At 71.0% G+C, this 56327-nt stretch carries 49 protein-coding genes and 3 pseudogenes (1 of these 52 only partly in view); 31 read left to right on the forward strand and 21 right to left on the reverse strand.

Annotated features, from left to right (window positions below; all coding sequences use genetic code 11):
• On the reverse strand, positions 1-279 hold the beginning of the coding sequence (locus ABD329_RS03760) for an SDR family NAD(P)-dependent oxidoreductase (RefSeq protein WP_344315929.1). It extends 639 nt beyond the left edge of the window; the window shows 279 of its 918 coding nt (coding positions 1-279); the start codon lies at positions 277-279; the stop codon falls past the left edge of the window.
• Between the two features lie 246 nt (positions 280-525).
• Here ABD329_RS03760 and ABD329_RS03765 point away from each other — a divergent pair, with 246 nt between their 5' ends.
• From ABD329_RS03765 to ABD329_RS03780, 4 genes are all read left to right on the forward strand, one after another.
• Entirely contained in the window at positions 526-951 is a 426-nt protein-coding gene (locus tag ABD329_RS03765) for a MarR family winged helix-turn-helix transcriptional regulator (RefSeq protein ID WP_344315930.1), read from the forward strand.
• Between the two features lie 68 nt (positions 952-1019).
• Positions 1020-1844, forward strand: coding sequence for a PaaX family transcriptional regulator (locus tag ABD329_RS03770; protein ID WP_344315931.1), 825 nt, complete (start codon positions 1020-1022; stop codon positions 1842-1844).
• A 163-nt stretch (positions 1845-2007) separates the two neighbouring features.
• Positions 2008-3387 (forward strand): alpha/beta hydrolase, encoded by a 1380-nt coding sequence (locus ABD329_RS03775; RefSeq protein ID WP_344315932.1) that lies wholly within the window; start codon positions 2008-2010, stop codon positions 3385-3387.
• Between the two features lie 15 nt (positions 3388-3402).
• Complete coding sequence (locus tag ABD329_RS03780; RefSeq protein WP_344315933.1) at positions 3403-5031, forward strand: MFS transporter; 1629 nt, start codon at positions 3403-3405, stop codon at positions 5029-5031.
• Here ABD329_RS03780 and ABD329_RS03785 read toward each other — a convergent pair.
• The 3 genes from ABD329_RS03785 to ABD329_RS03795 are packed head-to-tail and all read right to left on the reverse strand — an operon-like array spanning position 5016 to position 6851.
• Entirely contained in the window at positions 5016-5426 is a 411-nt protein-coding gene (locus ABD329_RS03785) for a VOC family protein (RefSeq protein ID WP_344315934.1), read from the reverse strand. The two genes, ABD329_RS03780 and ABD329_RS03785, sit on opposite strands and share 16 nt — an antisense overlap.
• A gap of 48 nt (positions 5427-5474) precedes the next feature.
• Complete coding sequence (locus ABD329_RS03790) at positions 5475-5915, reverse strand: helix-turn-helix domain-containing protein (protein WP_344315935.1); 441 nt, start codon at positions 5913-5915, stop codon at positions 5475-5477.
• Positions 5916-5963: 48 nt separating this feature from the next.
• Positions 5964-6851, reverse strand: coding sequence for a helix-turn-helix transcriptional regulator (locus ABD329_RS03795; RefSeq protein ID WP_344315937.1), 888 nt, complete (start codon positions 6849-6851; stop codon positions 5964-5966).
• Between the two features lie 260 nt (positions 6852-7111).
• Here ABD329_RS03795 and ABD329_RS03800 point away from each other — a divergent pair, with 260 nt between their 5' ends.
• The 4 genes and pseudogenes from ABD329_RS03800 to ABD329_RS48150 all read left to right on the forward strand — a co-directional run.
• The gene (locus ABD329_RS03800; protein ID WP_344315938.1) at positions 7112-8128 is read left to right on the forward strand and encodes a zinc-dependent alcohol dehydrogenase family protein; all 1017 of its coding nucleotides are present in this window, start codon (positions 7112-7114) and stop codon (positions 8126-8128) included.
• 57 nt (positions 8129-8185) lie between these two features.
• The gene (locus ABD329_RS03805; protein ID WP_344315939.1) at positions 8186-8596 is read left to right on the forward strand and encodes a (R)-mandelonitrile lyase; all 411 of its coding nucleotides are present in this window, start codon (positions 8186-8188) and stop codon (positions 8594-8596) included.
• A 179-nt stretch (positions 8597-8775) separates the two neighbouring features.
• Complete coding sequence (locus tag ABD329_RS03810) at positions 8776-9153, forward strand: DUF2255 family protein (protein ID WP_344315940.1); 378 nt, start codon at positions 8776-8778, stop codon at positions 9151-9153.
• 54 nt (positions 9154-9207) lie between these two features.
• Positions 9208-9294: pseudogene (locus ABD329_RS48150) on the forward strand (SDR family NAD(P)-dependent oxidoreductase); the annotation flags it as partial.
• Between the two features lie 468 nt (positions 9295-9762).
• Here ABD329_RS48150 and ABD329_RS03815 read toward each other — a convergent pair.
• Both ABD329_RS03815 and ABD329_RS03820 read right to left on the reverse strand, forming a co-directional pair.
• Entirely contained in the window at positions 9763-11139 is a 1377-nt protein-coding gene (locus ABD329_RS03815; protein WP_344315941.1) for an MFS transporter, read from the reverse strand.
• A complete protein-coding gene (locus ABD329_RS03820; RefSeq protein WP_309142847.1) occupies positions 11136-12410 on the reverse strand; it encodes a lyase family protein in 1275 nt (424 codons plus the stop codon). Before ABD329_RS03820 ends, ABD329_RS03815 begins: the two co-directional genes overlap by 4 nt.
• Before the next feature lie 194 nt (positions 12411-12604).
• On the opposite strand from ABD329_RS03820, the gene ABD329_RS03825 reads away from it, so the two are divergent.
• The 4 genes from ABD329_RS03825 to ABD329_RS03840 all read left to right on the forward strand — a co-directional run bounded on the left by ABD329_RS03825 (position 12605) and on the right by ABD329_RS03840 (position 16724).
• Positions 12605-13387, forward strand: coding sequence for an IclR family transcriptional regulator (locus ABD329_RS03825; protein WP_198279740.1), 783 nt, complete (start codon positions 12605-12607; stop codon positions 13385-13387).
• Positions 13388-13589: 202 nt separating this feature from the next.
• Positions 13590-15257 (forward strand): aa3-type cytochrome oxidase subunit I, encoded by a 1668-nt coding sequence (gene ctaD / locus ABD329_RS03830; protein WP_246618825.1) that lies wholly within the window; start codon positions 13590-13592, stop codon positions 15255-15257.
• A 60-nt stretch (positions 15258-15317) separates the two neighbouring features.
• On the forward strand, positions 15318-15887 hold the full coding sequence (locus ABD329_RS03835; protein ID WP_198279741.1) for a hypothetical protein: 570 nt from the start codon (positions 15318-15320) through the stop codon (positions 15885-15887).
• A 147-nt stretch (positions 15888-16034) separates the two neighbouring features.
• Entirely contained in the window at positions 16035-16724 is a 690-nt protein-coding gene (locus ABD329_RS03840; RefSeq protein WP_198279742.1) for a response regulator, read from the forward strand.
• A 51-nt stretch (positions 16725-16775) separates the two neighbouring features.
• Here the strand turns inward: ABD329_RS03840 and ABD329_RS03845 are convergent, their stop codons facing one another.
• From ABD329_RS03845 to ABD329_RS03860, 4 genes are all read right to left on the reverse strand, one after another.
• The gene (locus tag ABD329_RS03845) at positions 16776-17231 is read right to left on the reverse strand and encodes a cyclic nucleotide-binding domain-containing protein (protein WP_198279743.1); all 456 of its coding nucleotides are present in this window, start codon (positions 17229-17231) and stop codon (positions 16776-16778) included.
• Entirely contained in the window at positions 17228-17788 is a 561-nt protein-coding gene (locus tag ABD329_RS03850) for a pyridoxamine 5'-phosphate oxidase family protein (protein WP_198279744.1), read from the reverse strand. The genes ABD329_RS03845 and ABD329_RS03850 overlap by 4 nt, the downstream gene beginning before the upstream one ends.
• A complete protein-coding gene (locus ABD329_RS03855) occupies positions 17785-18282 on the reverse strand; it encodes a hypothetical protein (RefSeq protein WP_198279745.1) in 498 nt (165 codons plus the stop codon). Before ABD329_RS03855 ends, ABD329_RS03850 begins: the two co-directional genes overlap by 4 nt.
• Before the next feature lie 170 nt (positions 18283-18452).
• Positions 18453-18653: a hypothetical protein gene (locus ABD329_RS03860; protein WP_198279746.1), complete on the reverse strand. Its 201-nt coding sequence runs from the start codon at positions 18651-18653 to the stop codon at positions 18453-18455.
• Positions 18654-18913: 260 nt separating this feature from the next.
• Between ABD329_RS03860 and ABD329_RS03865 the strand changes: the two genes are divergently transcribed.
• Entirely contained in the window at positions 18914-20593 is a 1680-nt protein-coding gene (locus tag ABD329_RS03865) for a sensor histidine kinase (RefSeq protein WP_281404685.1), read from the forward strand.
• 35 nt (positions 20594-20628) lie between these two features.
• Here ABD329_RS03865 and ABD329_RS03870 read toward each other — a convergent pair whose 3' ends face one another.
• A complete protein-coding gene (locus tag ABD329_RS03870; RefSeq protein ID WP_344315944.1) occupies positions 20629-22773 on the reverse strand; it encodes an amylo-alpha-1,6-glucosidase in 2145 nt (714 codons plus the stop codon).
• A 133-nt stretch (positions 22774-22906) separates the two neighbouring features.
• On the opposite strand from ABD329_RS03870, the gene ABD329_RS03875 reads away from it, so the two are divergent.
• The 4 genes from ABD329_RS03875 (at position 22907) to ABD329_RS03890 (ending at position 27468) form a co-directional block, all read left to right on the forward strand.
• Complete coding sequence (locus tag ABD329_RS03875) at positions 22907-23971, forward strand: LacI family DNA-binding transcriptional regulator (RefSeq protein WP_198280793.1); 1065 nt, start codon at positions 22907-22909, stop codon at positions 23969-23971.
• A 105-nt stretch (positions 23972-24076) separates the two neighbouring features.
• A complete protein-coding gene (locus ABD329_RS03880; RefSeq protein WP_198280794.1) occupies positions 24077-25321 on the forward strand; it encodes a sugar ABC transporter substrate-binding protein in 1245 nt (414 codons plus the stop codon).
• Between the two features lie 237 nt (positions 25322-25558).
• Entirely contained in the window at positions 25559-26545 is a 987-nt protein-coding gene (locus ABD329_RS03885) for a carbohydrate ABC transporter permease (protein ID WP_198280796.1), read from the forward strand.
• Positions 26542-27468 (forward strand): carbohydrate ABC transporter permease, encoded by a 927-nt coding sequence (locus ABD329_RS03890; RefSeq protein ID WP_198280795.1) that lies wholly within the window; start codon positions 26542-26544, stop codon positions 27466-27468. Before ABD329_RS03885 ends, ABD329_RS03890 begins: the two co-directional genes overlap by 4 nt.
• A gap of 84 nt (positions 27469-27552) precedes the next feature.
• Here the strand turns inward: ABD329_RS03890 and ABD329_RS03895 are convergent, their stop codons facing one another.
• Together ABD329_RS03895 and ABD329_RS03900 are read right to left on the reverse strand one after the other, a co-directional pair.
• Positions 27553-28662 (reverse strand): mandelate racemase/muconate lactonizing enzyme family protein, encoded by a 1110-nt coding sequence (locus ABD329_RS03895; RefSeq protein WP_198282418.1) that lies wholly within the window; start codon positions 28660-28662, stop codon positions 27553-27555.
• A 12-nt stretch (positions 28663-28674) separates the two neighbouring features.
• A complete protein-coding gene (locus tag ABD329_RS03900; RefSeq protein ID WP_425574281.1) occupies positions 28675-29436 on the reverse strand; it encodes a creatininase family protein in 762 nt (253 codons plus the stop codon).
• 19 nt (positions 29437-29455) lie between these two features.
• Between ABD329_RS03900 and ABD329_RS03905 the strand changes: the two genes are divergently transcribed.
• Complete coding sequence (locus ABD329_RS03905; RefSeq protein WP_198280540.1) at positions 29456-30421, forward strand: ROK family protein; 966 nt, start codon at positions 29456-29458, stop codon at positions 30419-30421.
• Here the strand turns inward: ABD329_RS03905 and ABD329_RS03910 are convergent.
• Genes ABD329_RS03910 through ABD329_RS03930 form a run of 5 tightly spaced genes read right to left on the reverse strand, consistent with a single transcriptional unit; the run spans position 30408 to position 35416 of the window.
• Complete coding sequence (locus ABD329_RS03910) at positions 30408-31280, reverse strand: ATP-binding cassette domain-containing protein (protein ID WP_198280539.1); 873 nt, start codon at positions 31278-31280, stop codon at positions 30408-30410. The genes ABD329_RS03905 and ABD329_RS03910 overlap by 14 nt on opposite strands.
• Positions 31277-32086 carry an ATP-binding cassette domain-containing protein gene (locus tag ABD329_RS03915; protein ID WP_198280538.1) on the reverse strand — a complete coding sequence of 270 codons (810 nt, stop codon included), beginning with the start codon at positions 32084-32086 and terminating at the stop codon, positions 31277-31279. The genes ABD329_RS03910 and ABD329_RS03915 overlap by 4 nt, the downstream gene beginning before the upstream one ends.
• On the reverse strand, positions 32083-32919 hold the full coding sequence (locus ABD329_RS03920; protein WP_198280537.1) for an ABC transporter permease: 837 nt from the start codon (positions 32917-32919) through the stop codon (positions 32083-32085). The genes ABD329_RS03915 and ABD329_RS03920 overlap by 4 nt, the downstream gene beginning before the upstream one ends.
• Positions 32916-33890 (reverse strand): ABC transporter permease, encoded by a 975-nt coding sequence (locus ABD329_RS03925; protein WP_198280536.1) that lies wholly within the window; start codon positions 33888-33890, stop codon positions 32916-32918. The genes ABD329_RS03920 and ABD329_RS03925 overlap by 4 nt, the downstream gene beginning before the upstream one ends.
• Positions 33887-35416: an ABC transporter substrate-binding protein gene (locus tag ABD329_RS03930; protein ID WP_198280542.1), complete on the reverse strand. Its 1530-nt coding sequence runs from the start codon at positions 35414-35416 to the stop codon at positions 33887-33889. Before ABD329_RS03930 ends, ABD329_RS03925 begins: the two co-directional genes overlap by 4 nt.
• 95 nt (positions 35417-35511) lie before the next feature.
• On the opposite strand from ABD329_RS03930, the gene ABD329_RS03935 reads away from it, so the two are divergent.
• The 6 genes and pseudogenes from ABD329_RS03935 (at position 35512) to ABD329_RS03960 (ending at position 42596) form a co-directional block, all read left to right on the forward strand.
• Positions 35512-36345, forward strand: a complete 834-nt coding sequence (locus ABD329_RS03935) for an IclR family transcriptional regulator (protein ID WP_344315947.1) — start codon at positions 35512-35514, stop codon at positions 36343-36345.
• 143 nt (positions 36346-36488) lie between these two features.
• Complete coding sequence (locus ABD329_RS03940; protein WP_344315963.1) at positions 36489-37619, forward strand: serine hydrolase domain-containing protein; 1131 nt, start codon at positions 36489-36491, stop codon at positions 37617-37619.
• A gap of 280 nt (positions 37620-37899) precedes the next feature.
• Positions 37900-38916: pseudogene (locus ABD329_RS03945) on the forward strand (extracellular catalytic domain type 1 short-chain-length polyhydroxyalkanoate depolymerase); the annotation flags it as partial.
• 22 nt (positions 38917-38938) lie between these two features.
• Complete coding sequence (locus tag ABD329_RS03950; RefSeq protein WP_198278962.1) at positions 38939-40387, forward strand: 3-hydroxybutyrate oligomer hydrolase family protein; 1449 nt, start codon at positions 38939-38941, stop codon at positions 40385-40387.
• 123 nt (positions 40388-40510) lie between these two features.
• Positions 40511-40890 (forward strand): annotated as a pseudogene (locus tag ABD329_RS03955) (hypothetical protein).
• Between the two features lie 584 nt (positions 40891-41474).
• Positions 41475-42596, forward strand: a complete 1122-nt coding sequence (locus ABD329_RS03960) for an LCP family protein (protein ID WP_198278957.1) — start codon at positions 41475-41477, stop codon at positions 42594-42596.
• A gap of 112 nt (positions 42597-42708) precedes the next feature.
• Here the strand turns inward: ABD329_RS03960 and ABD329_RS03965 are convergent, their stop codons facing one another.
• Positions 42709-43866 (reverse strand): alkaline phosphatase PhoX, encoded by a 1158-nt coding sequence (locus tag ABD329_RS03965; RefSeq protein ID WP_198278958.1) that lies wholly within the window; start codon positions 43864-43866, stop codon positions 42709-42711.
• 213 nt (positions 43867-44079) lie between these two features.
• On the opposite strand from ABD329_RS03965, the gene ABD329_RS03970 reads away from it, so the two are divergent.
• The 4 genes from ABD329_RS03970 to ABD329_RS03985 all read left to right on the forward strand — a co-directional run bounded on the left by ABD329_RS03970 (position 44080) and on the right by ABD329_RS03985 (position 50795).
• Positions 44080-44424: a hypothetical protein gene (locus tag ABD329_RS03970; protein WP_198278959.1), complete on the forward strand. Its 345-nt coding sequence runs from the start codon at positions 44080-44082 to the stop codon at positions 44422-44424.
• Positions 44425-44444: 20 nt separating this feature from the next.
• The gene (locus ABD329_RS03975; protein ID WP_198278960.1) at positions 44445-45266 is read left to right on the forward strand and encodes a hypothetical protein; all 822 of its coding nucleotides are present in this window, start codon (positions 44445-44447) and stop codon (positions 45264-45266) included.
• Between the two features lie 24 nt (positions 45267-45290).
• Positions 45291-48320 (forward strand): CHAT domain-containing protein, encoded by a 3030-nt coding sequence (locus ABD329_RS03980; RefSeq protein ID WP_198278961.1) that lies wholly within the window; start codon positions 45291-45293, stop codon positions 48318-48320.
• A 123-nt stretch (positions 48321-48443) separates the two neighbouring features.
• Positions 48444-50795, forward strand: a complete 2352-nt coding sequence (locus tag ABD329_RS03985; RefSeq protein ID WP_344315949.1) for a glycosyl hydrolase family 95 catalytic domain-containing protein — start codon at positions 48444-48446, stop codon at positions 50793-50795.
• Between the two features lie 53 nt (positions 50796-50848).
• Here the strand turns inward: ABD329_RS03985 and ABD329_RS03990 are convergent, their stop codons facing one another.
• A complete protein-coding gene (locus tag ABD329_RS03990) occupies positions 50849-51130 on the reverse strand; it encodes a hypothetical protein (RefSeq protein ID WP_344315950.1) in 282 nt (93 codons plus the stop codon).
• Positions 51131-51633: 503 nt separating this feature from the next.
• Here ABD329_RS03990 and gdhA point away from each other — a divergent pair.
• Complete coding sequence (gene gdhA / locus ABD329_RS03995) at positions 51634-52980, forward strand: NADP-specific glutamate dehydrogenase (RefSeq protein ID WP_198275275.1); 1347 nt, start codon at positions 51634-51636, stop codon at positions 52978-52980.
• A 70-nt stretch (positions 52981-53050) separates the two neighbouring features.
• Here gdhA and ABD329_RS04000 read toward each other — a convergent pair whose 3' ends face one another.
• Positions 53051-54313 carry a YncE family protein gene (locus ABD329_RS04000; RefSeq protein ID WP_198275274.1) on the reverse strand — a complete coding sequence of 421 codons (1263 nt, stop codon included), beginning with the start codon at positions 54311-54313 and terminating at the stop codon, positions 53051-53053.
• Positions 54314-54586: 273 nt separating this feature from the next.
• On the opposite strand from ABD329_RS04000, the gene ABD329_RS04005 reads away from it, so the two are divergent.
• Both ABD329_RS04005 and ABD329_RS04010 read left to right on the forward strand, forming a co-directional pair.
• Positions 54587-55381, forward strand: coding sequence for an SDR family NAD(P)-dependent oxidoreductase (locus ABD329_RS04005; RefSeq protein WP_198275273.1), 795 nt, complete (start codon positions 54587-54589; stop codon positions 55379-55381).
• Positions 55382-55560: 179 nt separating this feature from the next.
• A complete protein-coding gene (locus tag ABD329_RS04010; RefSeq protein ID WP_198275272.1) occupies positions 55561-56256 on the forward strand; it encodes an alpha/beta fold hydrolase in 696 nt (231 codons plus the stop codon).
• The last annotated feature ends 71 nt before the right edge of the window (positions 56257-56327 follow it).

Below are 56327 nucleotides of genomic sequence, written 5' to 3' on the forward strand. Positions count from 1 at the left end.
CGCGTTGGTGACCAGGACGTCGAGCCGGCCGAACTCCTCGACGGCACGGCTCACCAGCCGGTCGGCGGCCTCCGCGGGGCCGACCGGGACCACCTCGGCCACGGCGGTGCCGCCGGCCTCGGTGATGGACTTGACGGCCCGTTCGGCCACGGCTTCGTCGACGTCGTTGACGACCACGGACGCGCCGTGGGCGGCGAGGGCGTGTGCGTAGGCGAGGCCGAGACCCCGGCCGCTACCGGTGACGACGGCGGACTTGCCGGTCAGATCGATGGTGGGCACGAGCGGGTCCCTTCGCATGGGGTGCGTCTGTGCGGCGCCGGGTGTGGCGGTGAGATCGAAGCTAAGCGCAATAATTGGTGTCGTCAACAGTTGTTGTCGACCTCGGGTGCGTCATGCTGGACTCTGCACACCAGACCCACCCCCTCCGGGAGTCGAGACCGGCGCCCCGGGGCCGAGACCAGGGAGCCCGCCATCGCCCGCCGGCACACCGACACCCCGCCCCCCATCGACGCGGACGAACCGTGGATGCGGGAGCTGCACGCGGACACGGGCTATCTGCTGTACCGCCTCGGCCTGCGCTCCGGTCAGCTGTTCAACACCTTCCTCCAGGAGTCGGGGCTGCGGCTGCGGCACTACGCCGTGCTGCGCTACCTCGCCACCTGCGAGGGCGCGTTGCAGCGGGAGCTCAGCGCCCGGCTCGGCTACGACCCGAGCGCGATCGTCGGTCTGGTGGACGACCTGGAGAAGCTGGGGTTCGCCGAGCGCCGGCCCGCCCCCGACGACCGCCGCAGCCGCGTCGTCGTCCTCACCGAGGACGGCCGCGCGTTCCTCCGCGACACGGATCAGGCGGGCCGGCGGGTAACCGACGAACTGCTCACCCCGCTCGCCCCCGCCGAACGGGAGGCGCTGCACGCGCTCCTGGTGCGGGTCGCCGGGAACGGGCTCGCCTGACGCGCCGGACGACCGCCGATGGCCGGCGCCGGGGGCCGGCTGCCGCGTGTGCGGGGGCCTCGTACTGTATGCGTGTGACCGGTCCAGCCCTCCGCCCCCAGTCCCTCCTGCTCAGCTTCCTCGGTGACGAAGTGCTGGGCCGCGGGGTGTGCGTGTACACGGGGAGCGTCATCGAGGTGTTCCGGCGCGCCGGGGTCGGCGAGCAGGCCACCCGGTCCACCCTCACCCGCATGGTCGGCCGTGGTCTGCTGAGTCGTCGGCGAGAGGGCCGGCGGACCTACGTCGGCCTCACCGACCGCTCGGAGGCGATCCTCCGCGACGGCGAGCGGCGCATCTGGAAGACGGGCGCGGTCAATCGCGAATGGGACGGCACCTGGACCCTGCTCGGCTTCTCGCTTCCGGAGTCGTGGCAGCGCCAGCGGCACGATCTGCGCTCCCAGCTGACCTGGGCGGGCTTCGGCGCGCTGTTCAACGGACTGTGGATCGCGCCGGGCGAGGTCGACGTCTCCGGGATCGTCGCCGAGCTGGGACTGGCCGCGCATGTGAAGGTCTTCCGCGCCCACGCGGCCGCCGGCATGGACATCGCCGAGATGGTCGACGAGACCTGGGACCTGCGCGCGCTGGGCGCCGGATACCGGGACTTCGACGCGTCCTGGCGGCCGTACGCCACGGGTGGCGTGGACTTGGCCGGTGAGGACGCCCTCGCGCTGCGTCTGCGCTTGACCGCCGAGTGGCTCCAGGTCATCCGCAGCGATCCCCGGCTGCCCGTACGGCACCTGCCGGAGGACTGGCCCGCGGCCGGGGCGGAGGAGACGTTCCGCGCGGTCCACGGCCTGTTGGAGGCGCCCGCCCGGGAGGCGGCGCGCCGGTCGATCGAAACCGTTCCGGCGTAGCCGTCCGCACGTCTGCCACACCGGGGCGCGCTCTCAGGCGAAATTGTGCATTGCGTTGACGGCTGCAAGAAATGAGCCCTACATTCCTCCACACCTTCGTTCAGCGCGCTGAGCACGCGCCCCAGGTCCTCCGCTCCGCAGCCGCCCACAAGGAGCCACTCCCATGTCTGCTCGCACCCGACCGCGTATCGCCCTGGCCGCCCTGGCCTCCGCCGCCCTCGCCACCCTTCCCTGGTCAGCCGCCCAGGCGGACCCGAAGGCCACGGCCCACCTCACCGGCACCCTCGCCGACGGCGCCACCTGGGTGGCGGACGTCCCCGACCGCTGGAACGGCACCCTGCTGCTGTTCAGCCATGGCTTCGGCCCCACCGTCGCCCAAGACGCCCCTTCCGACGCCGTACGCGCCGAACTGCTCGCCGAGGGCTATGCGATGGCCGGTTCGTCGTACGACCCCCATGGCTCGATGTGGGCCCTGAACAGCGCCGAAGCCGACCAGTTCGCGACGCTCGACGCGGTCGCCGCGAAGATCGGCACCCCGCGGCGCACCCTGGCCGTCGGCCAGTCCATGGGCGGACTCGTCAACGCGCAGATCGCCCGCGACGGCGCCGGCCGTGTCGACGGCGCGCTCGGCCTGTGCGGCCTGGTCGCGGGCGGCACCGACCTGGACAACTACCAACTCGACGCCGAGTACACCATCGCCCGGCTGCTCCTGCCGGGGCAGGACCTCCGGCTGGTGCGCTTCGGCTCCGCCGACGACGCGGCCGCCACCGCCGGGAAGCTCACCGACGCGGTCACCGCCGCGCAGGCCACACCGCGGGGCCGGGCCCGGATCGCGCTGGCCGCGGCCTTCCTCAACCTGCCCGCCTGGGCGCCCGGGAAGGACCGGCCCGCCCCGGCGGACTGGGCGGGTCAGGAGGAGCAGCAGTACACGTGGTTCGCGCAGGGCATCCTGGCGTTCGTCGAGGGCGGCCGGTTCGCCGTGGAGCGGTCCGTCGGTGGCAACAACTCCTGGAACCGGGGCGTCGACTACGCCCGTCTGCTCGCCGGTTCCGCGCACGCCCCGCAGGTCCGCGCGCTGTACCGGGCGGCCGGACTCGACCTGCGCGCCGATCTGACGTCCCTGACGCGGGGTGGATCGATCGCCGCCGACCCCGACGCGGTCCGTACGGCGCGGCGCACCTCGTCCGCCGGTCAGGGCCTCGGCATGCCGCTGCTGGACGTGCACACGATCGCCGACAACCTCGTACCCGTGGAGCAGGAACGGCGGTTCGGCGACCGGGTGCGCACGGCCGGGGACGGCGCGCTGCTGCGCCAGGCCTACGTCGAACGACAGGGCCACTGTGCGTTCACCACCGCCGAGACCGTGGCCGCCCTGCACGCGCTCGACCACCGCGTCACCACCGGCCACTGGGACGACGCGACCCCGGCCGCGCTTCAGCGGTCCGCCACCGCGCTCGGTCTGGACGGGGCGGCGTACGTCCCGTACCACCCGGCGCGCCTGACGGTCGGCCGCGACCGCCCGGCGCCTCCCGTCCGCCACTGACGTTGGGACCCTCAGATGTCCGACGCATCCGACTCTTCTCCCTCCGCACCCCCGTCCGCGCCTACGGCCCCGCGGCTCCCGCTCGGTACGCTGGTCGCCGGCTGTCTCGCCGTCTGCCTCGCCCAGATCGGCCTCGCGATACCGGCCACCCTCAACGGCCTGTTCCAGGAACACCTCCACCCCGTCGGCGCCCAGCTCACCTGGATCTCCGACGCGTTCCTGCTGCCCGTCACCGTCCTCGAGCTCTCCTTCGGCGTGCTGGGCGACCTCTTCGGCCGCAAACAGCTCCTCGTCGGCGGGGCCGCGCTGGTGTGCGCGGGCGAGGTCGTCGCCGCGAGCGCGTCCGGCATCCATCAGCTGTGGGCCGGGCAGGCGCTGGCCGGTCTCGGCGCCGCCGCGCTCTTCCCCACCTCGCTCGCCATGATCGCGGCCGGTACCCACACCGATGCCCAGCGCGCCCGGGTCATCGCCCTCTGGGCCTCCAGCCTGTCCGCGGGCGGCTTCTTCGCGCCGCTGCTCGGCGGTATCACCGGCACCTACGGCTCCTGGCGCTCGGCGTTCGTGGTGGTCGCCGTACTGGCCGCGGTCAGCGCCCTGGCGAGCCTGTGGCTCGCCGCCAACTCCCGTGCCCCTGAAGGACGTTCGCTGGACGTCGGCGGCCAGATCACCATCGGCGTCGGTCTGTTCGCCCTGCTGTACGCCGTGATCCAGGGGCCGGCCGACGGCTGGGGATCGCCCCCCGTGGTCGTGGCGTTCGTGATCGCCGCGGTGTTCCTGGGCCTGTTCGTGGCCGCCGAGAGCCGGGCCCGCTCGCCCCTCCTGCGCCTGGACCTGTTCCGCGACCGTTCCTTCGCGATCGCGTCGGTCGTCGCGGTGGTGGGCATGTTCAGCTTCCTGGGCACGGCCTACGCGGCGAGCATCCGGCTCGGCCCCATCCAGCACCAGAGCCCCCTGCGCACCGCCTTCGCGTTCCTGCTGCTCAACGGCATCACCCCGGTGCTCACCCCGCTGACCTCCCGGCTGCTGAACCGGCTGCCCGCACGGGCGCTGCTCACCTCCGGTCTGGCGCTGATCGCCGTGGGCGACTTCCTGGCCGCCGCGCTCGACGTCGGCGACCGGAGCCTGACCTCGCTGATTCTGCCGCTCGGCCTGGTCGGCATCGGCTTCGCCCTCACGGTGTCGTCCATCACCGCGACCGCCGTCAACACGGTGCCACTGCCGCTCGCGGGCATGGCCAGCGCGTCCACCAACCTGCTGCGCGACTTCGGCTTCACCCTCGGCCCCGCGGTCATCGGCGCGGTCGCGCTGAGCCAGGCCACATCCCGGGTGACCTCCTCGCTGGCCACCTCGTCGTCCCTGACCGCGGAGTCGAAGGCGGCGGCGCACGACGTGCTGAGGGAGGGCGGCCCTCTCGCGCTGAACTCCGTCCCCGCCGCCTCGCCGCCGGGCGCGGCCCGCGCACACGCCCTCGACGCCCTCGGCCACGGCTACGCGATCGGCTTCGTGGTGTGCGGCTCAGCCGCCGTGTTCTCGGCGCTGCTGGTGGCGACGGCTCTGCGGGGGCGGACGGCGGAGAGGGGTGCGCCGCGAGCGGAGGGCGGTGTGCGACGGTGGCCGGCCGGAGAGTCTCAGGCCGCGGGTTGAGTGAAGCGGATGCGGTTGCCGAACGGGTCACGCAGGCCGCAGTCGATCCCGTACGGGCGCTCGGTGGGCTCCTCGGTGAACTCCACGCCCTGCGCCAGCAGGGTCTCGTAGGTCTTGCGGCAGTCGGGGGTGGTCAGGATGAGCCAGCCGCCCATCACCCCCTTGGTGACCAGCTCACGGACTTGCTCCGCCGTCTCCTCCGACATCGCCGGGGCGCCCGGCTTCTCCAGCAGGATCTGCCGCTCGGGATGACCGTGAACGCTGACGGCGAGCCAGCGCATGAAGCCCAGGTTGACGTCCGCGGCGACTTCCAGGCCGAGCTTGCCGACGTAGAAGTCGAGGGCCTCGTCCTGGTCGAGGACGTAGATCTGCGAATGTGTGATGGCGTTGAACATGGGCCTCACGCTACCGAGCGGAGGGGACGAGAACTTATCCGAAACTGCTCACTCGGCGGACGGCTGACACCGGGACGGTACGGATGCCTCGGACGGTCGGGCGCTCGGCCGCGTCCACGCCATCGTGAAGCACGTCGGCACGCCGGTGGCCACCGCTTCCTTGCGGTAGGCCCGCGGCGATCGGCCGACGATGTCGCGGAACGTGCGGCTGAAGGTGCCCGGGCTGCCGAAGCCGACGTCGAAGCAGATGTCCGTCACGCCGCGGTCGGTCTCCCGCAGCAGGAACATCGCCCGCTCCACGCGGCGGCGCTGTAGGTAGCGGTGCGGCGTCTCACCGAACGTGGCCCGGAAGGTGCGCGTGAAGTGCGCCTCGGAGACATGCGCGATCCGGGCCAGGGCCGGGACGTCGAGCGGCCGCGCGTAGTCGCGGTCCATCGCGTCCCTGGCCCGGAGCATGCGGCGGTTGGTCTCTTCTGCGGCGCGGCTCACGGTGCCATCACATCACGGCCGCCCCGGCGGCACACCCGCCTCGTACTGTCAGCCCGTGGGGTGCTGTGCCGGCGGGCTGACGTCTTCGGTGGCGGCCCAGGAGGCGAGCAGGCGCAGTCCTTCTTCCGAGGGGGAGCCGGGTTCGGCGGTGTAGATGGTCATGCTGAGTCCGGGTTCGGCGGCCAGGTCCAGGACCTCGTAGGCAAGGGTGAGGTCGCCGACCGCGGGGTGGCGGAACCGCTTGGTGCCGGTCCCGTGGCGTCGGACGTCGTGGGCGCCCCAGCGGGTGCGGAAGCTCTCGCTGCGGGTGGACAGCTCCCCGACGAGGTCTTGCAGATCCTTGTCGTGGGCGTCCCGGCCGGCCTCGCGGCGCAGGATGGCCACCGCCATGTCCCCGAACAGCTCCCAGTCGGGGTAGAACCGGCGGGAGGCCGGGTCGAGGAAGTTGAAGCGGGCCAGATTCCGCTGGTTGTCCGCGTTGGCGAAGAGATCGGTGTAGAAGGCGCGGGCGAGGGGGTTGGCGGCCAGGATGTCCATCCGGCCGTTGCTCACGACCGCGGGCCCCGCTGTGATCGCGTCCAGGGTCCATTGCAGGCTGCGGTGCAAGGTCCACTGCCGGGTGGTGCGGCGCCGGGGGCGGGTGAGGGCGTCGGAGCCGTCGGCGGCCTGGGCCAGGTGCAGGAGATGGGCGCGTTCGGCGTCGTCCAGCTGGAGCGCGCGGGCGACGGCTTCGAGGACGGCCGGGGAGGCGCCGGCGAGGCTGCCGCGCTCGAGTTTCGCGTAGTACTCGACGCTCATGTCGGCCAGCGCGGCGACCTCGCTCCTGCGCAGCCCCGGTACGCGCCGCCGGGACCCGGCGGGCAGGCCGGCCTGCTCCGGGGTGATCTTCGCTCGCCGCGAGGTCAGGAACTCGCGGGCCTCCTCACGGTGGTCCATGTCTCCGACCGTACGACGTGTACGCCACCGGAGCGATGTACCAGCAGTACACCTCTCACTGGTGACTCGCTGCCCGCGCGAAACGGGGTTCTCCTGGGGGACGTGGCGCTCGACGTCGACCCGTGGGAGCGGGCCGGCCCAGCGCTCGGTCCCGGGCCGCGGGCGGCGGTCTCGTTTCGCCGCCGCGCCGGGACCGCCATCGCACAGCGGTGTCCGGTACCCCCGGTACCGGACACCTCAGCAGGTAAGGAGCCTCCTTCATGCGCGGAGCAGTGATCCACGCCCCCGGCGACGTGCGCTTCGAGACCGTGGACGACGCGAAGATCCTCAAGCCGACCGACGCGATCATCCGCACCGCCGTCACCTGTGTGTGCGGCTCGGACCTGTGGCCGTATCGCGGCGCGGAGCCGACCGAGCAGGCGCACCCCATGGGGCACGAGTACGTCGGCTTCGTGGAAGAGGTGGGGGCCGAGGTCACCGCGGTCGAGCCGGGTCAGTTCGTCGTCGGTTCGTTCGCCACCTCGGACAACGCCTGCGCGAACTGCCGCAACGGCTTCCAGTCGAGCTGCCTGAACCGCGAGTTCATGAGCACCTGCCAGGCCGAGTACGTGCGCATCCCCAACGCCCAGGGCACCCTGGTCGCCACCGACGGGGTGCCGGGCGAGGAGTACTGGCCCGGCCTGCTGGCCGTCTCCGACGTCATGGGCACCGGATGGTGGGCCGCCGACGCCGCCGAGGTCAGGCCCGGCTCCACCGCAGTCGTCGTCGGCGACGGTGCGGTCGGCCTGTGCGCGGTGATCGCGGCCAAGGAGCTGGGCGCGGAGCGGATCATCGCCATGTCGCGCCACGAGCCCCGGCAGAGGCTCGCCCGCGAGTTCGGCGCCACCGACATCGTGGCGGAGCGCGGCGAGGAGGGCGTGGCCCGGATCAAGGAGCTGACGAACGGGATCGGCGCGGACTCGGTCCTGGAGTGCGTGGGCACCGCCCAGGCCATGCGGCAGGCCCTGTCCTCGGCCCGGCCCGGCGGCGACGTCGGCTTCGTCGGCGTCCCGCACGAGGTGGCCGTCGACGGCCAGGAGCTGTTCTTCTCCCACGTCGGCCTGCGCGGCGGCCCCGCGCCCGTGCGCCGCTACCTGCCCGACCTGATCGAGCGCGTACTGACCGGCCGGATCGACCCGGGCAAGGTCTTCGACCTCACCCTGCCCCTGGAACAGGTCGCCGAGGGCTACAAGGCCATGGACGAACGCCGCGCCATCAAGACCCTCCTCAAGCCCTGACTCAAGCTGACTCAAGCCCTGACTCAAGCCCGATACCTACCGGACAAGGAAACGACCTTGCAGATCACCCGAAGCTCGATCAACACCGTCAAGGGGCCCGCCGACTGGTTCACCGGCGAGGTCTACATCGACGCCGTCGCCGCGGCCCCTGCCCCGTCCCGGGTCAGCGCCGCCCTGGTGCACTTCATGCCCGGGGCCCGCACCCACTGGCACCGCCACCCGCTGAGCCAGACCGTCTTCGTCACCGAGGGGGTCGGCCTGTGCCAGCGCCGCGGTGGACCCATCGAGGTCATCCGCCCCGGCGACCGCGTCCTGTTCGAGGCCGACGAGGAGCACTGGCACGGTGCCGCGCCGAACCGGCTGATGGTCCACCTGGCCATCAACGAATCCGACGCCGACCACGACGTGGTGCACTGGCTGACCCCCGTCACGGACGACGAGTACGCCGCCGCTCCGCCCACCGACTGACCCCGGTCCCGACGAGGCCGCACCGGCCGTTGTTCTCGCGCTGCTGACAGCAGTAATTTCACCGGCTCGCAGATGGCCACCGCGCAGAACGCCGCCGCCTCCCGTAACTTCATGGGACTGATGTCGGAGCAGAGCCCGTTCTCAAGCCCTGCACACCCACACCGGAAGGAGAGCGGCCCATGGCCACCTGGAGTCGTGAAACGCTGGAGCGGATCGCCGACGCCGACGAGCTGCGCATCGCGCCCCGCCGCGGCGACGGAACGCTGCGCGAGCCGACCACCATCTGGGTCGTACGCGACGGTGACGACCTGTACATCCGTTCCTGGCGCGGAACGGCCGGTACCTGGTGGAACACCGCCCGTACCCACCGGGCCGGGCACATCAGCGCCGGCGGTGCCGAGGTCGACGTCACCTTCACCCCCGTGGACGACCCTGCGGTCAACGACCGCGTGGACGCCGCCTACCGGGTCAAGTACGGCCGCCACAGCGGTTACGTCGAGTCCATGGTCGCCGAGCCGGCCCGCGCCACCACGCTCCGCCTGACCGCCCAGTCCTGAACCCGCGCCCGTCGTCCCCCGCCGAGCGCCTCCCGATCTCCAGGAGCCCTCCTCATGACCACCTTCGCCCTCATCGGTGCCGGTCCCGGCCTGGGCGTCGCCGTCGCCCGGCGCTTCGGCCGTGAAGGCTTCGACATCGCGCCACGCTCGGCCCGATCGAGGTGCTGGAGTACAGCCCTGTCCCACATGCCCGCCGGGCCCAGCGCAGGGCGCGGCGCCGCAACGCCGTGGCCGTCGTGACGGGCTCCGTGTGGGATGTCGGCCGCTCAGCAGGCTGTTGGCGAGCGGTGGCGCCGCCGTTGCCGATCGTGGCTTGCGAGGTCGGCCGATCGGACGGCGGTCGGCACTGCCGCGGCCGTTGCACCGGAGCTCGGCGTGGCCGAAGTCGGCTTCGTACCCGCCGTCCTCCACTACCTGGCGAGGTGGAATCCTGCTGTCCGCCTCGACCTCGGGGACGGCCGCATGGTCATCCCCAACCGCGGCGGGCTCGGCCTCTCCCTCAGCGAGCAGGCGCCGCGTGGACCAGGAGGTCGGCGGTCTTCGGCAGCGGCCCCCGGTGACCGCCGCCACCCGCGAGATGCCTGTCTTCGGCACCATGTGTCCGGCGCGTCACCCGGAGGGCTGGTGCCCGGACGTCGCGGCGGTGCCGGCGTCGGTGTCGGTGTCGAGCAGTGACTCCGTGCTGGTCTCCGGTGCCCACACCCAGCAGACCAGTCCGCCGACGAGGAGGATCACCACGCATCCGATGAGGGCGGTGTTGATGCCGTGGCCGGCCTCGACGACGGGGAGCAGGAAGGTGCTGGCGGCTGATCCGAGTCGGCTGGCGGCCGTCGCGATGCCCACGCCCGAGGCCCGCAGATCGGTGGGGAACAGCTCCGGCGGGTAGACGAACTCCAGGTTCACCGCGGCGGACATGAGGAAGGCGAAGGCGGCGAACACCGCGATGACGACGATGGCGGACGCGCCCGCGCCGGCGAACAGGATGAGCGCGGTGAGCAGCAGCGCGCCGATGAAGAAGGTTCCCACCAGGAACCGGCGGCGGCTGATGTGGTCGATCAGCACCAGGCCGACGACGGCCCCGATGAGCAGGAACACGTTGTAGAGAGCACCGGCGCCCATCTTGCTGGTGACGCCGAGGGACTCCATCACCTGGGAGGAGAAGGTGCCGAGCGCGAAGAAGGGGATGACCTGACAGACGTAGAAGAGTGCGCCCACCGCGGTCCGCCTGCGGTAGGCGGGCCCGAAGAGGGCCGTGAGGCCGCGGTTCCGGCTCAGCGGGGGAGCGGTGGGCGGAAGGACACCCGGGCCGAGGTGGCGGCGGACGACATCGGCGGCTTCGGCGTTCCGCTGGTGCTTGGCGAGCCAGAGCGGGGATTCGGGCACTCCCAGGCGGAAGCCGAAGACGAGCAGGGCCGGGAGCGCGCTGATGGCGAGCATGTACCGCCAGGCGTCGTCTCCGTGTCCAGTCAGGAGGAAACCGATGAGATAGGCGAAGACGTAACCGGCGGCCCAGGCGACGGCCAGCAGGCTCATGAGGCGGCCGCGGAACTTGCGCGGTGAGTGCTCGGTGACGAGGGACTTGCTCACGACATAGTCGGCGCCGAGCACCAGCCCGAGGAACAGCCGCAGGATCAGGAGCTGTCCGGGTGTCTGCACGAAGAATTGCAGGAGCGACAGCACGGCGAAGAAGAGCATGTCCCAGCCGAAGATCGATCTGCGGCCGATCCGGTCCGCGATCGGGCCCACGGCGATGGCACCGACGAACAGGCCGGTCAGGGTCGCCGCGCCCAGCGCGCCGGTCCACAGCGGAGTGAGACTGAGGGTGTCGTCCGCCGAGGCGATGACGATGCCGATGATGCCGAGGATGAACCCGTCGCTGAACTGGCCGCCCGTGCCGGCGACGGCGATCCTGATGTGGAAGCGCGTCAGCGGGGCGTCGTCGTAGGCGATGGGCGCGGGCTGGGTGGGGGAGACGGGAGTGGTCATCGTGCCGTTCCTCCGTCGCTTCCGCCCGCTCGCAGTTCGGCGGTGGCCGATTCGTAGCCGCGGGTCGCCGACATCTCGACCCACCGGTCGAGCGCCCCGGCGAGATTGCGCTCGCGGTGGGGGCCGTTCCAGTTCAGGCCGAGGACGCAGCGCTCGGTGAAGGTCGTGGCGGCCGCGGCCAGGTCCTCGAATATGTTGCTCAGGGCGTCGAGGATCACCGGTTCCATGACGTTGAGTTCCAGTTCGCCGGCGGCGACGGCGCATTCAACGGTGTGGGCGCTCCCCCTGACGCGATAGCTGAGCTGCATCACGTACTCCGGTATCACGGGATTGACCTTGGCGGGCATGATGGAGGATCCGGCCTGGACCGCCGGTATCGTCAGCTCGCCGAACCCGCCCCGTGGCCCCGAGGACAGCAGCCGGACATCAGCGGCGATCTTCGCCATGGTGATCGCCGCCCGGGCGCCGGCCGAGGCGATGTGGGCGTAGGGATCGAAATGCGCGAGGCTGTCGTACGGGTTCTCGGACGCGCTGATGGGAAGCCCCGTGAGCCGTGCGAGTTCCTCGGCGCAGCGCTCCGCGAAGTGGGCGGGCGCGCCGATCCCGGTGCCCACCGCGGTCGCTCCGACCGGAACGGTGGTCAGGGCACGGGTTGCCGCCTCGAGAACGCCGGCGGTGCGGTGGACGGCCGCCGCCTGTGCCCGGTGGGTGTCACCGGCGGTCAGAGTGACCGCGTCCTGGAGACATGTACGGCCCAGTCGGTGGGTCGTGTCGAACTCGGCCGCCTTCGACTCCAGGGCGTCCGCGAGCCGGTTCAGAGCGGCCACGGGTGCTTCGACCTGGTTCAGCAGTGCGAGCGCCATGGCGGTCGGATAGGTGTCGTTGGTGGACTGGGACGCGTTCACATGGTCATTGGGATGGACGGTGGTTCCGGCCAGCTCAGCGGCGCGTGCCGCGATCACCTCGTTGACGTTCATATTGGCGGTGGTGCCGCCGCCGCCGTGCACCAGCGCGGTGGGGAAATGCCCGGCGTGCTCGCCGTCGAGGATCTCCTGGCACGCCGTGGTGATGGCGTCGCAGCGCTGTTCGTCCAGCACACCGAGGGCCTGGTTGGCGCGTGCCGCGGCCAGCTTCACCTGGGCGTACCCGCGCACCAGGGGCGGGAAGTCGCCGAAGGTGCGGCCACGGGGCGGGAAGTTGTTCATGGCCAGCTCGGTCTGCGCTCCGTACAGGGGCGCCCACGTCGAATCCGGATGGATACCGGTGCTCACAAGCTGCTCCGTTCTTCGGGGAGAGGGTTCGACCACTACCGCGTCCGCGGTGCGCGTCACCCTAGGCACCGATATACGGCCTGAACAGCAATGATGCTCTCCCAGCAACAAGCTTGTGGCATTTTCGCTGGTGAGATGGAAAAGTGATGGCAGTATGTTGCTGTGACAACAACAAGTGAAAGGGGTGGCGGGTAATGGACTCGGCGGCCGAACGCGTAGCCGTACTGCTACTGGCCTTCGGGCGTCGCGGCGCCACCGGGGATCACTCCGTCAGCGATCTGGCCAGAGCGGTCGGCCGGGAGCGCAGCCAGGTCTCCCGCATGCTCCAGGCCCTCAGTCGCGGCGGTCTCGTCGAGCAGGACAGCCAGACCAAGCGATACCGGCTGAGCTGGGACATGCTGGTCCTGGCCGCCGGTGCCGGAGACAGCTCGCTCCTGCGGGCGGCCAGACCCGTGCTGCGCGCGCTCGTCGCACGCACCGGTGAGGTGGCGCTGCTGTCCGTGCAGCGCGGCAACCGGTCGCTGACCGTACTGCGCGAGGAGTCGAACCAGTCCCTGCGGGCCGGTGGCTGGGTGGGCCGCAGCTCACCTCTGCACTGCACGGCCTCCGGCCGAGCCCTGCTCTTCGACACCGACGACGATCTCGTGGCGGAACTCGTCGCGGAGGACCTGACGACTCCCATATCGGGGCTGTCCGCTCCCCGGACCCTGGAGGAGGTTCTCGAACGCCTGCGGAGCGAACGCGACCGTGGGTACAGCATGGCGAGCGAGGAGGTCGAGATCGGCCTGACCTCGGTCGGAGTTCCGCTGCGTACACCGGCCGGTGGGCTGGTCGGCGTGATCAACGTGTCCGGCCCCACATCACGGATGATCAACCGGCTCGATGACGCGGCCCGGCGGCTCCGCGCCGCCGCCACCGCCATCGAGAACACCCTCGGGCGGATGCCGGACGGGAACGGGCCGGGCCGGTCCTCCTGACCGGCCCGGCCGTCCGGAAAGGGGCAGGGACCTTCGACCCCGGCCCTGGACTCTTCGGCCCTGTGCGGCCGCTGCCCGGCCAATGATCATGTTGTGAGCCGGAAAGCGGGCGGCCTTCACGTGTGCTGCCCTTTGTGCGTTGCCCTTTCCGGCTGTTTTGGAATTGATCAAAGAGGCGGAAGGGCGCGGCTCGGTGGACGGAATGACTACCAAGGGGAACCACATCAGGGGAGTTGCTCCCGGAGCGGACTCCCCGCCGACGCGAAGGCATCTCCTGGTGGAGTGGCTGACGACAACCGATCACAAAAGGATCGGGACGCTGTACCTGGTCTCGGCTTTCGCCTTCTTCCTCGTCGGCGGCCTGATGGCGCTGGTCATGCGGGCCGAATTGGCGCGCCCGGGGACCCAGATCATGTCCAACGAGCAGTACAACCAGGCATTCACGATGCATGGCTCGGTCATGCTGCTGCTCTTCGCGATGCCTCTGTTCACCGGGTTCGCCAACTGGATCATGCCGCTTCATATCGGGGCTCCGGACGTGGCCTTTCCGCGTCTGAACATGCTGTCCTACTGGCTGTTCCTTTTCGGCTCGCTGACCGCCGCGGCCGGATTCCTTACCCCGCAGGGTTCCGCCGACTTCGGCTGGTTTCTGTATGCGCCCCTGTCGGACGCCATCCATTCACCCGGTGTCGGCTCCGATATGTGGATCATGGGCGTTACGCTCTCCGGCTTCGGCTCCATCCTGGGCGCGGTCAACTTCATCACCACGATCGCGTGCATGCGCGCTCCGGGCATGACGATGTTCCGGATGTCCATCTTCACCTGGAACGTGCTGCTGACCTCGGTGTTGATTCTGCTTGTCTTCCCGGTGCTGGCCGCCGCGCTCCTCGCGCTGGAGTGCGACCGCAAGTTCGGATCGCATATCTTCGACCCGGCCAATGGCGGCGCGTTGTTGTGGCAGCATCTGTTCTGGTTCTTCGGACATCCCGAGGTCTACATCCTCGCGTTGCCGTTCTTCGGTATCGTCTCCGAGGTCGTCCCGGTGTTCTCGCGCAAGCCGATGTTCGGCTATGTCTCGCTGATCGCCGCGACGATCTCGATCGCCGGTCTCTCGGTCACGGTGTGGGCCCACCATATGTATGTCACCGGTGGTGTGCTGCTGCCGTTCTTCTCGTTCATGACGTTCCTCATCGCGGTTCCCACCGGCATCAAGTTCTTCAACTGGATCGGGACGATGTGGAAGGGATCGCTCTCCTTCGAGACGCCTATGCTCTGGGCCACCGGCTTCCTGATCACGTTCACCTTCGGCGGTCTGACCGGAGTGATCCTGGCGTCGCCACCGATGGACTTCCACGTATCGGACTCGTACTTCGTCGTCGCGCACTTCCACTACACACTGTTCGGCACCGTCGTCTACGCGATGTTCGCCGGATTCCATTTCTGGTGGCCGAAGTTCACCGGAAAGATGCTCGACGAACGGCTTGGAAAGATCACCTTCTGGTCCCTCACCGTCGGGTTTCACCTCACCTTCCTTGTGCAGCACTGGCTGGGTGCCGAGGGCATGCCCCGGCGCTATGCCGATTACCTGGCGGCCGACGGCTTCACGGCCCTCAACACACTGTCCTCCATCGGCTCGTTTCTGCTCGGTCTTTCGGTCCTGCCGTTCTTCTACAACATCTGGAGGACCGCCAAATACGGGAAGCGGGTTGAGGTTGACGATCCGTGGGGATACGGACGCTCCCTGGAGTGGGCCACGTCGTGCCCTCCACCGCGGCACAACTTCACGCGGCTGCCCCGGATACGCAGTGAATCCCCGGCCTTCGATCTGCACCATCCGGATATCCGCGAACTCCAGACCGCGCGGCGCTGAGCGGACGGCCACGGTCCGATGCCCCTGCCGATGTCCAGGTGTTTGATGGAGGAGAACGTCATGTCCCATGCCGTCCTCGCGCTGGCTGCCGCGGTGTCCTGCGTCGGCGGATGCGTCTGGTCCCTGCCCGCGGTGGCGGACATACGGGCCCGAGACGACCGACCGCTGTCGCGGCGGATCGCGGCGGCCGGATGCCTCACCCTCTGGGGTACGGTCGCGCTTCTCGCCCCGCTGCTTCTCACCTCGGTGTCCTGGAGTGTCCTCGGTGTCGTGGCCGCGACGGGCGCGGCCACGGCCACGGCGCTGGCCGCCCGGTCCCGCGTTCAGCGAGCACGCGAACTCCGGGAGACCGAGCGACACTGGGTGGCCTGGGGATATGAGCCCCCGGTCCGGTCCGCCTCCTCGCGGTGCCGCACTTTCCTGGTATGGCTGCTGCCTGGCCTCATCGTGGCGACCGCGGTGGCTGTCGCGGTCCTGTGGACGGGGCGGGTGAACCCGGGCCGCGTGGCTGCCGCGGGGTTGACCGCGGCAGGCGTCGTCAGTGTGTTCCTCGTTCTCGCCATCGTCGACGCGGCCCGGGGACCCGTCGCGCGCCGCGGCAAGGCGCCGACGGGGTCGATCCGGCCGTAGAGAGCGCGGGTCGCCCGGCGGCGCGGGCGGAATTGGGCCGACCGGCCCTGGTCCTTCGGTCCGAACGCGAGAAGGATCTTGGTTCGGATGCGCGATCCCGAACCCGATCGCGCACCGCAGGAACGCGGAACCTACAGGGAGCAATCCATGGCGGACGGCGAGCGGCCCGGCCCCGGCAACCCCACCCGGGTCTTTCTGCTGGACGACCACGAGGTGGTACGGCGTGGTGTGCGCGACCTGCTCGACGACGAGCCGGACATCAGCGTGGTCGGTGAGGCCGGGACGGTGGAGCAGGCCCTGGTCCGCGCCCCCGCGCTGCGACCGCGGGTGGCCATTCTCGACGTTCGCCTGCCCGACGGTGACGGGGTGTCCGTGTGCCGGGAGCTGCGCTCGCGCATGCCCGAGCTCGCCTGCCTGATGCTGACCTCCTTCGACGAGGAGGAGGCCCTGCTGGACTCGATCATGGCGGGCGCCTCCGGATACGTCCTGAAGCAGATCCAGGGCTCGGACCTGGTGTCCGCGGTACGCACCCTGGCCGACGGCCAGTCCCTGCTCGACCCGAGCGCCGCCACCAGGCTGATGGCCCGGCTGCGCGGCGGCCAGCGGCAGGAGGAGCCCGACGCGCTGCCCGGACTGACGCAACGGGAGCGCGAGGTCCTGGCCCTGATCGGCGAGGGGCTGACCAACCGCCAGATCGGCCGGCGGCTGTACCTGTCCGAGAAGACGGTGAAGAACCACATCTCCCGTCTGCTGGCCAAGCTGGGTGTGGAACGTCGCGTCCAGGCCGCGGTCATGGCCACCCAGGCTCAGGACCGGCGGCGGCGGGAAACGCGCTGAAAACCGAGGTCGATGGGGCCGGATCCGGACCGCCGCAGCGGTTTCGACCGCTCAGACGGCGCTGCCGGCGCCGAACGGGGCGTAGAGGTCCAGCAACCGGGTCCTGGCGGAACGCAGGCGGTGGGCGAGCACCTCGCCGACCCACTGGGTGACGGCCCGGCCGAGAGCCGGGTCGTCCTGGCACATGGAGCGGACAGCCGTGGCGTCGAATTCGTAGGCCCGCACGAGTGTCGTCGCCGTGGCGCCCAAATGCCACACCCGGGGCGCGAACAGCCAGGACCAGCCGACGAGTTCATCGTGGCCCAGCGTCTCTATGGCGGCGGTACGCCGACCCGGCACATAGGTGTCGAGCTCGACCGAGCCGGTGCGGATGATCCAGAACCGGTCCGCGCGGGCACCTTCGTCGAACAGGCGCGTTCCCTCCGGGAAGGACACCTGCCGGGGGAGGCGCATGAGCCGTTGCCGGTGATCGGCGGCCAGCGCGCGCAGCATGGTGGGGGTGTTCATGACCTGCCTTCCGGACGGGGTCCGCGACGATCTGACGCCTCCAGCGTGTGGCGGCGCCCGGGGCCGGGCGAGGGGCCGTCCGGTCCGTACGGCGGGCCACCCGGCCCGCCGCGCTCTCCCCGCGATGCCGTCGACGCCAGCCGGTAGCCGGTCACGAACTCGGCACGGATGCGGACCACGTGCTCCGTCTCCGTGTTGATCCAGGGCGTCAGCTCGGTGCGGTAACGGGAGAGCGCCTGCGGATCCGTGACGCGGCTCGCGGTACCGGTGACCATCACGCTCCAGCCGGTGTGCGTGGTCTCGTCGATCTGGTCGGCCTCGTAGACCACCACCTCGGACGCCGACGCGGTGGCCAGGAGCGCGGCACCGGCGTGGGTGCGGATGACGATGTCGCCGTCGTCGTTCACGAGGTGGTTGACCGGCCGGATCACCGGGAGCGCCTGGTGGGTGAAGCCCACCCGCCCCATGGACACGCCCGTCAGCAGCGTGATCGATGCACTCCGGTCCAGCTCGACCATGCGGGTGCCAGGACCGGGGGGAAGGGGCCGACCGGTCATGACGGTTCCCGGCGAACGGTCCCGTCCCCGGCCCCGCGCGGCCAGATCACCTCGACATCGACCCCGTGACTGCGCGCGTAGGCCACCAGATGCGCCGTGACGTCCCGGCCGTTGGACGGCGAGCCGTCCCATACCGCGAGCACGCGGGCGCAGTGGCGCAGCATGCTCTCGTCCGCGGTCACGCACGAGCCGTGGTCGCCGGGGTCGTACTCCACCAGCCGCACCCGCTCCGACAGCAGCAGCAGTTCGCCGGCGGCACCGCGGTCGAGCTCGGCCAGCTGCGTGGGCATGCCGTTCCGCGACGGCAGGACCGTCACCAGGGCCAGCCCGGCCTTGCGGGCCGCTCTCCCGAACGCCGTCGGCAACCCCTTGCCGACGCGGACCAGACCGGCTCTCCCCGCCCGGCCGAACTCGACCAGCCGCGCGCGCAGTTCCTCCTCCACCAGCACGAGCGTCGATGCGCTGAGATCGGGATGCCCTACGACAGCGATCATCCTCGACTGTCCTTTCTCCTCACCGGCCACTGGTCCGCTTGATCGTCTCCGGGCCCGGGCGCGGCGCGCCAGAGCCGGGCGGAACGAGGAAAGGGCCGGTCGGTCCTTGCGGAGGGGGGAAAGCCGACGTGGCTCCGGTTTCCGCCGGTCCGCGCGCGAGGGGCCGAGTCTCAACTCCACTCGGCCCGACGGGCTCTGGCGGCAAGGAAGTTCGGGCCTACCCGGGGGCACGGTGCCACCGGCACGATCGATGCACCGATGCGATCCGTGGCGTTCAAGGCCAGCCACAGCATCCGGTGCAGGCGGGCCCCGGTGAGCACCGCCAGTCCGAGGACGGTGACCGCGGGGCACGCAGCCTTGTCGTTCTCCATGGGCACGAACGCCAGGCGTCGGCCCGGCTCCGAGTCCGGGGCCGAACGTCCCCGTCCGGGCCACCGCGTCGGCCCTCTCCGGAGTCATGATCAGGGCCGAGTGGGCCCCGCTGCCGAGCCGCTCCTCGGGGCGCCGTCGATCGGTGTCCATGTGTCGGGCATCCTGGTGTCGGTCGGCGCGACGGAAAAGGGGAGCAGCTGTGGCGGACGAGTGCGGCTCCAAGCCCCGTGATACCCCGGTGTCCGGGTCCTTGCCCCAGTTGCGGCTGGATGAGCTGCTGGAGGGCCTGCAACAGCAGGTGGCGCAGGTCCGATCGGCACGCGACCGCGTCCACACGCTGCTTGACGCGGTGCTCGCGATCGGCTCCGACTTGGAGCTGGAGGTGGTGCTGCAACGCATCGTGGAGTCGGCCGTCAGCCTGGTCGACGCGGAGTACGGAGCGCTCGGCGTGCTGGGCGAGGAAGGCACGATCAAGCAGTTCCTCACCGTCGGCATCGACGAGGAGACCATCGCGAGGATCGGTCACTACCCGCGCGGTGAGGGCATCCTGGGGCTGCTGATCCGCCACCCGGAGCCGCTGCGCCTGGCCGATCTGGCGCGGCATCCCTCTTCCGTGGGTTTCCCCACCGGGCACCCGCCGATGACCAGCTTCCTCGGTACCCCGATCAAGGTGCGCGAGCAGGTCTTCGGCAACCTGTACCTGACCGACAAGCAGGGCGCCGCGGAGTTCGACGCCGACGACGAGGCGGTGCTGCGCACACTGGCCGCGGCGGCGGGTGTGGCCATCGACAACGCCCGGCTGTACGACGACGCCCGCCGTCGGCAGCGGTGGCTGGCGGCGAGCAACGAGCTGACCCGCAGCCTGCTCTCCGGAACCGAACCCGCCGCGGTGCTGGAATCCTTCACCGCTACCCTGCGCGAGATGGCCGGCGCGGACCTGGTCACCCTGGCCATCCCGGTCGGCGACAGTGGCGAGCTGGTCATCGAGGCCGCCTCCGGAACGCGCGCGGAGGACGCGCGCGGTCTGGTCCTGGGTGCCGCCACGCTGGCCGCGAAGGTCTTCGCCTCCGGGGAGACCATCACCAGCGACGCGGTCAGCGCCGATCCGCGCGCCACCGGTGGCAGCGCCGCGATCGTGGAGCTGGGCCCCGCGTTCCTCGTCCCCCTCGGTACCCGCGACCATGTGCGGGGCGTGCTCCAGGTGGCCAACGTACCGGGCGGCCCGGTCCTCACCGACGCCGTCATCGACATGGTGATCGGCTACGGCAACCAGGCGGCGCTGGCGCTCGAGGTCGCCGAGCACCGGCAGGACGCCGATCGGATGCTGGTCCTCAACGACCGTGACCGGATCGCCCGCGATCTGCACGACCTCGTCATCCAGAGGTTATTCGCCGGGGCGCTGACCTTGCAGTCCACGCTCGGCCGGCTCGCCGACCGGCCGCAGGTGGGCGCGCGGATCCAGCGGGTGGTCGACGACCTGGACGACACCATCAAGGTCATCCGCTCCACCATCTACTCACTCGGCGAGCAGGACCGGTCCCGGAGCGAGGGGTTGCGAGCCCGGCTGGTGGTGGCCGTGGAGAGGGCCGCCGAAGCCCTGGGCTTCGCGCCCGCGCTGCGCATGACCGGCCTGCTGGACACCAACGTCCCCGCCGGGCACGCCGAACACATGCTGGCCGTGGCCGGCGAGGCGCTGTCCAACGCGGCCCGGCACGCCCGGGCCACCGCCGTCGACGTCAGCGTGGAGGTCACCGACACGGCGCTGCGGCTGAAAGTGGCGGACAACGGCCGCGGTGTCGACCCGGCCGTCACCCGCCGAAGCGGCCTGGCCAACCTCCGGCGACGCGCCGAGGAACTGGGTGGCTCGTTCTCCGTCCGCCCGAACGAGCCGAACGGCACCGTCGTGGAATGGGCCGCGCCGCTGTGCGCCACCCCATGACATCCGGGCAGGACGCGGGCATCGGGCGCGCCGCGTCAGGCCGGGACCACCGTCAGCCCCTCCGGTGCCGTCACGTTCACCGCTCCGTCCGCCGCCAGCGTGATGTCCAGCCGAGCGCCGCCGACCTGGAGCCCGGTCACCGTCAGCGGGGCGTACGCCGCGGCGAAGGCGGGGGCCACCGTGACCGTGCCGCCCGGGACGTCCGCGTCCAGGCCGAGGGCCGAGCGCAGCACCAGGACCGAGGAAGTGGCCGCCCAGGCCTGGGGGCGGCAGGACGCGGGGTAGGGGGCGGGGTGCGGGCCCGCCGCGGCGCCGTGTCCGGCGAAGAGCTCGGGCAGGCGTCCCGCGAACCCCGCCGACGCCGTCAGCAGGCCCGCCGCCAGCGGCGCCGCCGCGTCCGGGAAACCGGCCCTGACCAGCCCGTGCACCGCGATCGCGGTGTCGTGCGGCCAGATGGAACCGATGTGGTAGCCGTACGGGTTGAAGCCCACCATGTCGCTGCTCAGGGTGCGCAGACCGTGGCCCGAGTCGAGGCCGGGGCCGGTCAGCCGGGCCGCCAGCGCCGCGCTCTCCTCATGGTTCAGCAGGCCCGTCCCGAGAAGGTGGCCGAAGCCCGAGGTGACCGAGTCCACCGGCCGGCCGTCGCGGTCCAGCGCGACCGCCGGGTACGGGCCCTGTGCGTCCTCCACCCAGAAGCGCTTCCGGAAGCGGGTGGCGAGCCCGTCCGCCCACTCCTCCCACGCGTCCGCGCCCGGCCGCCCGAATGCGCGCAGCAGCGCCGCCCCGCCCCGCGCCGCCTCGTACGCGTACGCCTGCACCTCGCACAGCGCGATCGGCGGGTCGGCGAGCCGGCCGTCGCGGTGCCGGATGGCGTCGCCGGAGTCCTTCCAGCCCTGGTTGGCCAGGCCCCGTCCGGTCCGGTCGACGTACCTGAGGAAGCCGTCACCGGCCGCGTCCGCCTGGGCGCGTATCCACGCGAGCGCCGACTCGGTGTGCGGCAGCAGCTGTTCCACCTGCTCGGGGGCCAGGCCCCAGCGCCAGGCGTCGTGCAGCAGGGTGATCCACAGGGGGGTCGCGTCGACCGTGCCGTAGTACACCGGCGGGACGGCGAAGGTGTCGGTGAAGTTCTGGGTGCCGCGCCGCACTTCGTGCAGGATCTTCCCCGGCTGCTCCTCCGTGGCGGGGTCGGCCACCGCCCCCTGGCGGCGGGCGAGGGTGCGCAGCGTCCCGGCGGCGAGCTCGGTGCCGAGCGGCAGCAGCATGCGGGCGGCCCACAGCGCGTCACGGCCGAAGAGGGTCAGAAACCACGGAGCCCCGGCGGCCAGGAACTGATCGACGCCGCCCGTGCGCCCCTCCGCGGATTGGGGGTCCATCAGGCGCAGCCGGTCCGCGTCGGCGACCGACTGGCCCAGCCACTGGTCGAAGCGCCGGTCCGCGCTGCGCAGGGCCGGGCCGTGCCACGGTACGGCGTCCGCCGGGGCGGCCGGGAACTGGTCGCCGTCCGCATACGCCGCCGTGCAGCGCAGCGTCACCGTCCATGAGGCGCCGGGGTCCAGTTCGACGTCGTAGGACAGCCGGCCCTCCGGCGCCTCCAGGGTGTCCGGCGCGGGCTCGCTGACCAGGCGTACGGCGAACCCGTCGCGGGACCACACCAGAGCGCCGCACTCGGTGCCGTCCGCGCCATCGGCCCGCGCCGGCACCGGGTCCAGGACGTGGCCCGACTTCACCCGCTCCATCGGGGCGAGGTCCGTACCGGCCGTGACCGTGAGCCGGAAACCGACCCGCCGGGTGCCCGCGTTGGTGACCTCGAGGCTCTCCTCCAACCGTCCGGAGGCGACGGCCCGGCGGCGGTTCAGGGCGACCGCCGGGTCGGGCGTCACCTCGCCGAGCCCCCGCAGGATCGCCCGGAAGTCCGCCCGGTCGGCTCCCCTGAGCCCGCCGCCGACCGGCGCCAGGGCGATGGACCCCACCGTGACGGTCAGGTGGGACAGCGCCCTGCCGTCGCCGTGGTAGAAGCCGTCCGCACCCCCGTCGAGCTGCCCATCCGCGCGCGAGATCACAAAGCTCGGCGCGTACAGCGTGACGACCGCGTCGTGCAGGAACGGCTGTAGGTCCGTCGCCACCGAAGTGGGGGTCGTGACCGGTCCGTTGGTGTCCTGGGCCTTGACAGTGGTGTCCAAAGGAGTAGAACCTCTCAGCATTAGATCGATCCAAAGACATTAACGGCCTCTTCAGAGCGCTGACAATGCCTTTGGAACGCTCAAATCAAGCTCGCAGGACCAAGCTTCAAACCCTCGTACGACGGAGACCCGTATGCCCCGCTCCACCAGCAGTCCCTCGCCCAAGGGCAGCCAGGTGACCCTTGCCATGGTCGCCCGCCGGGCCGGTGTCTCCCCGCAGACCGTGTCCAACGCGATCAACTCGCCGGACCTGCTGCGCCCCGAGACCCTGGAGCGGGTCCGCCGGGCGATCGACGAGATGGGCTACCGCCCGAGCCGTGCCGCGCAGTCGCTGCGCACCCGCTCCAGCAAGCTCATCGGCTACGGCATCCAGCCGGCTCCGGGTGGCGACACGGCCCCGGTCATGGACCGCTTTCTGCACGCCCTGTCGCAGGCCGCCGACGAGGCCGGCTACCGGATGCTGCTCTTCGCCTGCCCGCCCGGCGGCCCGAGCCTGGAAGGGTACGAGGAACTGCTCGGCCGGCACGACGTCGACGGCTTCGTGCTCAGCAACACCGCCCGCCAGGATCCGCGCCAGGCGTGGCTGGCCAAGCGGGGCGTACCGTTCGTCGGCTTCGGCCGGATGTGGTCGGGGCGGCAGATCGGTGATTGGGTCGACGTCGACGGCGCCTCGGGCACGGACGCCGCCGTGGAGCGGCTGGTCGCCCTCGGGCACCGCAGGATCGCCTTCCTGGGCTGGCCGCGCGGCTCCGGCGTCGGTGACGACCGTGCCGAGGGCTGGCAGCGGGCCATGCGCCGGCACGGCCTGCCGACGCGCGGACGGCGCGCGGAGAGCGCGGGGGACGTCGAGGCGGCCCGGATCGCCGTGAAGCCCTTACTGGACGCGGGTGCCACGGCCGTGGTCGCGGCCAGCGACATGCTGGCGCTCGGCTGCTATCACGCGCTGCGCGAGCGGGGCGCCGCCCCGGGCCGGGACGTCGCCGTGATCGGCTTCGACGACTCACCGATCGCCGGGATCCTCTCGCCCTCCCTGTCCACGGTCGCCCAGCCGCTGGAGGCGGTCGGAGGTGAGTGCGTGCGGCTGCTGCTGGCCCGGATGGCCGACCCGGCCGCGCCACCGGAGCGCGTCCTGCTGGAGCCGTCCCTCATCGTCCGCGACAGCACCCCGGCGCCGGATTCCGACGCACCGGCGCCCTGACGACCGGGCCTCCGCCGCGCCGGTGCCGTGAGGCGCCGCGCCCCCGACATCACCTCTCCTCCACCCCCCGAGCCGCACGTACCGTCCCGAATCCACGGAGGAATCATGGCCCCCCGCACGGCCACCGCCGCCCTCGTCACCTGCGCGGCGCTCCTGGCCGCCACCGGCTGCTCGTCGAGCTTCGGCGGCGACAAGGAAACGCAGCAGGACACCGGCGCCGAACAGCACCTGAAGGTCCTGATAGCCACCTCGGGCGACGCCGAGACCAAGGCGGTCAAGGAGGCCGCGGCCGCGTACGAGAAGCGGTCCGGCAACAAGGTGACCGTCGAGGCCGCCAAGGACATGAACCAGCAGCTGGCCCAGTCCTTCGCCGGACACCGGCCGCCGGACGTCTTCTACGTCAACTCCGACCAGTTCGCGAACTACGCCAAGGGCGGCTCCCTGTACCCGTACGGCGACAAGATCAAGGACGCGGACGACTTCGCCGAGCCGCTGCGCACCTCCTTCACCTACGACGGGAAGCTGGTGTGCCTGCCCAAGGACACCTCCACCCTCGCCCTCGCGATCAACACCGACCTGTGGAAGAAGGCGGGGCTGACCGAGAAGGACTACCCCACCTCCTGGGACGGGCTGAGGAAGGTCGCGGCCAAGCTCACCGGCGACGGGGTCACCGGCCTGGTCACCAGCGACGAGTACCAGCGACTCGGCGTCTTCATGAAGCAGGCGGGCGGATGGATCACCGACGCGAAGCAGACGAAGATGACCGCCGACAGCGCGAAGAACGCCGAGGGGCTCGGCTTCGTGCGGTCGCTGCTGCGGTCCGGCTCGATGAAGTACGCCAAGCAGGTCGACACCAGCTGGGGCGGCGAGGCCCTCGGCAAGGGCAAGGCCGCCATGACCATCGAGGGCAACTGGCTGACCGGCGGCATGAAGCTCGACTACCCGAAGGTGAAGTACAAGGTGGTCCCGCTGCCCGCGGGACCGGCCGGGAAGGCCACGCTGGCCTTCAGCAACTGCTGGGGCGTGGCCGCCGAGAGCTCCCACCGCTCGGCGGCCGTGGACCTGGTGAAGTACCTCAGCTCCGGTGAGCAGCAGCTGAAGTTCGCCGATGGATTCGGGGTGATGCCCTCGCGCACCAGCGCCCTCGCCGACTACGCGAAGCAGGCGCCGGACGCGAAGGCCTGGGTCGACGCCAACTCCTACGCGCAGGGCCCGGTGACCGTCGCCGGGTTCGACAAGGTGCTCAGCCAGTTCAACACCCAGCTCCAGTCGCTGCGCACCACCGACCCTAAGAAGATCCTCGCCGACCTCCAGCGCAACGGCGAACAGACCCTCGCGAAGGGCGACTGAGCCGCCATGCCCTTCCGCACCGTCCACCGCACGGCGCGCCACATCCCCCGTGGCGCGCCGTCCGATCCCCGCCCGGCCCCCGGGGCCATCGGCGGGGGTCCCCGTACGGCCGGCTCGCCGGGCGCACCTGACGCGCCCGGCGGGTCCGGCTCCAAGGCGGCGCCCCGCACCCCGAACACCCCGCCCGCGGGGCGCCGCCGCGGCGAAGGCGCCTGGGGCTGGCTGTTCGTCAGCCCCATGGTGCTGATCCTCGGCCTGTTCCTGGTGCTGCCGATCCTGATGGCCCTGTGGGTCAGCCTGCTGGACTGGGACGGGCAGTCCAACCCGTTCACCGGACAGGCGAAGTTCGTGGGCCTGGACAACTACCGGACGCTGCTCACCGAGGACGGCCTCGACCGGACCCTCTTCGCGACCGCGCTGCGCAACAACGTCTACTACGTGGCGCTGACCGTGCCGCTACAGACCGGGCTCGCGCTGGTGCTGGCGCTGATCGTCAACCAGCGGCTGCTGCGCGCCAGGGGCGCCCTGCGCACCACGTTCTTCTTCCCGTCCGTCACCAGCTCGATCGCGGTCTCCACCGTCTTCCTCTTCCTCTTCCAGGGCAGTGGTGCCGTCAACACGCTGCTGTCCTGGATCGGGGTGAAGGGCCCGAACTGGTTCGCCGACTCGCGCGGGGTGCTCTCCACGCTGCTCGGCGGCCTGGGGATCGTCGACCCCGACCGCCCTCCGGGTGTGCTGGCCGACCACTCCTTCATGGGCCTCTCCTGGTACGAGTGGCTGTCCGGCCCGTCCGTCGCGATGTGCACGATCATTCTGCTGGCCGTGTGGACGACCTCCGGCACCTTCATGCTGATCTTCCTCGCGGCCCTCCAGGACATCCCGCGCGAGCTGGAGGAGGCGGCCGCCATCGAGGGCGTGAACCGCCGCCAGATGCTGCGCCACATCACGCTGCCCGCGCTGCGGCCGGTGCTCTTCCTCGTCCTCACCCTGGGCACGATCGCCACCTGGCAGGTCTTCGACCAGGTGTATGTGATGGGCCAGGGCGCTCCGGGCAACACCACGCTGACACCGGCCTTCCTGTCGTACTCGACGGCCTTCGATGACGCCGACTTCGGGCAGGGCGCGGCCATCGCCTTCATCCTGCTCGCGCTGATCCTGCTCATCACCGCCCTTCAGCGCTGGGCGCTGCGGGAGCGCGGTCCCCGCCCCGGGAGGAATCGATGAACGCCACGGCCACGGCCGCCCCCAAGGCCAAGGCCAACGCCACCGCCCCGGCGCGGGGGCGCCCGGTGCTCGGCCGGTTCCCGCTGCCGCTGCGGGTGCTGGGGTACGCGCTGGTGGTGGGGGTCGGGCTGGTGTACCTGCTGCCGTTCGCGCTCCAGCTGGTGACCGGGTTCAAGACGGACCCGGACGCGGCGGCGCACCCCCTCGGACTGGTGCCCACCACTCCGACGACCGCCGCCTACCAGCGGCTGTTCGGGCTGAGCCAGGCCGGGGACGGAGTGCCGTTCCTGCGCTGGCTGGGCAACTCGACCCTGGTCGCGGTCCTGGTCACCGCCGGGCGGGTGCTGTTCGACTCGATGGCGGGGTACGCGCTGGCGCGGCTGCGCTTCCGGGGCCGCTCGCTGCTGTTCGGCTTCGTCGTCGGGGTGATGGCGGTGCCCGGGGTGGCGCTGCTGATCCCGAAGTTCCTGGTGCTGAACAGCTTCGGGCTGTTCGACACCTACACCGGGATGATCCTTCCGCTGATGGTGGACGCGGCCGGGATCTTCATCATGAAGCAATTCTTCGAGTCGATCCCCCGGGAGGTCGAGGAGGCCGCGCGGGTGGACGGCGCCGGGGTGATCCGGACCTTCTGGTCGGTGGTGCTGCCGATGGCCCGGCCCGCGCTGATCACCCTGACGATCCTCTCGTTCCAGGGCTCATGGAACGAGTTCACCCACTTCCTGGTGGCCACGCAGTCCGGCCAGTACGAGACGCTGACGACCGGGCTCGCGCGGTTTGTCTCGGGCGGGCTGGGCGGCGGTACGCAGTACCCGCTGAAGCTGGCGGCGGCCCTGCTGGCGACCCTGCCGGTCGCGGCGCTGTTCTTCTGCTTCCAGCGCTACTTCGTGCAGGGGGCGAACTCGGGGGCGGTCAAGGAATAGCCCCGCCCCGCTCGCGCCCCGCCCCGCTCGCGCCCCGCTCGCGCCCCGCCCGACCAGGTGCCGCGCGCTCGGCCGGTGGAGACGTCATCCCGTCAGATCGCCCTCCCGCTCGTTCACCGCCGAGTAGTGCCGCAGCTTCTCCTCGTCCACGCGCACGCCCAGGCCCGGACCCCGCGGGACGGCGAGGCTGCCGTCGACGAGCGGGATCGGGTCGGCGATGTCATCGGCGTGCAGGTAGTACATGCTGTCGATGGCGCGGCTGAGCAGCGGAGTGCTGGCGACCACGGCGAGGTGGGCGGCGGTGGCGATGCCGAGTTCGCCGCCGCTGTGCAGGTTCATGCCCAGGCCGAAGGTCTCGCAGTGGGCGGCGAGGGCCTTGGTCGGTGCGATGCCACCCCACTTGTAGACGTCGCCGTGGACGACGTCCACCGCGCCGAGCCGCACCGCGGGGGCGAAGTCCTCGAAGCGGACGACACACATGTTCGTGCACAGCGGGATCCGCACCTTGGTCCGCACCTGGCTCATGCCCTCGATGCCCGGGCACGGGTCCTCCAGGTACTCCAGGTCCAGCTCCTCCAGCTTGATGCCCGCCCGTACCGAATCCGGCACCGACCAGGCGGCGTTGGGGTCGACGCGCAGCTCGGTGTCCGGCAGCGCGGCACGCAGCGCGCGGAGGTTGGCGACATCGCCGTCCACGTCGCCGGTGCCCTTGAGCTTGACCGCCCGGAAGCCGCCCTCGGCCACCACCCGGGCGGCGTGCTCGGCGAGGGCTTCCGGCGTGGCTCCGTCCGCGCGGGTGACGAGCGCGGTGAGCGGCACGGTGTCGCGCACCGCCCCGCCGAGCAGATCGGTGACCGAGTGGCCGGTGGCCTTGCCCATGGCGTCCCAGCAGGCGACGTCCAGGGCGGCGATGGCGGCGTAGCCGAGGTAGCCGTGGAAGAACGGCACCATGTGCTGCTTGCGGTGGAAGGACTCCAGGGCGAACGGGCTGGTGCCGATGAGATCGGGCGCGAGCTTGCGGACCAGCGCGGCCACCGGCTGCCCCCACATCGTCTCGCCCCAGCCGTCCACCCCCTCGTCGGTCCGGATCCGGACCACGGTGCGGGTCTCGCCGGTCTTGGTCTCGAAGGAGCTGGTGAACGGGGAGGTGAGGGGGAGATTCACGACCCGGACGTCGACGTGTGTGACCTTCATGTACGAGGCTCCTCAGATGGCACCGGGGGCGGTTGCTTCGGCGAACGCCCGGATCGCCCGGGCCAGTTCGGTGGCGCGGGTGGACAGCTCGCCCGGGTCGGGGCGAGCCGTGGACGGGTCGTCGGTCATCCCGCCCACCCGTGCCCACTCGCCGTGCCGCTCGGCGGTGAGGCCGGGGTGCGGCGGGGCGTGGAAGAGCGGCGGGGCACCGGCGGGACGGTGCGGCTCGACGGGGGTACGGACCAGGTCCGGGTGGGCGGCGAGCATGAGGGAGGTCTCGTAGCGGCCGGCGTGCCCGGGGTTCTCCGGCGCCTCGCCGAGGCTCCAGTAGGAGCAGGCCGCGAACGCGCCCTCGGCACGCAGCGCGTGTTCCTTGACCGCCAGGCGCATGATCTCGTCATTGCCGCCGTGGCCGTTGACGATCATGACGCGGCGGAAGCCGCTCTCGGTGAGGGACCGCAGGATGTCGCCGAGGACCGCCGCCAGGGTGCCCGCCGACAGCGACACCGCGGCCGCGAAGAGGTGGTGCGGGCTGTGCCCGTACGGCAGGGCGGGGAGCCGTACGACCGGCGGTCCGGCGCCCGCCAGCAGCTCGGCCGCCCGGTCCACCACCGCCGTGACCAGCAGCGTATCGGTGCCCATCGGCAGATGGCCGGAGTGCTGTTCCTGCGAGCCGATGGGCAGCAGGGCGATGGCGTCCGCGCCCGCGGCCCGGGCCTCGCGCCAGGTGAGTTCGGTCAGCCGGAGCAATGTGGTACTACCTCCTGGGTACATGGCGTGGCAGAGTCTGCGCATGGCCGCACTCGCCCCCGACGGCGGACGCCCCCGGCTCCGCCTGGTGCCCGACCTCCCGGTCGCCCCCGCACGCCCGCTGCTGGGCGCGGTGGAGGTGCTGCCCGGACAGGTGCGCGCGGCGCTGGTCGACCACTCCGGAAAGCTGCTGCGGCGCACCGCGGCCGGCTTCGACCCGGCGGCGCGGGAGCCGGCCGGAGTGGACGCGGCGGTGCGGCAGGCCGCGCTGGAGTGCTTCGACGGGTGTGAGCTGACCGGCGTCGGGGTGGCCGCCACCGGCCTCGTGGACCCGGAGCTGGGCACCTTCATCGAGGTCAACGACGCACCGGCGCTGCGCGGCTACCCGGTCGCGGAGGTGCTGCGGCGGGCGCTGGGGGTGCCGGTGTACATCGAGCACCGGGCCCGGCTCCAGGTGCTGGGCGACCGGTGGTTCGGCGTGGGCCGGGGCCTTCGGTCCTTCGCCTCGGTGTCCACCGGCGAGGTGCTGGGCGTCGGAGTCTTCTTCGGCGGCGAGTTGCTGGCCCCGCACGGCGGCCGCAGCGGCGCCCATATGACGGTGCTGGCCGGCGGCGAGCCATGCACCTGCGGGGCGCGCGGCTGCTGGAAGACGGTGGCCACGACGCGCTGGCTGCGGCGGCGGGCACAGGCGGGCGGACTGGGCACCGGAATGACGCTCGAGGCGCTGGTACGGCGCGGGGACGGTGGCCGGCCGGTGGTCGAGGAGTACGCCGACAACCTCGCGCTCGGCCTGGTCAACATCCAGCAGCTCTTCGCGCCCGGTCTGTTCGTGCTGCACGGCGAGGCCGTCGAGGGCGGGGAGGGGTTCCGGGCCCGGGTCGAGGAGCGGCTGCGGCGGGACAGCGGCTGGTCGACCGCCGCCCCGCCGAGGGTGGTGCTGGGGGAGGCGGGCCGGCCGGACGACGTGGCGCTGCTCGGCGGCGCGGGGCTGGTCCTCACCCACCGGTAGTCCCGCCGCCGATCCCGGTCCCCGTCCTGTTCCCGGCCCTGGTCCGGTACGCGTCGGGGCGTGGCACGGCGGCCAGCAGCTCGCGGGTGTACGGGTGCCGGGGCGCGCCCAGCACGGCGGCGGTCTCCCCGCACTCGACCACCCTGCCGCGCCGCAGCACCGCCACCCGGTCGGCGATCCGCTGGACCACGGCGAGGTTGTGCGACACGAACACGTAGGTCAGCCCGTGCTGTCGCTGGAGCTCGGCCAGCAGGTCGAGGACCTGGGACTGGACGGAGACGTCGAGGGCGCTGGTCGGCTCGTCGAGCACCACGAGCCGTGGCGAGGACGCCAGCGCACGGGCGATGGAGACGCGCTGGCGCTGCCCGCCGGAGAACTCGTGCGGGTACCGGTCCTGCGACCGCGCCGACAGCCCGACCGACTCCAGCAGCTCGCCGACCCGCTCGCGCAGCCGCGCCCGGGCGCGCCGTCCGCGGTAGGTGGCGTCATGGGTGACCAGCGGCTCGGCCACGATATCGGTGACTCTCATGCGCGGGTTCATGCTCGAATACGGATCCTGGAGCACGACCTGCATTCCGGCCCGTAGCGCGCGCAGCTCGGCGGGCGACAGTCCGGCGAGGTCGTGGCCCTCGAAGCGGACGGTCCCGGCGGTGGGGTCCAGCAGCCCCAGCAGCAGCCGGGTCAGGGTCGTCTTCCCGGAGCCGGACTCGCCGACGAGGGCGAGGGTCTCGCCGTCCTCGACGGTGAGCGTGACGTTGTCGACGGCGAGGGTGCGGGGGGCTCCGGAACCGGTGAACTCCTTTGACAGGCCGTCGAGTTCGAGCAGTGTCGCGCTCCGGGACGTTTTGGTGGTGGTCATGATGTCGGCTCCAGTCGCGGGGTGGCGCCCAGCAGGTCACGGGTGTACTGCTCGCGGGGCGCGTCGAAGACCTCGGCGACGGGGCCGTGCTCCACGACCCGGCCCGCGTTCATCACCACGACCCGGTCGGCGGTCTCCGCGACCACCCCGAGGTCGTGGGTGACCAGCACCACCGCCATCCCGTGCCGGGCGCGCAGCTCGGCGAGGAGGTCCAGGATCTGCCGCTGCACGGTGACGTCCAGGGCGGTGGTCGGCTCGTCGGCGATGAGCACCCGTGGCCGGCCGACCAACGCCGTCGCGATCATCACGCGCTGACGCAGCCCGCCGGACAACTCGTGCGGGTACTGCCGTGCCCGTAGCTCCGGATCCGGGATGCCGACCTCGTCCAGTGCCCGCACCGCCTCCGCCCGCGCCCCGGCGCGCGAGGCCCCGCGGTGTGTGCGCAGCACCTCGGCCACCTGGTTGCCGACCCGCTGGAGCGGGTCGAGGCTGGTCATCGGGTCCTGGAAGACCATCGCGACGTCATTGCCACGCACCTCGCGCAACCGCTTCTCCGGCAGCGCGAGCAGATCGCGGCCGTCGAGGAGGATCTCGCCACCCGGATAGACGCACGGCGGTTCGGGATTGAGCCGCAGCGCGGCGAGCATGGTGGCCGACTTGCCGCTGCCGGATTCGCCGACGACGGCCAGGGTCTCTCCGGCGTGTGCCACCAGGCTCACGCCGCGCACGGCGTGCACGGGGCCGGTGGCGAGCCGGAAGTCGACGTGCAGATCGCGGATCTCGAGCACGGGAGCAGGTGGGGTCATCGGCGGTACGCCTTCGGGTCCGCGACGTCGCGCAGCGCGTCGCCGGTGATGTTGATGGCCAGGGAGGTGAGCATCAGCGCCAGTCCGGGGAAGACCGCGACCCACCACGAGGTGCCGAGATAGAGCTGGCCGTCGGCGAGCATCGAGCCCCAGGTGACGGTCTCCTTGGGCACACCGAGGCCCAGGTAGCTGAGCGAGGCCTCGGCGACGATGGCCGCCGCGATGTGCAGGGTGGCGATGGTGGCCAGGTGCGGCAGGACGTTGGGGAGCAGGTGTCGGCGCATGATCGTGAGGTCCGTGACGCCGGTCGCCCGGGCCTGGGTCACGTAGTCGCGGGTGCGCAGCGACAACACCTCGGAGCGGACCACGCGGGCGTACGCCACCCAGCCGGTGAAGCCGAGCACCAGGACGACGTTCCACAGCCCGGAGCCGAGGAAGCCGACGATGGCGAGGGCCAGCAGCAGTGAGGGGAAGGCGAGTTGGATGTCGGCGAAGCGCATCAGGATCCGGTCCGGCCATCCGCCGCGGAAGCCGGCGAACAGCCCGCACACCGCCCCCACCACACCCGCGAGGAGCGCCGCCCCGACGCCGACGAGGAGCGAGACCCGGGAGCCGTAGATGACGCGGGACAGCACATCGCGGCCGAGCTGGTCGGTGCCCAGCGGGTGGGCGAGGCTGCCGCCGCCCTCCCAGGCCGGGGGTGTGAGCCGGGCGAGGAGTTGCTGTTTGGCCGGGTCGTCCGGGGCGAGCAGCGGCGAGAAGACGGCGGCGATCACCAGCAGCGCGAGGACGGCGAGGGCGGCCAGGGCGAGCCGGTTGCGTACGACGGTCATGAGTGGGCCCGCACTCTCGGGTCGAGGAGGCTGTAGGAGAGGTCGACCAGCAGGTTGACGATCACGAAGGCGGCGGCGAAGAACAGGACGGCCGCCTGCACCAGCGGGAAGTCCCGGTGCGAGATGGCCTCCACGGTCAGCCGCCCGATGCCCGGCCAGGAGAAGACCTGCTCGGTGAGGATCGCCCCGCCGAGCAGCCCGCCGAACTCCAGGCCGATCACGGTGACGGTCGGCAGCGAGGCGTTGCGCAGCCCGTGCGCGAGGACCACCTTCGCCGGGCCGAGCCCCTTGGCCTTCGCGGTGCGGATGTGGTCCGAGCCGAGGACGTCGATGAGCGAGGAGCGCAGCAGCCGGGCGATGACCGCGATGGAGTAGACGGACAGTGTGACGGCGGGCAGCACCAGGTGCGCGAAGGTGCCGTAGCCGGAGGCCGGAAGCACCTTGAGCCGCACCGAGAAGAGCAGGACCAGCAGGATGCCGACCCAGAACGGCGGGGTGGACTGGCCAAGCAGCACCGCCGTCATCACGCCCGTGTCACCGGCCCGGCCACGGCGCGTCGCGGCGTAGATCCCGGCCGGTATGGCGATGACGAGGCTGAGCACCAGGGCGCCGGCGGCGAGTTCGAGGGTGGCCGGGACGCGGTCGGCGATGACCTGGCTCACCGGTTCGTGGTAGACGAGCGAGTCGCCGAGGTCGAACCGGAGCAGCCCCCACAGGAAGTCGCCGTACTGCGCGATCAGGGGTTGGTCCAGGCCGAGTTGGGAGCGGAGCGTGGCCTCCTGGGCGGCGGTGGCGTCCGGGGGCAGCAGCTGCTTGACCGGGTCGCCGGAGAGCCGTACCAGGAGAAAGGCCAGGGTGGCGGCGGCGAAGAGCACGCCGACGGCCGTGGCGAGGCGGACCAGGACATGGCGGAGGAGGCCGGACTTCGGCTTCGGGACGGTGACCGTCGGCTGGACGGAGGCGGCCGTCATGCCCCCACCTCCGCGCTCTCCATGGCCAGCGAGCCGTTGACGACCGGTGTCCAGCGCACCCGGGTGGTCCGGGCGAGGATGATGTCCTGCTGGTAGAGCGGTACGAACGGGGCCTCGCGCTTGATCAGGCGCTGGAGCGCGGTGAACGCGCGCTGCCGGTCCTCGGGGTCCATGGACAGCTCCTCGGCGTCGATGAGCCGGTCGGCCTCCTTCGACACCCACCGGCTCTGCCGGCGGTCATGACGCACGTTCGACTGCACCATGGACGCGCCGTCGAGCGTCCAGGCGGTGGAGGCGGCGAGGTAGATGGGGCCGAGCGCGTGCCGGTTGTCGGAGGTGAGGCGGGCGGAGAAGGTGCCGGGGTCGAGCAGGTCGACGCGGGCCCGGATGCCGGCGCGGTCGAGCAGGCCCGAGATGGCCTCGGCGACCTGGGCGTCGTCATTGGAGGCGGTGAGCGTGGTGGTGAGGCCGTGCGGGTGGCCGGCCTCGGCGAGCAGCCGCCTGGCGGTGCGTACCGAGCGCCGGAAGGGCTCGACCGACCCGTCGAAGCCGACGACGCCGCGCGGCAGCATCGCGGGCACCTCGCGCGCCTTGCCGTCCAGTACGGCCTTGATGAGCAGCGGCACGTCGACGGCGTGGTTGAGCGCCTGCCGCACGCGGCGGTCGCGCAGCGGTCCGGAGGTGGTGTCGAGGTTGAGGTACGCGGTCCTGACGCCCCGGTGGCTCTCCAGCTCCACGCCCGCGTAGCCGGACAGCTGCCGGGCGGCGTCCGGGGTGAGCCCGGTGACCAGGTCGACCTCGTCGCTCTGCAACGCGGCCAGCGCGGAGGCGGGGTTGGGCAGCGCGCGGAAGACGAGGCGATCGGCTCCGGGGGAGCCGTGGAAGTGGCGGCGGTTGGCGCGCAGCCTCAGCTCGCGATCGCGCCGGAAGGATTGGAAGACGAACGGCCCGGTGCCGACCGGCCGCTTGGCGAAGGCGGCGTCGCCGACGTCGGCGAGGTACTTCGGCGGCACGATCACGCCGCCGAAGAGCGACAGCTTCGCGGGCAGGATCGGGTCGTGCAGCGTGGTGCGCACATCGACGGTGTGGCGGTCGACCACGCGGACCGAGGTCACGTACCGCAGCTCGACGATCGGTGACCGCGTCTTCGGGTCGAGGACCCGCTCGATGGAGAACTTGACGGCATCGGCGTCGAACTCCTCCCCGTTGTGGAAGCGCACGCCTCTCCGGAGGCGGAAGCGCCACACGGTTCTGGAGCGGGGCTCCCAGGAGGTGGCGAGCCGGGCGGCGAGCCGGCCGCGGGCATCCCGGGTGGTGAGGGTGTCGAAGATGTTGATCAGGACGTTCATGGAGACCATGTCGCCCTGCTTGTGCGGATCGAGCGTGGTGGGGTCGGTCGGCTGCGCCACCCGGAGGACGCCGTCGCCGCCCGCGCCCGCGGCCGTTCCGCATCCGGTGAGCGCTGCCGGCGCGGCGATGACCGGGAGTGCGAGACCGCCCAGCCGAAGGGCCTTGCGGCGCGACATTGATGGAGGAGTCACGATCTGCCCTCCGCGTGATGTTCCATTGAACGGTTTGTTCATTCCGGGAGCCGGAACGATGATGCGTTAAGCTAGGCGACATGCCGAAGCCGGTCAATACCTCCGCCTCCCGCCGTGAGGAGCCGCCCGCCGCCGCGACGGGCCCCGTGGACAAGGCACTCGCGGTGCTGGACGCGCTGGTCCAGCCCGATGCCCCGCACCGCCTGGCCGACCTCGCCGCCCGCACGGGACTGCCGAAGCCGACCGTCCACCGCCTGCTGCACACCTTCGCCGAGGCCGGGTACGCGGTCCCGGGCCCCGGCGGCAACTATCAGGCCGGGCCGCGCCTGCTCGGGCTGGCCGCCACGGCCCTGGCCGCCAGCAGCGAACTGCGGCTGGCCCGCCCGGTCCTGGACGATCTGCGGCTGCGCACCGGCCACTTGGCCCACTTCTCGGTACGGGACGGCGACGTGGCGGTGCATGTGACGCAGTCGGAGCCGTCGTCCACGTACCGCATGCCGCTGACCGCGGGCGGCGAAGTCCCGCTGTACTGCTCGGCGGTGGGGTGGGCGATGCTGTCGGCCCTGCCGTCGCCGACGGCGGCGGAGCTGCTGGGCGGCCGGCCGCTCCCGGCCCGTACACCACGGACGGTGCGGGACCCGGGGGCCGTGCTCGCCGCCCTGCCCGCCGTGCGCGAGCGGGGCTACGCGGTCGATGACGAGTACGCGGAGCAGGACGTCCGCGCCATCGCGGCCCCGGTGCTGGGGCCGGGCGACCGGGTCGTGGGCGCTGTCGGCATCGTCGGGCTGACGTTCACGCTGGACGAGGAGAGCGTGGCGGTGCTGGGGCCGATGGTGCGGGCCGCCGCCGGTACGGTGTCGGCGGCGTTGCGCGGCGGGGCGGGGGCGCTGGGGATCGTGCGGGGGCGGGAGTGAGCGGCGTCGCGGACGGCCGGACGCCACGGGGGGCGGAGCGGACGGGAACGGTCTGCCCGTCCCCGGCGGACCGACAGACAGGCCCAGCAGCGGACCGGCCGGCACGGCTTACGGCACTCCTTGCGGCCGGCCGCCGGGCCGGGATCTACTCCGCGGCCGCCTGGTCGGTCGGTACCGCGGCCGGGCGGGAGACCCACGGGCACCTGGGCACACGTCGCTGGGGCGGGGCGGAGCTGAACGGCACCGAGCTGTGGGATCTGGCCTCGGTGACGAAACCGATCGTGGGCCTGGCCGCGCTGCGGCTGGCGGAGACGGGAGCGCTCCGGCTGGACGACACGGTCGGCGCGTATCTGCCGGAGTACCGCCGCGTGCCCGGCAAGGCGGACATCACCGTCACCCAGCTGCTCACCCATACCTCCGGCCTGCCCGGCGGCACCCCGCTCTGGCGCGCGCACTCCGACCGGGACGGACTGCTGGCCGCCCTCCGCGGGCTGCCGCTCCGCGGGGCTCCGGGCACGGTGGTGGAGTACTCCTCCGCGGGCTTCGTCCTGCTCGGCCTGATCCTCGAACGGGCCACCGCGACCGGCCTTGACGAGCTGGTGGCCACTCAGGTGTGCGAGCCGCTCGGGATGCGCGAGACGGTCTTCGCGCCCGGCGCGGCGGCCCGTGACCGCGCGGTCTCCACCGAGCTGTGCACCTGGCGCGGTCGCCTGGTGACCGGCCAGGTGCACGACGAGAACGCGGTGGTGCTCGGCGGGGTCTGCGGCCACGCCGGTCTGTTCGCGCCGCTGACCGACATGGACCGGCTGGGCCGGGCGCTCGCGGCGGGGGGCGACGGTCTGCTGAGCGCGCCCGGCTTCGCCCGTATGACCGCCTGTCATACGGAGGGCCTCCCGCTGCGCCGCTGCCTCGGCTGGCAGGGGCGGGACGCGGTGGGGTCGCCGGTCGGTACGGCGATGGGGCCGTCCTCGTACGGCCACACCGGCTTCACGGGGACGAGCCTGTGGGTGGAGCCGGCGGTGGACGGGCCGGGGGCGGACAGCGTGGGAGCGGACAGGGCGGGAGTGAACGGGTCGGGGGCGGACAGGGCGGGAGCGGACGGCGCGGGAGTGAACGGGTCGGAGACGGACAGGGCGGGAGCGGACGGCGCGCGGGCGGAAGGCCGCTACTACGTCCTCCTCACCAACCGCGTCCACCCCAGCCGTGCTCCCCGCCGCTTCCCGGCGATCCGCCGCGCCTTCCACCACCACGCGGCGGCCCTCACCCGCCCGTGACAGCCACACGGCTCGCCGGTCACATGTGGCGACGCGACACGTCCGAACCGGTGCCCTCGGACGCGGGGCGCTCGGGACGGTCGCGCCGATTAGCAGATCGGTTGTCGACCGCGCAATCCGTGGGATGCCGACGGCGGTGAACCCGCTTGTGGTCCCCCGGGCCATGGTGGCGGGTCGCGCCGGATTCTACGGTTTCGGCCATGTCCGGCGCTTTCGGCGCGCAGTGACGTGCCGACGGCCTCGGGAACACCGGGAGCGCATCAACCGAAGGAGCACTTCCATGCCGGTCCCCCCACGCCACATACCGCCACGGAGCCGGTGGAGCCGCGTCGCGGCCCGGCTCCTCGCCGTCGCCGCCCTCTTACTCGGAGCCGTTCTCGCCGGGCCCGCGCCCACCGCGAACGCTGCGGTCACCCTCACGAAGGTGACCAACTTCGGTTCCAACCCCGGCGCGTTGAACATGTACGTGTACCAGCCGGCGTCGCTGCCCGCGAACGCGCCCGTGGTCGTCGCGCTCCACGGGTGTACGCAGAGCGCCCAGGTCTACGCCGACAACTCGGGGCTGCCCGAGCTCGCGGACCGCGACAAGTTCATCCTGGTGCTCGCGGAGACCACCTTCTCGAACAACCTCAGCAAGTGCTTCAACTGGTTCCAGGCAGGCGACAACCGGCGTGACCAGGGGGAGGCCCTTTCGATCCGGCAGATGGCCGGCCACGCCGTCTCGGCCTACGGCGGGGACTCCAAACGGGTCTACGTCACGGGGCTTTCGGCCGGCGGTGCCATGACCTCGGTCATGCTCGCCACCTACCCCGACGTCTTCTCGGCCGGCGCGGTCGTCGCGGGCCTGCCCTACAACTGCACCAAGAACAACAGCCCTTACCAGTGCATGAACCCCGGGCTCGACCTCAGCCCGGACGAGTGGGCCCAGCGGGTGCGCGAGGCGTACCCGTCGTACGGGGGGCCGTGGCCGCGCACCGCCATCTGGTACGGCGATCGGGACACGACGGTCGTGCCGCGCAACGCCACCGAACTGCGCGACCAGTGGACCGCGTTGCACGGGCTGTCCCAGACGCCCACCCGTACCTCCAGCATCGGTCCCAATGCCACCCGGCACGACGAGTACGTGGCGTCCGACGGCACGGTGGCCGTCGAGGTCAACAAGGTCCCCGGCATCGGCCACGGCACCCCGGTCGACCCCGGCACCGGCGCCGAACAGTGCGGCAGCACCGGCGCCCCGTACTTCCCGGACTCGATCTGCTCCAGCTACTGGATCACCAGGTTCTTCGGCCTCGGCGGCTAGGAGGAAACGGATGTTCCGGATGTTCCCGTCCCGCACCGACCCCGTCCCTCCCCGCGGACGGCCCGGACGACGGCGTGCCGCTCTCGGAGCACTGTCCCTCGCGGGCGCCTGTGCGCTCGTCGTCGCATCGGCCGCGGTGGTGCCCGCGGCCGGTGCGGAGGGGACACCGGGCGGCCGTTGCCACGGATACGCCCTGCCGCACGTACCCGGCGCCGCCCACCAACGGGCCGACTGCCTGCACGAGTTGACCACGGCCGGAACGGTGGCCTCGGGCCACACCGACCCGGCCGACTTCGCGGGGCTCACCCCCGAGGACCTGCCCACACCGAGCGGCGTTCCCGGGATCCAGATCGACGGCTACTTCCCCGACACATCGACCACCAACACCAACCACGGCTGGAACCACGACGCGCAGTTCGTCATCCGGCTGCCCGACCGCTGGAACGGCGGCCTGGTGGTATCCGGCACACCGGCCAACCGCGAGCAGTACGCCAACGACCGTGCCATCTCCGACTGGGTGCTCTCCCGCGGCTACGCCTTCGCCGCCACCGACAAGGGCAACACCGGCCCCGCCTTCTACCGGGACGGCCGCAGACCCGGTGACGCCATCGCCGAGTGGAACGAGCGCGTCACCCAGCTCACCCGCGCCGCCGGAGCCGTCGTCACCCAGCGGTACCACCGGCCCCCCGCCCGCACCCTCGCCACCGGCCTGTCCAACGGCGGCTACCTGGTGCGCTGGCAGCTGGAGAACCACCCCGAGCTGTACGACGGGGGAGTGGACTGGGAGGGCACCCTGTGGCGCGCCGACGGCCCCAACCCGCTCACCTTCCTGCCGCCCGCACTGCGCGCGTACCCGGTGTACGCGGCGGGCGGGGCCGGAGCCGAGGACGCCTGGAAGGCCATGCGCGAGGCCGGCTACCCGGCGGGCTCGGAGTTCCTTTGGCCGTACCACCACAAGGTCTACTGGGACCTGACACAGCGCGTCTACCGCGAGGAGGCCGACCCGGAATTCGACGGAGCCACCGAGGCGGGCACCCCCTACTGCGCCCCGGGCACCCCCGGCTGTGACGCCGACTACGACTACGCCACCCGGCCGCCCGCGGTGCACCGCGCCGTCGACCGCGTCGCACTGACCGGACGCATCGGCAAACCGCTGATCACCCTGCATGGCACGCTCGACGCGTTGCTTCCCATCAGCAGGGACTCGGACGTCTACGCCCGCATGGTGCGCCAGGCCGGCCGGGGCGCGCTGCTGCGCTACTACCGCGTCGAGGACGGCACACACGTCGACTCCCTCGTCGACGCCTTCCCCGACAAGCTCCGCCCGATGGTCCCCTGCCACCGCTCCGCCTTCGAGGCACTGGAACGCTGGCTGGCCGGCAACGGCCGGCCCCCGGCGGACCACACGGTCCGGCGCCCGGCCGACGCGGACCCCGCGACACTGCTCACGAGCTGCCCGCTGGCCTGACGGAGCCGTCAGGGTCAGCGGAAGGCTGCTTGCGGCCGTTGCCGGTCGTCTCGGCCTCGTACTCGGCCTGCTCGAAGAGGAGTGTGGCCGTGACGGTGCGGGCGAGTTTACCCCCATGACCGCATAGCGGAAAGCAGTCAGTACAACAGAGATGGAAATCGCCCATACCCCGCCAACCCTGCCGGCTATTCCGCCGCCAACCAGCGTTGGGCGGGCAATCGAGGGGGTCTGGGCGCAGACAGGACAGCGCTGGTCATTCACACCCTCGCCGACATTGCCGCGGGTTTTCTGGCGTTGTGGATACTGCTGTACATGCTCGACGCGAATCAGGCGAATGTCTTCGTCGACTTCGTGCACGGTGTGGCGGACTGGCTCGCGGGCTGGTCACAGGACATCTTCACGATGGACACGGAATCCGTGAGAGTCTTCTTCAACTACGCACTGCCCGCGGTGATTTACCTGACGATCTGCATGGCGCCGCGGCCTGGGTGCGACGGCTCTGACTCCGCAGGCCCGGCGGTCGGTACCCCTCCTGGTGCCGAGGGGTACCGGCCGCCGCCGTGCTCGGAGGGATGGCGTGGTGACCAGCGGCGATGCCCTGTGCGGACGATGTCGGCACCTGAGGTCGGCTGGGGCCGGGGGAGGGCGCGGGCGGATAGCGAGTACCCGCCCGCGCCACGCACCCTGCTGTCCCTGAACCCGGGGGGACCGGAGATCGACCAGGGAGGACGCGCGCCGATGACCAGTCGGCAGTACCTACAGCGCCGCACCGTAAACGCGTGTTACTCCTGGGCCATTTTCGCCCGGAACCGCCCCGCCCGAGTCCGGCCGAGTAACACGATCCGCGCCCCCGGCGCTGTAGGTAATGGATGCCGTCAGCACCGCTGTGGAGTGGTAGCACACCCAGATAATGTCCGAAATGCAGAGTGGTCGCAGGGCCTCCACATTTGCGGTCACAGCCGATGGCAAATATTGGCTGTGCGCTTTTCGCTGCCCGCCTTGGAGTTGTGTATCAAATTGGAAACACTCCGGGGCGCATCCCCTCCGCCATTCTTTTCAGCCGGGCGAGGAATGCACACTGTCGGGCATGCATCCAAGGACAGACAGCAGAAACCCCGACTACGCGCGCCCTGGCGGACGGGGACACACCGCGCCGGGCGCCGACGGCCCGTACCCACCGGATGACTTCCCGTACGAGGAGCACGGTGATGGGCACCGCGGCAGACCGCACCGCCGCCGTGGCAGGACGGTCATACGTGTCCTGGTCGCCTTGGTCCTGGTTCTGCTGGTCGTCTCGGTGGCAACGTACTTCTGGGCCGACTCCCGGCTGCGCAAGGAAGTCGACCTCGGCAAGGTGGTCGACCGCCCCGGCACGGGGGAGGGCACCAACTATCTGATCGTGGGATCCGACAGCCGCGAGGGCATGTCGGACCAGCAGAAGAAGGACCTGCACACGGGCTCCGCCGACGGCAAGCGCACGGACTCGATGATGATCCTGCACGACGGTGCGTCCGGCCCGACACTCATATCGCTGCCGCGCGACTCGAACGTGACCATCCCGAAGTTCCGCGGCTCCGAGTCCGGGGAGATGAAGGGTCCGCTGGGTGACAACAAGCTGAACGCCGCGTACTCCATCGACGGCCCACAGCTGCTGGTCCGCACCGTCGAGTACAACACCGGCCTGCACATCGACCACTACGCGGAGGTCGGGTTCTCCGGCTTCGCCAACATCGTGGACTCCATCGGCGGCGTCGACATGACCCTCGACAAGGGCTTCAAGGACAAGTGGTCCGGGGCCGACTTCGAAGCGGGCGAGCAGACGCTGAACGGCCGGCAGGCACTCGCGTTCGTCCGCACCCGGCACGCGTTCGCCACCAGCGACCTGGAACGCACCAAGAACCAGCAGAAGTTCCTCTCCGCGCTGGCCGACCAGACCGCGACGCCCGGCACGCTCCTGAACCCCTTCAAGCTCTACCCCACCATGGGAGCCGGACTCGACACCCTCATCGTCGACAAGGACATGAACCCCTACTACCTGGCCAAGATGTTCTTCGCCATGCGGGACGTCACCGGCAGCGACGGCACGTCGCTGAACATGCCGATCTCCGGCAGCGTCGGCGGCAACCTCCAGTGGGACAAGGCCAAGGTCAAACAGCTTGCGCAAGAGCTCAGGAACGACGATCCGGTCACCGTGACCGACACACGGTGATGGGCGATGGGGCAGCGGCCGCTCGATGACTCGATGAGCGGAGTGGCCCGGAGCCGCCGCCGGGCCCTTGCCCGGCTCCGGCTCCGGCTCCGGCTCCGGTGCGCGCGGGCCGTCAGCCGCGGAACGGCCCCGTCACCTCATAGGTGATGCCGCCCGACGAACTGCCGCTGGTGCCGCGCTGGCTGGAGAAGTACAGCCGCCTGCCGTCCGGTGAGAACGCCGGGCCGGTGATCTCCGAGCCCGACTGGCCGTCGACGCGCAGGAACGGGGCCACCACATCGTCCGGGGTGATGACGCAGATCTCCATGTTCCCGCCGTCCTCGGCCACGTACAGATCGCCGGAGGACGCGCCGGTCACGTTGTCCACACCGGTCAGCGGGGCCGTGCCGCCGGTCACCAGCGAATCGTCATAGGCCAGTTCGATCGTCCGGGCGGCCGCGTCGTAACTCCACACCCGGTTGTCGCCCTTGGTGGTGAACCAGCAGGTGTCGTTCGCGTAGTAGCACCCTTCGCCACCGTTGAACCGCTTGGCCCCGGCCACCTGGTTGCGGGTGGCGGTGGCGCCGGTCGGGTCCGGCACGGTCGCCCAGGTGACCGGCCCACTGGTGCCGGAACCGGCGACCATGACCTCCAGCCTGCCGGCGGACAGGTCACCCCATGTCGTCGGCGTGAAACGGTAGAAGCACCCGTCCGTGACGTCCTCGGTCATGTAGACGGTCCGGCGGACGGGATCGGCCGTCGCAGCCTCGTGCTTGAAGCGGCCCATCGCGTCACGCCGCACCGCGGCCTTCACACCCCACGGATCGGTCTCGTACACATAGCCTCGGTCGACCTCCTCACAGGACAGCCAGGTGTTCCACGGGGTCTTGCCCCCGGCGCAGTTCTGCCGGGTACCGGAGAGGACGCGGTACGCGCCCGTGACCGCCCCGGCCGAGGAGAACGCCACCGCGCTCGCCCCGCCGGACGGGTTGATCTCCGAGTTGGAGACATAGATCCAGCCGCTGCCGTCGGCGTAACAGGCCCCGCCGTCCGGTGCGTCGTGCCAGGTGTACGAGGTACCGGCGACCGTCTGCCGCGACCGGGCGATCACCCGGCTGGTGAACCCGGCGGGAAGCCGTACGCCGTTGGCATCCGGCGAACCGAGCGCCCCGTACGGACCGGCGCCCGGCTGCGCCGGTGCGGCGTACGCGGCGCCGCGCCACAGGGTTCCGCCGAGAGCTGCCGAGGAGCCGCCGATGACGGCGGCACGCAGGAGGGTGCGACGTTTCACTCTGGCTCCAAGGGGTGCCGTGACCGTTCCCCGCCGCCGGCCGACGGCGGGGTCCCACGGCCTTGGACCCTAGGGAGGTATCGCATAGGCGGGATTGACGGGGCCTGGACACCACATGACGCGGGCATGGAGCGTCCGGCGGGCCGCCCGGCCGAACGCGGCTCGTCCTCGGTTCCGTGAATCCCCGGGTCATGGCACGGGCATGATGGCCCGGTGCGGGAAGAATTGATAGTGCGGTTACGCGGGACGTGGCAGCAGACCGAACCACCCGACAGGGAGCTGGTCGGTACCGCTCTCGCGCGGTTCGGCGCGGACCTCGTGGAGGTGCTGCCGGTCGAGCCGGGCGACCTCCGAATCCTGATCGTGGTGCCGGAGACGGCCGACCTGATCGCCGTCGGCTCGGCGGTGGCGGGCGTGCTCTCACTGCCGTCGCCCCGGATCACCTTCGAGCGCGCGGTCTCCGAGGTCCGGGGCATCGCCGGGCGCGGCTACTCCTGCTCCTGCGGCGGGGTCGACGGCGATCACACCGCGGAGTGCCCGAGAGCGGTCGGCACATGAGCTGGCGGCCACCCGTCCCGATGGGCTACCTGGACAGTATCCAGGCGGTCGGCGGGTTCGCCGCCCCGCTGCTGGCCGGAGGAAGCTTCACGCTCGCGGTGGTGGCGCTGCAATCGCCCCCGGGCCCGGCCGGCGTCAGCCGATGGCCGAACGCCTCGCTGGCTCTGTTCGTCCTGTCCGGTCTGCTCCAGATCGCGACCATTCAGGCGACGGCATGGTCACGACGCTATATGTGCACCCCGGGCGACCTTCTGGAGTGGTTCCCCGGCGAGGAGACCGACGGGGCTCCCAGCCCGTTCCTGATCGGTATGCAGGACAGCCATCTGCGGCAGGCCCAGCGCTGGGCGAACCTGGCACGCGGCTTCTACCATGCGGGGATCATCGCGCTGCTCGCCGGGCTGTTCGTCATCTGCGTGCCACGAGGGCAGCCGACCGGCGGCCGCTGGACGGTCCTCGCCGTCTGCGCGGCCGGCGTTGTGGGGGAACTCGCCTGGCTGGTCAGGGCCGCCTTTCTCGATCGCGCGATCCGCCGCGACGCCTGGCTCGGCATGGCCGTCCTGCTCGCCATCCTGGTACCGGTGTCCGCGCCCGGCATCTGGCATGGCTGGCCGGTACGCATCGGGGGCGCCGCCTGCCTCCTGCTGTGTCTCGTGCCGCTCATCCTGCGCCGCTCGGTCACCTCGGCCTCGGTCACCTCGGCGCTGAGCCTGATTCTCGGTGTGATCGCCCTGTTCTTCCGTATACCTCAGCCGCTCGTCGTGCTAGCGCTGGTCCCGGCGTTCTCTCTCGAAGCCCACACGTTCGTGGACCTCATCCGCCGTCAGCGCGCTGTGAGCCGGTGACCAGACGTCACCGGAGACGAACTGATGGACACTCACGCGCTACAGGAACTCATCGCCTGTGTCAATCGGGTGACCGAGACCGGCGACGTCGGGCTCACCCTCGCGGACGAGATGGTGAAACCTCTCTCGGATGCCCAGCGGGATTGGGACGACGAGGACACCGAGTCGTCCCGGGTACTGGGTGTCTTCTACTTCTACCGCTATCTCGCGGCGCACGATCGAACCGACATGCTCATGGCCGTCCAGGTGCTCATGCCCTGTCTGCTGTACGAGGACATGGCCCTGCCGCCCGACATGCTCCCCTTCCTGGCCGACTTCGGCGTCTGCGAGGCGGAACTGCTGCGCGAGGACGCCCGCAGCTCACCCGATCCCGCACTCGCCGAGCGTGCGGTGTTCGCCTGGCAGCGCATCGTCACGGCCACCGAGGACGGCCATCCGCAGCGTGAGGAGCGCGAGCGGGCCCTGTGGCGGGCGCTGCGACTGCTGGCCGCCCGGCGCGGCGACACCGCCCACCTCGACCGGGCCGTCGCCGCGGCACGCGCGGGCCTTGTCCCGCAGGGCCACCGGGATCGCCTCACCACCTGTCATGAGCTCCTCCTGGCGCTGGAAGAACGCTACGAGGCGACCGGGGACGCGGAGGATCACGAGGCCTCGTTGCGGTGCGCGGAGGAGCTGGCCGTATACGCACATGGCTCGGCGCGCGACGCCGTCGGTTGTTCCCTCCTGTTCTCCTTCGGCGAGAAGCTCTATCAGCGGTTCCTGCGCGATCCCAACACCATGGATCTGCGCCGCGCCATCGGCTTCCTTCAGGGTTCGGTCGAGTTTCCCGGCCCGCAGCTGCCGACCCGGCTGCTGGTCCTGTCGCGTGTCCTCAGCCTCTGGTCCGCCGCCGTCCGGGATCCCGGGATCGTGACCGAGGCGATCGCCAGGGCCGAGCAGGCCGAGCGGTTGATCCAGCGGAATCACAAGGACTATCCGCTCGTCGAGTGGCACATCGCCTCGCTGTACTTCGCGCGCTACGGCACGACACACTCCGGCGACGACCTCGACCGGGCCGCGGCAGCGATCGTCGAGGCCACTCTGTGCCTGCCCCGTGAGCCCAGGGCCACCGCTCTCCACTCCGACATCGCGTTCGCCCAGTACGAGCGCACGGAGAACAGTGAGTACCTCTCGAGAGTCCTCAATTTGAGGGAGCGCGTACTGCGCAAACTCCCCGAAGACGACGACTTCTCCCGGGCGGATGCCCTCTACTCACTCAGCCAGGCCCAGATGCACTGGTACCGCCGGACGGGCTCCTTCTGCCACCTGGACAACGCGGTCGACAACGGCCGCGCCGCCCTTGACCTCGTGGCCAGGACCGACGTGCGTCGCCGCCAGAAGTTCCTGTGCGGGCTCGGCAACGTTCACATGGCGCGTTTCACCATGCGTAGTGAGCGGGACGCCCTGCCCGAGGCGATCCACCTGTTCCGGGAAGCCGTCGCCGACGCCCCCGACCGCTGCCTGCCGCTTGCCCTGCTCTCCGCCGCCCTCGGGTACCAGCACGAGCTGACACGGGACATCACCGACCTCGACGAGTCCATCGCCGCGGGTGAAAGCGCCTTGGAGTTCGCCTCCCCTCACCAGCGGGCGGACATTCTGCGAGATCTCAGCGTCGCCCGCCGGCTGCGCTTCGGCGGCACCGGCGACGCCACCGATCTCGACCGCGCCAGGGCGGGGGTCGCCGAGGCCCTTGCCCTCCCCACTCTCTCGGCCCGAGCGCGGATACGGCTCGGCCTGGAGCAGGCTGAGCTGGCCTCCCTTTCCTCGAGGCATCCCGCGGAGCGGTTGTCGGCCTTCGAGGCGATTGTCGAGCTGCTGCCCGAGGTCGGCCTGAGCAGCCCCTACCACGAGGACCGTGAGCACATGCTGTCCGTCCACGCCGGCCTGGGGGCGAAGGCGGCCGACGCCGCGGTCGCGGCCAACCGCCCTGATCGGGCCCTGGAACTCCTGGAAAAAGCGCGCGGCATCCTCGCCGACACCATGCCGGCGCCAGGATGGCGCGGCACTCGGGCCACCACCGCCCGCCACCTGTGCCGTAACGCCACCCGTGGCCCGATCGTCACGGTCAGCGCGGTCGAGACCGGCGGTCTGGCGTTGCTCGTCACACCGTCGGGTGTCCACCCGGTCGCCCTGCCCGGCCTCCGGCTCCACAAGGCCAGGGCCCGGCACAAAGCTCTCGAGATGGCCCTCGCCTCCGGCGCCTGTGACGACGTCCTCGACGTCCTCACCTGGCTCTGGCACACGGTCGCCCGCCCCGTACTGGAGGCGCTGACGGCCGCGGGGTGGCAGGGGTCCCGCCTCTGGTGGTGCCCGGTGGGCGTGATGTCGCTCTTCCCCCTGCACGCCGCGGGCGACGGTCACGACGGTGTCATGGACAGAGTGGTGTCCTCGTATCTGCCCACCGTCCGGTCCCTGCCCGCCGAGCGCCGGCGCCCCGCCTCCCCGGGAAAGGCCCTCGTGGTGGCGATGAGCAGGACTCCCGGCCAGGCCTCGCTGCTGGGTGCCGCGTCCGAGGCGAACAGCCTCTCCCGACTGCTCTCGGCCACGGTCCTGCACAACGAGCAAGCCACCCGCGACGCCGTCCTGACGGCCCTGCCCAGTACCCGGATCATCCATTTCGCCTGCCATGCGCACGCCGACACCCGCGAACCCACCCGCAGCCGGCTGCTCCTCCACGACCAGCCACTCACCCCGAGAGATCTGCCGTTCGGCCTGGACGCCGACCTCGCCTACCTGTCGGCCTGCGCCACCAGCGATGTCCTCTTCCTGGGCGCCGACGAGGCCATGCACATCACCGGGGCCTTCCATCTGGCGGGCTTTCGCCATGTCATCGGTACCCACTGGCGCATCGACGACTTGGCGGCGGCCGACATCGCCGACCACTTCTACACCGTCATCGCGGCCCATGGCCCCGATGGCGCCGCCCAGGCCCTGCACGCGGCCACCGCGGAACTCCGTCGTGCCCACCCTGAGAGGCCCGACCTCTGGGCCTCCCACCTCCATGTAGGTCCCTGAGCGATCCAACTCACCTGCGGATATGGATCCTTGGAAATTCTGATACGTCGGAGGTCTTCCCTTGGGCCTCCTACGGCCTGCACCATGCCGGGTAGTTCACCACCGGATATGGGAGGCACATACGTGACCCCGACAACAGGGAACGGGATCTCTCGAAGAGGAGTGATCGGCTCGGCGGCCGCAGCCGGCTCGGCGGTCGCGCTCGGTGCCGGAGGGCCGCTGACCGGTTCCGGTACCGCCTGGGCCGCGCCCCGGGAACCCGGCGGGTCGGGGAGCCTGGCCGAACGGCTGGCCAGGGCCGCCGCTCCGCGCTGGCGGCGGATGCCTGGCGACTGGAAGGACGGTCCGTTCCTCGGCAACGGTCTGCTCGGGGTGAACGTCTACCGGGGCGCCACGGCCAACTCCGTGAAGGTGATGGTCAGCCACAATCAGGTACAGGACCAGCGCCCCCAGTGGGCCGCCACCTACGGCTACTCACGGCTGCCCATAGGGCATTTCGACCTCACGCTGGCGGGCGAGGTGACCGATGTCGACTGGACCCTCGACATCTGGGACGCCGAGCTGCGCTCCACCGTCACCACCACCCGGGGCAGCGTCCGCTTCTCGATGCTGGTGCACAACGCCCGTACCGCGCTGCTGATCTCCACCCGGCCCAGCGCGGGGGAGGAGAGCGCGGCCTGGTCGTTCACATGGATGTCCGCCACCTCGCCCCGGACGAAGGGCAAGCCCGCCGACTACACCGGCAACCCCGACCCCCGCACCGGTTCCACGGGCGCCACCCACTACGTCGAACAGCCGTTGATCGCCGGTGGCGGGTGGACCACCGCGTGGCGGGAACGCCGAGTCGGCACCGGCAGGCTGCTCGCCGCGCATATCGTCTACCGCTACCCCGACGACCTCGCGAAGACCACCGAACTCGCCGTGGCCGAGGTGGCACGCACCCTGGCCGAGGACCCGGACGAGCTGGTGCGCGTACACCGCGGCTGGTGGAACCGCTTCTACGAGCGCAGCCTGCTCTCCGTGCCCGACAAGCGGATCCAGGACTTCTACTGGATCCAGCTCTACAAGGCCGCCTGCGCCACCCGCGCCGGAGGACCCTCGATGTCCGAATGGGGGCCGTGGTACCCGGAGACCGGAGGGAGCTGGACCGCGGTCTGGTGGAATCTCAACGTCCAGATCGCCACCTGGCTGATCCAGGGCTCCAACCACCTCGAACTCGACTCCGTCACCTCCACCTTCAAGAGCTTCGAGAAGAACCTGCCGCTGTCCCTCCCACCCGAGATCCCGAACGAAGAGATCTACGCCCTGTCCCACCCCTCCGACTGGACGCTGCGCCCCGGCGCCCACACCGTCGGCGTCCCGGGCACCGCCACCAAGACCGACAACAACGGCAACCTCTCCTGGGCCATGCACAACGTCTGGCTCAGCTACTGCCACACCATGGACGTAGCGATCGTGCGCGACGTCCTCTACCCGATCCTCGTCAAAGCGGTGAACTATTACGACCACTTCCTCCACGAGGGCGGTGACGGCAAGCTCCACCTGCCGCTCACCCGGTCCCCGGAGTACGCGGACGCGGTGGACTGTACCTACGACCTCTCCCTGCTCCGCTGGGGCTGCGCCACACTCCTCGACTGCCTGCGCATCCTCCGCACCGACAACCCGCGCGCCGGGCGCTGGCGGGAGATATTGCGCCGTCTGGTCGACTACCCGCGCGGCGCGGACGGCGTCCTGATCGGCGCCGACACCCCACTAGCCGACTCCCACCGCCACTTCTCCCACATGCTGTGGCTGTACCCGCTGCACGAGCTCACCTGGGACCGGCCGGCCGATCGGGACATCATGCGGACCACGTTCGACCACTGGACGGAGGACCGCAGCCTCTGGGCGGGGTACAGCTACGCGGCGGCCTCCTCGATGGCGTCGCGGATGGGGCGGCCCGAGGACGCCCTCGACTTCCTCACCACCTTCACCGGGAACCTCTTCGACGAGTCCTACATGGACTGCTACATGACCGCGAACACCATGTACGCGGAGGACACCAACCTGGGCATCGAGAGCCCGCTGACCACGGCCCAGTCGATCCTCGACATGGGGATGCAGAGCCATGGCGGCGTCGTCCGGGTCTTCCCCTCCGTCTCACGGCGCTGGCCCGACTTCTCGTTCCAGGCCCTGCGCGCCCAGGGCGCGTTCCTCGTCGACGCGGACCGCTCCGGCGGCAGGACCCGGTGGGTGCGGGTGCACAGCGAGGCGGGTGCGCCACTGGTTCTCCAACACGGCATCGCCGGCGCCATCGACGTACGGGACGAGCACGGTCGGCGGCTGCGGTACAAGGAGACGGGACCCGGCCGTATCGAGATCCCGCTCGGCCGGGACGAGACCGCCGTCGTCGCGCCGCGCGGCACCCACCCGGATCCACGGCCGCGCGACGTACCGGCCGTCGGCCACGCGAAGCCGTGGGGGCTGCCGGACTGAGCCGGGGCTCCGGGGGCCGGGGGAGGGAGGCCGGGTGAGGGCTGGCCTCCCGGTCAGTAGAACTCGACGGTGTTGACACGGTTGATCAGCTCGTGTCCGTCGAGCAGCCGGGTGGCGTTGGCGGCGAAGAGCTCGGCGGGTCGGTGAACACCTTTATCCAGGACGCGGCGCTCGTCGCGGTGGAAAGCCGTGCGGATGACGTCGTCCGGATGCGCGCCGCCTACGAGGAACGCGGCGAGATCATGCGCGGGGAACTGGCCTTGATCCCCGGTCTCACCCTCAGGGGTGTCGCCGTCCGGCCCGGTAGCGAGTTCGGCGTCCGGGGCGAGGGGCATCTGCGCCTGTCGTACGCTCTCCTCCGTCGAGGAGGTTCTGCACGCCTTCCGCGCCCAAGTGGGCTCCGAGCTGCGGGACTTCAGCGCCGCGCAGACGACCCGGGGCATGCGCAAGCTCGACGCGGTGTCGCGGTACTGGGTGTCCCTGGTCCTCGAGCACGGCGGCGCGATGGCGCAGATGCGCTCGCACCGCGGCTACCTCGAGCGGCTGCGCGAGGGCACCGGCTACCTCACCCCGCAGGCCGAAGCGCTGGGACATCCTCGATCTCATCAAGAGCGGACGAACCGAGGACGAGGCCGCCACCCGTCTCATGGGCGCACTGCGCGGAGCCCTGATCGGATGGTCGGCGGCCCGGCACGGCACGCCGGACGAATCCGGACTGGTCTCTTCCGCACTGAGGGGCGACACCGGCTGAAGTACGCTGTCGGCGCACTTCAGCGCCTGGAGCACAGCTCGCGCCGGCGCCCGGCCGGCCCGCATGCGAACGGAGAGAACAGCGCACATGGACATCAGTGCCTACCTCGAGGCCGTCTACGGCGATCTCCACCGCCGGGACCCCGCGGAAACGGAGTTCCATCAGGCAGCACACGAAGTCCTGCACGCGATAGGACCCGTGCTCCAGGCCCACCCGGAGTACCGGCACGCCAGGATCGTGGAACGGCTCTGTGAGCCCGAACGACAGCTGATCTTCCGGGTCCCGTGGGTGGACGACCAGGGAACGGTGCGGGTCAACCGGGGCTTCCGGGTGGAGTTCAACAGCGCCCTCGGCCCGTACAAGGGCGGGCTGCGGTTCCACCCCAGTGTCAACCTCGGCATCATCAAGTTCCTGGGTTTCGAGCAGATCTTCAAGAACGCGCTGACCGGCATGGCGATCGGCGGCGGCAAGGGCGGTTCGGACTTCGATCCCAAGGGCCGCTCGGTCGCCGAGGTCATGCGCTTCTGCCAGGCGTTCATGACGGAGCTGTACCGGCATCTGGGCGAGCACACCGATGTGCCCGCCGGGGACATCGGAGTCGGCGGCCGTGAGATCGGCTACCTCTTCGGCCAGTACAAGCGGATCACCAACCGCCATGAGTCCGGCGTGCTGACCGGCAAGCCGGTCGGCTGGGGCGGATCGCACGTCCGTACCGAGGCCACCGGCTACGGCGCGGTGTTCTTCGCGCAGGAGATGCTCGCCACGCGCGGCCAGGACTTCGACGGACGGCGGGTCGTGGTCTCCGGATCGGGCAACGTGGCCATCTACGCCATCGAGAAGGTCCACGCCCTCGGCGGGCGGGTGGTGGCCTGCTCCGACTCCTCCGGCTATCTGGTCGACGAGGACGGCATCGACCTGGAGCTGCTCAAGGAGATCAAGGAGGTGCGCCGCGAGCGGATCTCCGCTTACGCCGAGGTGAAGACGACCGCCCGGTTCTCCGACCGGGGGTCGGTGTTCGACGTGCCGTGCCAGGTGGCACTGCCGTGCGCGACCCAGAACGAGCTGCACCAGCAGGACGCCACCGCGCTGACGAAGAACGGTGTGCTGGCGGTGGCCGAGGGCGCGAACATGCCGTGCACACCCGAGGCGGTCGAGATCTTCCGCGGTGCGCGGATCCTGTTCGGTCCGGGCAAGGCCGCCAACGCGGGCGGGGTGGCGACCTCCGCACTCGAGATGCAGCAGAACGCGGCCCGCGAGCGCTGGAGCTTCGAGCGTGCGGAGGCCCAGCTCGCCACCATCATGCGACAGGTGCACGCGGAGTGCCGCGCATCTGCGGAGACCTACGGCGGTGACGCCGACGACTACGTGCTCGGTGCCAACACCGCGGGCTTCCTCCGTGTCGCCGAGGCCATGACCGCCCAGGGGGTCGTCTGAGCACTGCCGTCGACATGACGAGGCGGGGGCCCGCGTACGTATCGGCCCCCGCCTCGTCACGAGCGCGCCGCTACGAGGCCGACGGTCCGGTCCAGTCGGCGGCCACATGGCCGATGCGCACCCGCTGCGGGTGGTCGCCGACCGACACGGACGCGGTCTTCTCGCCCGTCCCGAAGTCGATGGCGGTGACCCGGTCGGCACCGCTCTCGGAGACGACGCACGAGGTGCCGTCGCCGCTCACCGTCGCCCAGTACGGCTTCGAGGTCGGCACCAGCGGGCCCTCCTGGAGCGATTCCCGGTCCACGACGGTCGCGTAGTCGTCCATCGTCCCCGCCACGCAGAGCTTCTTGCCGTCGGGGCTCATCGACAGGCCGTGGTGGCGGGAGTCGTTGACCCAGGTGGTGCGGTCCTCGCTGGTCCCGGGGTTCTTCGGAAGGGTCTTCGCGCGGGTGATCTTGTCCTTGGCCACGTCGTACTCCAGGAACCCGTTGAAGAAGGAGACCTGGAAGTAGAGCTTGGACTCATCGGGGGTGAAGGCCACGGGCCGGACCGCGTCGGACAGGTCCTTGCGGCCGAAGGCGTCGAGCCGTTCGCGCATGTCGATGACCTTGACCTGCCGATAGGTGTTCGTGTCGACCACGGTGATGTGCCGGTCGCCCTTCGTCCAGTCCATCGACGGATCGTCCAGATCGGTGTTGACCTCGCCGATCGACATGTTCCAGAGGTACTTGCCGCCGTCGGTGAAGACGTTCTCATGGGGCTTGTCCCCGGCGGAGAACGAACCGAGCTGCTTCCCCGTCTCGATGTCGAGGACATGCACCGTGTTCGACGTCGAAGCCGACACCGCGACGCGCTTGCCGTCGGGGGACACGGCCATGTGGTCCGCGCGGAACCCCGATACGGGGAAGCGCCAGTTGACCTTGCCCGTCGCGACGTCGATCGAGACCACATCGGCGAAGCTGGGCCGCGAGACGACGATGGCGGAGCCGTCCGGGGTCGAGTACATGTCGTCCACGAACTGGTCGTGGCCTTCACCCGGCCCCAGCCGGATCCCCAGGAAGAAGGCGAGCTTGATGGGGTTGAGGTAGATCTCGGTGAGCCGCTGGTCCTTGTCCGGTATGACGTTGATCCGGCCGATCCTGGCCAGGTCGCCGGTGGACTTGATGACGTCCGCGGTGCCGTCCCAGTTGTTGCCCACGAACATCACTTCCCGCAACTCGGCCGTCTTCGGCTGTGCGGAGGCGCTCACCGCCGTGGAACCGGTCACGGCCAGCGCCACGGCGGCGGCGAGGGAGAGCATCATTCGGGTGGAGCCACGGTGCTCGGGAGGCATGGTCACTCCATGGGAGGTGGGGGTCTGTCGTCGTCGGGGCGCCACTTACCGGAAAGTAATGAAGGCGGGTGTCTCTCACAAGAGCTCCGACGGCAAAAAATGACAGGCCCTCACCTTCGCGGCCCAACCAGTCGCTTGCGACGCCCTGCCGGCCGCCCCGCCCGGAGGAGATGGGCCACAGCGTCATCAACCTCGGCGCGTGTGTGGCGGCCCAACCGCTGGACGGCGGGTTCGCCGCCGCCGCTGTCACAGGTGTGGTCTAGCGTGCGGACCATGGACCTGGAGCTTGCGGGACGACGGGCGATGGTGACGGGGAGCAGCGGCGGGATCGGCGCCGCGGTGGCACGGCGGCTGGTCGACGAGGGGTGCGCCGTGCTGGTGCACGGTCGCGACCCCGCGCGTGTCGGCGAGGTCGCGGAGCGGCTCCGTGCCGTCGGCGGGGCGGTGGACATCGTGCTGGGGGACCTTGCCGATGAGGCCGCCGCCGGGTCGGTGGCCGAGCGGGCCCGGGAGTGGGGCGTGGAGATTTTGGTCAACAACGCCGGCCCATTCGCCGAGCACGACTGGGAAACCGCGGAGCCCGCTTTGTGGCTGGACGCGGTGAACGGGAACGTCGTGTCCGCGGTGCGGATGATCCGGGCCCTGGTGCCTGGGATGCGCGAGCGCGGATGGGGCAGGGTGGTCAACGTGGGCAGCCGGGCCGCGACGACTCCGTTGCCGAATATGGTCGAGTATTCGGCGGCGAAGGCGGCGGTGGTCAACATGACGACCAGCCTGGCCCGGCATCTGGCCGGATCCGGCATCACCGCGAACACGGTGAGCCCCGGTGTCATCGTCACGGACGGCATGCGGCAGATGTTCGAGGGCGGCGCGGCCGCGCGAGGCTGGCCGGAGCAGTGGACGGAGCTGGAACCGCTGGTGGTGGCGGAGTACGCCCCGAACCCGACGGGGAGGCTCGGCACGGCGGCGGATATCTCGGCAGCGGTCGCGTTTCTCGCCAGCCCGCTGGCCGGTTACATCAACGGAATCGATCTGCGCGTCGACGGGGGCATCGCGTTGGTGCCGTAAGGCCGACCGCCCAACGCATGCTGCTCGTCCGCACACGCCAGCCGACTCCACGGACCGACGCTGCCCGTCCGGCAGCCAGGAATTTCTTCGCGGCGTTCACATCACGGGGCCGGCCATCAGAAACCTAGGAGGTCGATCTGAATTCAGTTAAAGTTGCCGTTAGATCCGGGAGGTCGCGTATGTCTTTCGTTCTCATTCACGGTGCCGGTTTCGGTGCGAACTGCTGGGACGAGGTGGTTCCTTACTTGAGCGCCGAAGCGCTGGCAGTCGACCTTCCGGGGCGCGGGACGAGGGCTGACGTCGCACTCGGCACGGTCACTCTCGCGGACTGCGCCGATGCCGTCCGCGAGGACGTCGAGGCGAGGGACTTGCGGGACGTGGTGCTGGTCGGCCACTCCTTCGCGGGAGTCACCGTGCCGCTCGTCCTCGACCGCATACCCGAGCGAATCCGTCACGTCGTCCTGGTGTCGGCCGTCGTACCTCCCGACGGGTCCCGGGTGCTCGACCAGATTGATCCCGGCGTGCGTGAGCTGGTCGAGCAGTCCATCACCGCTGGGGTCTACCACCAGGCCCGCGTGGGTGCTGCCGCGATGCTGTGCAACGACATGGACGAGGCGACCGCCGCGTCCGCTCTGAACCGACTGGCCGACGATTCGGCCGCTCTGCTGAGCGAGCCCGTGAACCTGAGAGGCTACCGACGGGACATCCCGCGGACGTATGTGCACCTCACCCGGGACCAGTGTTACGTCGAGGAATTCCAGCAGCGATCCATCGCGCTGCTCCGGGCGGAGGTCATCGATCTCGATACTGGCCACATGGCAATGATCAGCGCTCCAGGAAAGCTCGCCGCCGTCCTCAACGCCGTTCACGGCTGAGTGAGCACCAGCCTGTTCGCCGCCTTCGACATCGCCGACGGCACTGCCATCGGTGAGCTGCACCGCCGCCA

It is taken from the genome of Streptomyces javensis (genome assembly GCF_039525925.1).
GTDB classification, from domain to species: Bacteria; Actinomycetota; Actinomycetes; order Streptomycetales; family Streptomycetaceae; genus Streptomyces; species Streptomyces asiaticus.

What these genes read in the sequence shown, in the direction of transcription:
- ABD329_RS03960 (WP_198278957.1), top strand. Translation starts at nt 41,475, where the DNA reads ATGCATCCAAGGACAGACAGCAGAAACCCCGACTACGCGCGCCCTGGC.
- ABD329_RS03835 (WP_198279741.1), top strand. Translation starts at nt 15,318, where the DNA reads ATGTCCCATGCCGTCCTCGCGCTGGCTGCCGCGGTGTCCTGCGTCGGC.
- ABD329_RS03800 (WP_344315938.1), top strand. Translation starts at nt 7,112, where the DNA reads ATGCGCGGAGCAGTGATCCACGCCCCCGGCGACGTGCGCTTCGAGACC.
- ABD329_RS03975 (WP_198278960.1), top strand. Translation starts at nt 44,445, where the DNA reads ATGGGCTACCTGGACAGTATCCAGGCGGTCGGCGGGTTCGCCGCCCCG.
- ABD329_RS03775 (WP_344315932.1), top strand. Translation starts at nt 2,008, where the DNA reads ATGTCTGCTCGCACCCGACCGCGTATCGCCCTGGCCGCCCTGGCCTCC.
- ABD329_RS03860 (WP_198279746.1), bottom strand. Translation starts at nt 18,653, where the DNA reads ATGGAGAACGACAAGGCTGCGTGCCCCGCGGTCACCGTCCTCGGACTG.
- ABD329_RS03925 (WP_198280536.1), bottom strand. Translation starts at nt 33,890, where the DNA reads ATGACGGCCGCCTCCGTCCAGCCGACGGTCACCGTCCCGAAGCCGAAG.
- ABD329_RS03850 (WP_198279744.1), bottom strand. Translation starts at nt 17,788, where the DNA reads ATGACCGGTCGGCCCCTTCCCCCCGGTCCTGGCACCCGCATGGTCGAG.
- ABD329_RS03770 (WP_344315931.1), top strand. Translation starts at nt 1,020, where the DNA reads ATGCGTGTGACCGGTCCAGCCCTCCGCCCCCAGTCCCTCCTGCTCAGC.
- ABD329_RS03910 (WP_198280539.1), bottom strand. Translation starts at nt 31,280, where the DNA reads ATGACCACCACCAAAACGTCCCGGAGCGCGACACTGCTCGAACTCGAC.
- ABD329_RS03990 (WP_344315950.1), bottom strand. Translation starts at nt 51,130, where the DNA reads ATGCCCCTCGCCCCGGACGCCGAACTCGCTACCGGGCCGGACGGCGAC.
- ABD329_RS03840 (WP_198279742.1), top strand. Translation starts at nt 16,035, where the DNA reads ATGGCGGACGGCGAGCGGCCCGGCCCCGGCAACCCCACCCGGGTCTTT.
- ABD329_RS03875 (WP_198280793.1), top strand. Translation starts at nt 22,907, where the DNA reads ATGCCCCGCTCCACCAGCAGTCCCTCGCCCAAGGGCAGCCAGGTGACC.
- ABD329_RS03785 (WP_344315934.1), bottom strand. Translation starts at nt 5,426, where the DNA reads ATGTTCAACGCCATCACACATTCGCAGATCTACGTCCTCGACCAGGAC.
- ABD329_RS03810 (WP_344315940.1), top strand. Translation starts at nt 8,776, where the DNA reads ATGGCCACCTGGAGTCGTGAAACGCTGGAGCGGATCGCCGACGCCGAC.
- ABD329_RS03900 (WP_425574281.1), bottom strand. Translation starts at nt 29,436, where the DNA reads ATGTACCCAGGAGGTAGTACCACATTGCTCCGGCTGACCGAACTCACC.
- ABD329_RS03920 (WP_198280537.1), bottom strand. Translation starts at nt 32,919, where the DNA reads ATGACCGTCGTACGCAACCGGCTCGCCCTGGCCGCCCTCGCCGTCCTC.
- ctaD (WP_246618825.1), top strand. Translation starts at nt 13,590, where the DNA reads ATGACTACCAAGGGGAACCACATCAGGGGAGTTGCTCCCGGAGCGGAC.
- ABD329_RS03795 (WP_344315937.1), bottom strand. Translation starts at nt 6,851, where the DNA reads ATGGACCACCGTGAGGAGGCCCGCGAGTTCCTGACCTCGCGGCGAGCG.
- ABD329_RS03930 (WP_198280542.1), bottom strand. Translation starts at nt 35,416, where the DNA reads ATGTCGCGCCGCAAGGCCCTTCGGCTGGGCGGTCTCGCACTCCCGGTC.
- ABD329_RS04005 (WP_198275273.1), top strand. Translation starts at nt 54,587, where the DNA reads ATGGACCTGGAGCTTGCGGGACGACGGGCGATGGTGACGGGGAGCAGC.
- ABD329_RS03855 (WP_198279745.1), bottom strand. Translation starts at nt 18,282, where the DNA reads ATGATCGCTGTCGTAGGGCATCCCGATCTCAGCGCATCGACGCTCGTG.
- ABD329_RS03905 (WP_198280540.1), top strand. Translation starts at nt 29,456, where the DNA reads ATGGCCGCACTCGCCCCCGACGGCGGACGCCCCCGGCTCCGCCTGGTG.
- ABD329_RS03780 (WP_344315933.1), top strand. Translation starts at nt 3,403, where the DNA reads ATGTCCGACGCATCCGACTCTTCTCCCTCCGCACCCCCGTCCGCGCCT.
- ABD329_RS03950 (WP_198278962.1), top strand. Translation starts at nt 38,939, where the DNA reads ATGTTCCCGTCCCGCACCGACCCCGTCCCTCCCCGCGGACGGCCCGGA.
- ABD329_RS03935 (WP_344315947.1), top strand. Translation starts at nt 35,512, where the DNA reads ATGCCGAAGCCGGTCAATACCTCCGCCTCCCGCCGTGAGGAGCCGCCC.
- ABD329_RS03765 (WP_344315930.1), top strand. Translation starts at nt 526, where the DNA reads ATGCGGGAGCTGCACGCGGACACGGGCTATCTGCTGTACCGCCTCGGC.
- ABD329_RS03895 (WP_198282418.1), bottom strand. Translation starts at nt 28,662, where the DNA reads ATGAAGGTCACACACGTCGACGTCCGGGTCGTGAATCTCCCCCTCACC.
- ABD329_RS03845 (WP_198279743.1), bottom strand. Translation starts at nt 17,231, where the DNA reads ATGAACACCCCCACCATGCTGCGCGCGCTGGCCGCCGATCACCGGCAA.
- ABD329_RS03885 (WP_198280796.1), top strand. Translation starts at nt 25,559, where the DNA reads ATGGTGCTGATCCTCGGCCTGTTCCTGGTGCTGCCGATCCTGATGGCC.
- ABD329_RS03890 (WP_198280795.1), top strand. Translation starts at nt 26,542, where the DNA reads ATGAACGCCACGGCCACGGCCGCCCCCAAGGCCAAGGCCAACGCCACC.
- ABD329_RS03815 (WP_344315941.1), bottom strand. Translation starts at nt 11,139, where the DNA reads ATGACCACTCCCGTCTCCCCCACCCAGCCCGCGCCCATCGCCTACGAC.
- ABD329_RS04000 (WP_198275274.1), bottom strand. Translation starts at nt 54,313, where the DNA reads ATGCCTCCCGAGCACCGTGGCTCCACCCGAATGATGCTCTCCCTCGCC.
- ABD329_RS03880 (WP_198280794.1), top strand. Translation starts at nt 24,077, where the DNA reads ATGGCCCCCCGCACGGCCACCGCCGCCCTCGTCACCTGCGCGGCGCTC.
- ABD329_RS04010 (WP_198275272.1), top strand. Translation starts at nt 55,561, where the DNA reads ATGTCTTTCGTTCTCATTCACGGTGCCGGTTTCGGTGCGAACTGCTGG.
- ABD329_RS03980 (WP_198278961.1), top strand. Translation starts at nt 45,291, where the DNA reads ATGGACACTCACGCGCTACAGGAACTCATCGCCTGTGTCAATCGGGTG.
- ABD329_RS03915 (WP_198280538.1), bottom strand. Translation starts at nt 32,086, where the DNA reads ATGACCCCACCTGCTCCCGTGCTCGAGATCCGCGATCTGCACGTCGAC.
- ABD329_RS03825 (WP_198279740.1), top strand. Translation starts at nt 12,605, where the DNA reads ATGGACTCGGCGGCCGAACGCGTAGCCGTACTGCTACTGGCCTTCGGG.
- gdhA (WP_198275275.1), top strand. Translation starts at nt 51,634, where the DNA reads ATGGACATCAGTGCCTACCTCGAGGCCGTCTACGGCGATCTCCACCGC.